Genomic DNA, 56,593 nt, shown 5'->3' with positions numbered 1-56,593 from the left:
TGGCAAGCCGCGGACCGCCGGTGATATGATCGGCATGCATGTGGGAATCCACCACATGTTCGATCTCAAATTGGTGTGTTTTGGCCAGTTCGATGTACACATCAATCTCTTTGTTCGGATCGATGATCATGCCTTTTCCATCGGAAATAACCGCATAAGACAGACAGCCTTTCGCCAACCTGTTGATTTGAATCAATTTCAACTGATCGTCCATATATACGATGGTGGGATGGTAAAACTGGCTCCAGGCAAGCATCCCGCCTTGTAACGAGCAGGTATTGTATCCTTTTTCCATCAACATTTCCGCTACATAATGGGATGCTCCGCCTTTTGCGCAAACAATGACGATTTCCGCATCCTTCGGCAGTCCCGCATACACCTGCACATCCTCCTCCAGAAAGTGGAAATACGGAATGTTCATGGTTCTCAGATTCTTGCCTTCAATTTTCCACTCGTTGTAATCCGTTTCATTCCTCACGTCGAGAATCACGAGATCTTCACCGGAACTCATTTTGCGATGAAGCTCTTCCGCCGTAATCGATCGAACTTGTTCCATTCGTAATCTCCTTTCCTGTTAGAAGATCAATGTTACTTGGACCACAAAGGCATATTCCAAAATGTCGCCGCACCGCCAAATTCCCTGCAGCCGACGAAGTCCTCTTTTGTGTGTTCCATTACGTTCTTCGAAGTTTCTCATTCGTCGCTTTCTGTGGCTCCCTGCCACTGAGACATGCCCGGCAGCACATTTTTCACGTTGGAAAAACAGTGCTCGGCAAGAATTTGGCAGGCCATGTCGCTGCGGCTTCCCGTACGGCAAATCACGGCATACTCTTTCCCCGGGTCCAACTGAGGGATTTTTTCCTCCAGTTGTCCCAAAGGTACGGATATGGCGCCGGGAATGTGCTCGAAGGCATATTCTGCAGGTTCGCGCACATCCAACACGATGATGCTTTCGCCGGAAGCCAGTTTGTGATGTAATTCCTCGTTGCTCATGGTGTGAGGAAAATTCACTTCCGCTTTCGTTTCGTTGAGTGAGGCTTTTCTCAAGAAATGGCGGAAAACCCCGTTCTCTTCGATAAGACCGATATATTGATGGCCGGTGCGTCTGGCCCAGTTCTGCAAATCCGCGACAGAGCCCTTATCGGTCGCCCGCACTTCGAGAACTTCCCCCGGCATTATTTCTTCCATGGCTTTCTTGGTTTTTACCACCGGCATCGGACATGACAATTGTTCACATTCAAGCACATGATCCGTGTGAATTTCTCTTCTCACAACATTACCCCCTACGATCGCATGTAGATTTTCCGTATTCGATCACGCCGCCGTTTATACTGGCAACCCTTTTTATCCGTGGACGGCAGATACTCCTCACACAGGGTACAGTGGTCACAATATATCCAGCCAAATCTTGATGACCGTTGCCGTGATGAGCGCAGCGAGGATCCATTGCAGTACCTTCACGTTCATTTTTTGGCCGAGATAAGCGCCCATCGGCGAAGCAACAATACTCGCCGCAACCATCACCAGGGACGGAATCAGCAGCATGTGGCCGCCCATCACTTTCCCGACCGTGGTACCGATTGAGGAAATGAACGTGATCGCCAATGACGAGGCGATGGCCACACGGGTCGGAATCTTCAATACGACCAGCATGATCGGAACCGTGATGAAAGCGCCAGCCGCACCGACGATTCCTGACAGGAGGCCCACCGTTGCCGCGGCAATGACCGCAACGGTTGTGTTGAAGCGAATGTCGGAATAATCGCTTCTGACCGCCTCTTTTTTGGGCAAAAACATCATGACCGCCGCAACAAGCGCCATCACAGCATACGTCAGGTTAATCGCGGAATCGGGTAAATATTTTGAGCCGAAGCCGCCGATAAAACTCCCCGCTATGATGGGAATGCCCATGGCGAGAACCAGTTTCTTATTGATAAACCCGCCTTTGCGGTAAGCAAACATTCCGGCCAGTGTGGAAAAAAACACCTGGACCGCACTGACCGCGGAAACCTCTTGCGCGCTAAGGGCCGCGAACCCAAGCAGCGGGGGAATATACAGCAGCAACGGATATTTCACGATGGAACCGCCGATCCCGACCATTCCGGAAATCACGGAACCGACAAAGCCGATCGCGAATAAGGTGATGATCCACCCGAGATCCAGTTCCATAAAACCCCCTCTCATTTGCATGATTACAATGTTTGCCGACTTCTTGAACCAAATGATCCAAAATCGGAACCATCATGCGGACAAGGTCCGCACCACGCAGCTCAGAAGACCACCAGCACGACACTCCCGATGATCTGATCCCATCCGTCTCTTTTTGCCTTACACATGTCCCCCCTTTGTGATCATTTTGATATACATATACCCGTATGGGTATAATAAACCGTTCCTTTCTTTTTGTCAAGTAAGCATGATCTACCTGTTATCTTGCGCGAGTCAGCGGATTGGTCGGCATGAGGTGTCCCTGCCCGTCGACAAGTAGCTGTCAAGCAGCATGGTATCGAAGGGAGTACGATCCCATAATAAAAGCAGGCTTCTATCGAATGGAGCCTCTCCCCACTCTTTCTCTAGTCAGCCTGCTTGTTGCCTATACATGTATCATGGCCATACCCTGCTACGTATCCTCAATCATCCCCAACTCCTCCGCGATCTCCGCATCCATCAGCTTTTCCCCCGGCTGAAGCGTTCCTTCCACAATCCATCTTTGCAGTTGGTGGAAGCGGCACTCCTCTCCCTTCTGTTTTTGCAACTATGATGCGTATCACAATGGAAAACGATCAAACTGCTTACAATAAAGATATCCCCCCAATTATCCCAAGGAGGAGATCATGATGAACGAATTTGTCGCCACCATCCGGGTGCCGGAATACCCGCCGCATCTGAAACACAAGGTGATCTTTGAGACGTTTGAACGATTGAAGCCCGGAGAAGCCCTGCTTTTGATCAACGACCACAATCCGATTCCGCTGCGGTTCCAGTTTGAATCGATGCATCCTGGAGGGTTCACCTGGGAGTACCTCGAGGAAGGCCCCGACCTATTCCAGGTCAAAATCGCGAAAAAGTAAGGGAGGCCTTTGCCATGGCGACGGTTACCGTTGTAGACGAAAAGACGCTCCGGATCGCGGTGGACCTCGAAGACGCCCTCGCCATGATTCGCGAGGCCGAGCGGAATGTGGAGCGCTACGCCAAAGACATCACGACCATCTACGAGAAAATGCCGGAGTTTCACTTCGTCCACTTCTGTTTTTACGCCTACGACAGCTCAGCTCTGTTTGAACACATGCTGGGCGTCGATCCCAAACAGTATCTCTCATTCTCGCTCGATGCGCCGGATTCGTTTTTCTACACGCTTTACGGCGGGATGGCAGCGCTGTACGAACAGGCAAAGGCAGCACTGCGTTCCGCGTAGGATCGGCCACACTTCCATAAGGAGATGATGCCAATGGGAGACTCTCCGCAAATCGTGGAATTGGACGTTCGACCCCACCTTCGCAAAAAACTGGAACCGTTCCAACTGATCATGGAAACGGTCAAGACGCTTGGTCCGGATGATACGTTTGTGTTGCACACCACCTTCAAGCCCGTTCCGCTGCTCGGCCTGATGAAAGCGAAAGGGTTTGCCTATAAAACCGAGCGGCTGGCGAATGATCACTGGAAAGTGACGTTTGTTCCCAGGGCCCGCAAAGGCGAATTGGAAGGAAGCGAACCGGACGACGAGAGCCGCTTGGGCGAAGCTCCCTCCACTGCTTCGCCGGAGGCGCCGCAGACGATTGAACTGAACAACCGGGGACTGGAACCGCCGCAGCCGATGATTCGAACCCTGAAGGCCCTGGAGGGTTGCCGGACTGGCGACCGGGTCGTCATACACAATGACCGGGTACCTGTCTTTCTGATTGAAGAGCTGAGGGCACTGGGATATCCCTATACAGTGGAGGAACAGCCGGACGGATCGGCGCGGGTTACAATCCAAAAGACGTAAGGGTGGGACCTCGATGTTTCTCCTTCCTTTTCTGTTCATTGCCACGGGGCTGGCCTGTTTTGCCCTGTTTTCTCTTTCAACACTCGCGCAGGCGGCCGTCTGGATCGCGCACCCGCCCCGCATTCCGGCGGGATGGTTTCATGTTCATTTGCTCGTACTCGGGTGGGCGACGATGATCGCCATGGGCGCGGTGTATCAGCTTCTCAACGTGGTGCTTCAAAAGGACGTGTTCAGCCGGAAGCTGGGTTACGTGCACTACGCGCTGTATACCGTCGGAACCGTCGGTTTGCTGGCCGGGTTTTCCGCCGGACGTGTGCAATGGATCGCCGTGTTTGCCGCTCTGGCCTGGATTGGCATCGTCTTGTTTGCCGTAAACATCGGGGTGACGTTGATCCGGGCGGGCCAATGGAACCCGATCACGCTCAGTACCGCCGGCTCCATTTTGTTCCTCGTGCTGACAGGACTCGCCGGGCTTTTCATGGGGTTCAATTTCGCATTCCGGTTGTGGCCGGAGTGGCATGAACGGCTGTTTTACACCCATATGTGGCTGGGGACCATCGGATGGTTCGGGTTGTTGATCACCGGCTTCAGCCACAAAATGCTGCCGATGTTCTACTTGGCCCACGGTGTGTCCAACCGGATGGCATACGTCGTTTTTTGGTTGTGGAACGCCGCCGTCCTTGCGGGAGCCGCCGCATTCCTGACAGACGCACCCTTTCCTGCTGTCGGAGCTGCCGTCGGTTTGTTGACCCTGGCGGTGTACGCCTACAACGTGCACACGACCCAGATCCGCAAAGCGCGCCACAAAAAAAGTCCTGGCGCAGGCGTGCTGGCGGCTGTCTACAGCACGCGGGCACTGGCCGTTGTCTGTACCGCCGCGCTCGCATACACCCTGTTCGCTCCCGAACGGGCCACGGATGAACGGTCTGTCGTGATCTTCGGTTGGGCTTATCTGTGGGGCTGGGTCGCTCTGAACATTATCGGGTATTTGTCGAAGATCATCCCCTTCCTTTGGTGGACACACAAGTACGGGCCTCGCGTCGGCAAAGAAAAGATCCCAGCGATGGCCGACTTGCTGGAAGACCGTTACGTCGCTTATGGGCTCGCTCTAGCCGCGGCAAGTCTGGTTATGCTGATCATCGGGTTGGGGATGGACGACGCGGTGTTGATACATTGGAGCGGCGCAGCGCTGTCCCTGTCCTCGCTCTTTTACGCGTGCTTGATCGGATGGGTGTTTACCCGTTAGTTAATCGGAAAGGATTTGCAGATCACCCGGCGGGACACAGGAGGTGATTGGAATGGATACGGCGGAGATTCGCGAGCTGTTGAGACAGGTGTACGACCCCGAACTGGGCATCAATATCGTCGATCTCGGGCTGGTGTACGAGATCCAAAACGAAGATGGGGACGTCTATGTTCGCATGACGCTGACGACCCCGGGCTGTCCGATGCACGACACCATCGCGGGGGGAGTGGAACGGTTGCTGGAACGCCAACCGGGCATTCGCTCCGTCAGGGTGGATGTCGTCTGGGATCCGCCATGGTCGCCCGAGATGATGTCGGAGGAAGCGAAAGAGCGGCTCGGCTTCTGTTGAGCAAAGCTTTACATGGCAGCACCGTCCTCGGTTTCGGGGACGGTGTTTTCCACCTTCAGCCCAATCACGGAAGGGTCCGTAAGACCAATGACGGCAAACTGATGGTCATTTACATGCATCATGAAGGGGATCTGTTTGGCCAGATGGATCCTTTTCACGAATCCGTTCATTTTTTCGCTTTTGCGTCATCGTGACGGTACGTTCCAATCTCCTGTCATCTTTAGCTTCACCGTTCCTGGCATCCAGCGCTCAACAGCATCGCGGCAGCCAACTGCATGGCGATAATCAACATGAAGACGGGTGTCACTCGCGATTTGGTTAGAATAAAACGTGTGTTTTGGGATTTTGCCAAAAGGAGGCCACACCACAATCGAACCGCGCCGTGTCTCCGTACACGGCACGGCAATGCAGGCAAACTCCCTCGACTCCCACATCAGCCCAGGGGGTTTGTCGTCACCCGCCGCGCAGCACGGCACATTACATAAAAGTACTCCTTTCATCCAATAATACCCTTACTTGAAGGATGACTGGAGGGAGCAGCATGAATTACACTCGGCTCTGGATTGGACTGGCGATCGTTTTCGTGTTGTCATTCGCCGTCCTTGGGTATTATGGAGGCGAAATTTATCAAACAATGCCGCCTATTCCCAAACGTGTCGTAACCGAAACTGGAGACGTATTATTCACGGAAAAGGACATTATGGAAGGTCAAAACGTGTGGCAATCCATGGGGGGACAGGAAGTCGGGACGGTCTGGGGGCACGGGGCATACGTGGCCCCCGATTGGACGGCTGATTGGCTTCATCGGGAAAGCCTTTGGATTTTGAATACATGGTCAAACCGTCAGTTCGGGAAAAACTACGACGCATTGGATGACGAAACCAAAGCGGCGCTTCAAAGCCGATTGCAAAAAGAGATGCGAACCAACACCTACAACCCGGATACCGGCGATTTGGTCATCTCTTCCATTCGGGCCCAGGCATTCGCTGCGATCAGCCAGCACTACACGTCCCTGTTCACGAACGATCCCAACTTTGCCGTTTTACGCGATGATTATGCAATCCATGAAAATGCGATCAGGGATCCAAACCGTGTTCCGCCGCTAAACGCGTTTCTCTGGTGGGCGACCTGGTCATGCGCGACAAACCGGCCTGGTGACACCATTACATATACCAATAACTGGCCAAACGAACCGCTCATCGGGAACGTTGCCACCGGTTCGATGGTGGTTTGGTCGGTCGTCAGCTTTGTGTTGCTTCTGGCCGGAGTGGGAGGGATGGTTTGGTATTACGCCAGAACGAAACACTCCGAATCGGAGGAAGCCTTTCCCGAGCGGGATCCGTTACTCGCACTGTCTCCAACCCCTTCCATGAAAGCGACGCTGAAGTATTTTTGGGTCGTTGCGGCGCTTTGGGTCATACAAGTGGCCTTGGGAGCCATAACCGCCCACTACCAAGTGGAGGGCAGCAGCTTTTACGGAATTCCAATTGCCCAGTGGATTCCTTATGCCGTCACCCGCACCTGGCACACACAACTTGGGATCTTCTGGATCGCTACCGCGTGGCTTGCCACCGGGCTGTTCGTGGCGCCGGCCGTTTCCGGATATGAGCCCAAGTATCAACGATTCGGCGTGAACTTTTTGTTCGTTTGTCTGCTGATCATCGTCGTCGGTTCCATGGCCGGACAGTGGCTTGCTGTCATGCAGAAACTGGATCTGTCCACCAACTTCTGGTTCGGGCATCAAGGATACGAGTATACGGATTTGGGCCGTTTTTGGCAGTTATTCCTGACCGTGGGGCTTTTCCTCTGGTTGTTCTTAATGAGCCGAGCTCTCTGGCCCGCGTTCCGCCAATCCAAGGAAAGCCGGCATCTGCTCGCATTGTTCCTGCTGGCTTCCGCAGCAATCCCGGTATTTTACATCCCGGCGCTGCTGTGGAGACAACATACTCATTTGGCCATCGCCGAATATTGGCGCTGGTGGTTGGTACATTTGTGGGTCGAGGGATTCTTCGAGGTGTTTGCTACGGTGGTGATCGCCTTCCTCTTCACGAGGATGGGGCTGTTGCAGATCCGGACCGCAACGTCCTCTGTACTCTTTTCCACCATTGTCTTTCTGTTTGGGGGGATAATCGGCACCTTCCACCACTTGTATTTCAGCGGCACACCGACAGGCGTGCTGGCTTTCGGGGCAACCTTCAGCGCCTTGGAGGTCGTTCCCCTCGTTCTGATCGGATTTGAAGCGTATGAAAATTTGACCTTAAGTCGTGCCCGTCCGTGGGTTTCGTCGTACAAGTGGCCGATTTACTACTTCATCGCCGTTGCGTTCTGGAATTTGGTCGGCGCCGGATTGTTCGGTTTCTTCATCAACCCGCCGATCGCTCTATATTACATGCAAGGTCTCAATACGACCTCCGTGCACGGACACTCCGCCTTGTTCGGGGTTTACGGGATGTTGGGCATCGGGTTGATGCTCTTCTGTCTTCGGGGACTCACCTCCCAGCGAATCTGGAAAACAAAAATTCTCGCATTTTCCTTTTGGTCCATCAACATCGGTTTGGCGTTGATGGTGGTATTGAGCTTGCTACCCATCGGGCTGATGCAAACCTGGGCAAGCGTCCAGCATGGGATGTGGTACGCCCGCTCTGCTGAGTTCATGACGCAGAACATCATCCACATCTTTGTCTGGCTGCGCGTCATCGGTGATACCATTTTCTCCGTCGGTGCGCTGGCGCTCGGTTGGTTCATCCTGGGACTCAAGACCGGATGGTCGCTTACGGATCAACCATTGCCGTACGCGGATGACAATCTGCAAAAAACGTAAGCACACACACGATTAAACAAGACATCCCCTAAAGCAGGGTTCCCTCCCCTGGCTTTAAGGGATGTCTCATTGTTCTTTGTTCGCATTGCTGGTCGGGCATCGATCGCCGGACGGGACTGGTGCCATTCTCGTATTCGCTACAAGTGACCGCTCTGATCTGATATCATCAAAATAAAAACCAGCGGAAAGGATCTATTTTATGGGAAATCGGAACATGTTGCAGCAGGTCCCTTTGTTCCGGGATTTGAACCCGCAGGAACTGGACCGCGTCGAACAGATCGCCATCCATCGCCTGATCCGGAAAAAAACGATCATCTTTATGGAAGGTAGCGAAAAAGAAGCGGTCTTTTTCATTCAGGACGGACTGGTCAAAGCATACAAAACCGACGAGGAGGGGCATGAGCAGATCGTGTCGCTCTTGCAGACTGGCGATATGTTTCCCCATACCGGTTTCTTTAATCAATCGCCTTATCCGGCAACGACGGAAGCCCTCGTGGACACTCACGTTTTGGCCATACCCGTCCGCGCGTTTGAGCAGCTCATCTTGGCGATGCCGTCCATTGCGATCAAAGTCATCGATGTCATGGGCGCCAAGATTCGCGAACTTCAACAAAAACTTCAACAGTTTACCGGCCACGACGTGCACGACCGGATCATTTTCTTTTTGTTGCAATTGGCTGACAAACACGGAGAGGTAAAAGGATCTCGTATTCACATCGAATTGCCGATGACCAATCAGGAATTGGCCAATACGATCGGAACAACCAGAGAAACCGTAAACCGGATGTTAAACCAACTGAAAAAGCAACGCATTCTTGATACGCACCGTTCGGAAATCATCATTTTGGACAGGGATGCGCTGAAACGATGGAAAGAGCATAATTAACGCGAAGCACCACCTCGATGGGCAACGTTAATGGCGAAATACCCTTGACAGCTCCGCCAGATAGATCACGACTCCGATCACCATGATCAGCAAGCCGACCGTCGCAATAGCAGAATGAATGCCCATATTCCCGATGATGAACAGGCCCAATCCTAAGAGAAAGACCCACAGCTCCAACGTCAACCTGTCGTGCCGGACCATTTCTGCCAACAGGACGGCGCCCTTTTTCTGCTCTTTGGTCCGAAACCGGTGAGCCCACCATAAAAACGGGATGATTTTGGACAAGTACGCAAGGATGGAAGCGGAAAACCAACCAAGGACCACATACAGAATCAGGGTGGAAACGACCGTGTAAGAACGGGCAGCGCCACCATGCCATCCGTGCAGGATTACCCATACCAACGCAACCAGAAACGTAATGGTTAACAGTACATCGGCCACTTTTACCGCGCCGATCGGCTGCTTGCCACTGCTTTGTTGCCGAACATCGCGAACGAACCAGACAAGCATTCCGAGTGCCGCGACAACAAGCAGCAGTCCGGCGCTCGAAAACATCCGGTAATCCGACCACCATCCTGCACCCCCGAGCCATACTCCCGCCTGGAACAGGATGACGATCGCGTAGTTCAACTTCGTCCCCGTCTTCCTTGATACATAAAACATGGGAAGCAGCTTCAAGCTGTAGCTTGCAATCAGACCTCCCAACCAGCCAGCCAGACCGAACCACATATGCGTATAAAACAGTAACTCGTATCGTGTCGGAGACCAACCCGTCCAGGCGGCGATGCCCAGGGTCGTACCGAGCACAACGGTCACACCCAGGTCAAGAAGGCTCAGGATAGCTCCAACGGTGACCGGCGTCCACAGCTTGCCGCGAGCGTAAGTGGCTCCCAGGTTGAAGGTGTAGACCGCCACGCCCAGCACGATGAGCCCCCCGCCGCTGACAATTCCGATGCGGTTCCAGTTCCAAAAGCCGACCAAGAGGAGAATAACGCCTGTCACGTAAGCGATCAGATGGAGCCAAGCGAGGTTCCGGCTATAGGTGGAAGTTCTCAACAGCACCTGTGTCACCTGGTAGCTGGCTCCCATCGCAATCATCGTCGCCCAGCCGAGCAACAGCATATGCGCCCACAAGATCCCCTCGGGAGAATGCAAAGCCGCTGTTGTTACCAAATGGGGCATGTTCCCCAAGCCAAACAGAAGAGCCGCGAGAAAAAACAAGGCTCCAGCGGCAAAAAAGGTGAATGTTACCGGTAACATATTCAGATGCGGAGGAAGGGCTGAACGCTTTTGCTCTCTCACGGTCACCACCCCACTGATTCACCATGACGGTATTGTAAATCGGGCCTTGGTTCATTTCCTCGCTCCGGAGTGATATAATGGCCGCAGTCAAATCACTGCATGTTGCGAAAGAAGGCTGATTGTCCTATGATGCATCAGATTTTGGTGAAGCGCATTTACGACGCGCCCTCCCCTGAAGACGGCGTCCGCATTCTGGTTGACCGGCGTTGGCCGCGCGGCATTTCCAAAGAGCGGGCTGCGGTCAACGAGTGGATGAAAGAGATTGCCCCGAGCACCGAACTTTGCAAGTGGTTCGGCCACCAACCGGAGCGGTTTGACGAATTCAGCGCTCGCTACGAACGGGAACTGGAAGGAGATCCACTCCGCAACGAACTGGCCGACCGAATTTGCAGCATGACCGCTGAACAAAACGTCACACTGGTCTATTCCGCAAAAGATTCCGTCCACAACCAGGCCATCGTGCTGCAACGTTGGCTGGCCCGCCGATCCGAACGGGAAGAACGCTAACGACGGGCCTGAAACGCTTTCGTTACGGTTTAAACACGGAATGAGCTGCCGGGCTGGGTGTCAGCACCAGCACAACCACACTGTCTTCCAATGCTTCGATGGCATGCTCCACCTGCTTGTCGAGGGAGATCATGCTGGCTTGAGCCAGTTCCACTTCTTCATGGGCGACAAATCGGATTTTTCCCTGCAGCACAAATACCAGGATATCGCTGGTCGTCTTGTGCTTCTGTAATACCTTTCCTTTTGGAAACGAGAACTTCACGACTTTGGACACACCATTATCCAGCACCGTCTGGATAAAGGATTCCTCGAATGACAGTGGGTATACTTTCATTCTCCCCAACTCCTGCCAGTCAATTTCAATCCGGATGACGAATCACACTTACTATTACCAATGGCAGTATCGTTTATTTACATTACGCGAGGGTGAGTGTATGCATCAGACCTGGCAAAAGCCTCACGCCATCTCTTGATCAGGCTGCACATGGCTGTCGCGGCGGACGATTTCTCACACGAACGGCCCGTTGCCAAACCGATCACGAACATGGCAATACCGACCACGCCGCGGCAAAAATCGTGTCACCCGCTGCACGACTCAGACAAGATTTTGCAGCAGCGGCTGGTGCAAAAATTCGGCGGAACGCGCGTACTACTTTGCTGTTCCGCAAATTTTCACAGGCCTCGAATCCAATCAGGACGAGCGGCACCACCTCGACCGCGCCGAATGCGCCTCTGCTTACGAAAAGGCGACATTACTGTTTATGTGCTTCTTTACATTATGAGCTAATCTTTTCCCCACGCATCGTGGAAGAACGTCACGTGTGTAGACAACATTTTCTCCGCAAACAATTCACTTGCGTAACCGGCTACTACTTGTCCAGTCCAGCCGGTATTCGTGTGGCGATCGTTGCTCCTCTCACACTCTTTCTCATGGTCGGTAGGCTGTTCCCCCAAATATCTATCATGACCATACCCTGCTATGTATCCTCTACCGGCTAAATCGATACACTCCTCATCCCAGCACCCCGCGATCCAATGCGCGATATCGGATGGCTTCCGCCACATGGGCGGCCTCGATCTGCTCTGAACCGGCCAGGTCGGCAATGGTACGGGCCACCTTGACGATCCGGTTGTAGGCGCGGGCGCTCAGGCCGAGCGTCTCAAAGGCGAGCTGCAGCAGCTTTCGTCCTTCTCTGTCCAGGCTGGCATACCGGCGCAGTTCTTCCCCGCTCATCGCGCTGTTGAAGGGAGCACCGGGGCGATGCCGGTAACGCTCGCATTGAATCGCCCTCGCCGCTTCCACCCTGCGGCGGATCTCTTCGGACGTCTCCGCTCGCGGCCGCTCCTGCAGCAAACTTACCGGCACTCGGGGGACTTCCAGATGCAGGTCGATCCGGTCAAGCAGCGGGCCGGACAATTTCGAGCGATACTTTTGGATCTGCTGCGGCGTACAGGTGCATTCGCGCTGGTCGCGGGAACCGTAAAACCCGCAGGGGCACGGATTCATCGAAGATACAAGAAGAAAGCGGGCCGGGAATGTAAACACCTGTCTCGACCGCCCGATCGTCACCACGCCGGCTTCCAACGGCTGTCTGAGCACCTCCAGGACGTGGCGGGAGAATTCCGGGAGCTCGTCCAGAAACAAAATGCCGCCGTGAGCCAGACTGCACTCGCCGGGCCGCGGAATCTGTCCGCCTCCCCCGATCAGGGCGGCTGCCGTGATCGTATGGTGCGGCGAACGGAACGGCCGCTCGCGGATCAAACCGCTGTTTCGCGTCAACTGACCGGCGATGCTGTAAATCTTGGTCACGTCGTACGACTCGTCCGTGGTCATGTCCGGCATGATGGAGGGCAGACAGGTGGCGAGCATCGTTTTGCCGGAACCGGGAGGGCCGACGAGCAGCACGTTGTGAAAACCGGCGGCCGCCACTTCCAAGCCTCGTTTGACAAACGTCTGCCCACAGACATCGCCAAAGTCTGAATGGTTGGCCTGTGAATGCACGGCGCGTTTTTGAGGAGCGGGGCGCGATTCGGCCGCGGGCGGCTCCAGTCCCCCCGTCCAGTATCCGATGGCAGCAGCCAGATTGGCGGCGGGAAGCACGCAGATGTCCACCAGGCGCGCTTCTTCGGCGTTTTCCTCCGGCAGGATCACATGGGTAAAGCCCTGTTTTCTGGCTTCCAGCAAGATGGGCAGCACGCCGGAAACCGGGCGCAGCGTTCCGTCCAGCGCCAGTTCGCCGAGCACCAGCACGGCTTCCGGGCGCGGCGGGATTTGTTTGGAAGCCTGCAAAATGCCGATCGCGATGGCCAGGTCAAATCCTGATCCCTCCTTGCGCAGATCGGCAGGTGCCAGATTGACCGTTATCCGCTGCATCGGATAATCAAACCCGCCGTTGCGCAGCGCCGCTCTCACCCGGTCGCGCGCTTCCTTCACAGCGGAGCCGCCCAGCCCGACCAGATCAAACTGGGGCAATCCGTTGGCGATGTCTGTTTCCACCGCCACGAGCATCCCGTCAATACCGTAGACAGTACCGGCAAAACTGCGTGCATACATCTGACATCCCCCCGACTACATCTCCCATTGCTTCAGCTTCACCGTACGAAAAGACAGCATCCCGCTGCAAGAAAATTGGACACTCACACCGGGCTGTGCACACAAAAAAAGCGCCTTCCAGCGTAAGCCGGAAGGCCAAGTGATGGTGCTTGGAGGAGTTTCATCGCGTCGAGTATGCTACATTCTACGCGACTTAACAGGCATCTGCTGTAGACGTATCCCCAGTGCCCTGCCGATTTCGCGCCCGTTTTGCTTCAAAAGGCGTGAGTGATGTGTTCGATCTCCGGCGATTGGTCCGGGCGGCAGCAGATCGCCACAACGTCAAAGCGAAAACGCGGCACCGACTTTTCGTAATGCTGCAGGTACGCGAGGGCCAGTTCACGCAATTTTCGCTGCTTGCGCCATGTAACCGACTCAGCCGCCGTGCCGTAGGCCGTGCTCGTCCGCGTACGCACCTCCACGAATACGAGAATATCTCCATCCCAGGCGATCAGGTCGATTTCCCCCTGCCGTGTGCGCACATTCCGTTCGATAACGCGGTACCCTTTTTGCTGCAAAAACAGTGCAGCGATTTGTTCGCCGCGCTGGCCGAGAGCACGCCGTCTGTGGCTCATCGCCCGCTTCGCCCTCCCTTGTCGAGGCGGTAGACAAACGCGAGCACTTCCGCCACCACCTGGTACAGTTCGGGCGGTATCTGCTGGTTGAGGTCCAATTTGCCCAACACTTCCACCAGCGAGGGGTCTTCCTGAACAGGGATGCCGTGTTCCTTTGCAGTTTTCAGAATGTTGTCCGCTACATAGCCTTTTCCCTTGGCCACGACGACGGGCGCTTCCATCGTTTTGGCCTGGTAGCGGAGCGCCACCGCCTGTTTGCGCTTCACTTTCGCATCGGAGGCGTCGTTCATACGCGAATGTCCACTCCCTTGTAATCGGCCAGAAACCCGGTTCTGCCTCCGGCAACGGCAGCTGCCGCCTGGGGCTTGCTGTCAGGAATGTCCTGTACCCGGAGTCCGGACAAGTGGTATCCCATTTCATGAAGTTGGCGGGCAAAGTCCTCTTTCATGTCCTGAGCCAGTGCTTCCACCCACGACGTGTTGTTGAAAAGCTGGATGCTGACAATTCGGTTGACAATAGCCACGTCAAGCATCATCGTTCCGAGTTGATTTAGTTCCAGATGGAAAAACAGGCGGCAGTTTTCCGGGTCCAGCTCACCTCCTCCGCGCTTCTTGGCTTCAATCTGCACATACGCCGTCTCATCCCCGTGCTGCGTCCGAATGGGAATCTGCATGACCACCTGCGACAGCGTCTGGTTGGAGGGCTGCACCAGCATCAACTGCTGGCCGGTGATGTGCTGAAGCAGTGCGTCCGCGGTGTCGCGAAGCGCGGCGGGTACAGCGTTGGCCGCCTCTTGAGTAAGCTGCAGCAGCATCGCCTTCACGCTGTCCAACTGCCGCTGGGCTGCGGCATCCATTCCGTGAGCCAGCGCACGGCCCATCAAATCACGCTCGTGCCCAAGCCCCAGGCGCTGAAACAGCTCCTGAATCGGATGGCCATGCGCCGAAACTGTCTGAGCAGGAGCGGCTGCATTTGTCCCGTTTGTACCACTGCTTGCCGCAGACGGCACAGACGATTGGCTGCTTCCCGCTGCCTGATTGACCAAAGCCGGAGGTGCCATTCGCGCTGCCCCGTTGACCATCGACGCTGCAGCGGTGTTCGGCGCTCCCACACCGTGCGGAGCTGACGTCGCTGTCGAAGACGTCTGCTCTCCGCTGCGGGGTAACGCTGTATCAGCAGCGGTTCCTTTCGCGGGCAGACCGCTGCCGCTAGCCAGCTGAACGCCTTGCTGACGTCCGTTTTGCGCCAGCGCCTCTCCCAACTTCGCGGTCTCGCCACCCAAAGTGGACGACCCGGTCAAAGAACCGTCTGAAACAGTCCCCTGCCGAAGAGCTTCCTTTCCGATTGTCGTGCTTGTGCCGGTGATGGCAGTGTTTGCATGGGGGGCTGGCTGAACGGTACTACCCGCAGCAATGGTTGGAAGCGGTGCCTGCCCCTTTCCGTTTGTCCCGGCCGCATTCGCTGTCCCCGCCGAAGGCTGTGCGGTTTCACGCTGGACCATCAGTTCGTCCGCCCCCTGGTGATCGGGCAGCAGCACCGCCAAACCGGCCACCGCCTGTTTTAACTGGCTGACCAGGGTAAGGAGCGGAGCAGCAGCTGACGAGGACGGAGCGAAAGACGCCGCGGCCGATCCATGCTTGCCCGCCTGTCCTCCCGCACGCTCCCCGTGCGTCTGTAAAAATTGCTCTGCCTGCGCTACAAATGCCTGAATCGCCTGACTGATCGGCTGTTTCGACAAAAAGGCACGCAGTCCGGCTACAACATCAGGCGTCAGCGGCAAGCTGCGTTTTACCGCGAGAAGAAAAGCGTCCACAGTCTCCTTGTGCATGCCCAGGCGCTGCGCGACGGCTGTGAACGCCTGCACCGTCTCGCGGGTGACCGGCAGTTTGGCCCGCACCAGCTCCTGCACGATCGCCCGAGTCTCCTTCGTGTCGTTGAGACCCAATGAGCGGATCAGCCCTTCCAGCGATGCGTCCGCTGCTCCTCCGTCCCGTGTCGTTCCCAGCACTTTCAACGTGACCACTCCGGCTGACGGCTGCACCTGCAGCCACGCTCTCTGTCCTGCTTCCAGATTGGCCTCCAGTCTGGCCTGGACCTGCATGCCGCCGATCTGGACCAGCGCCATGTTGTCGGGGTAGGTTCGTTGCACAGTGCCGATAAAGACTTGACCCGGTGTGAGCTCGATCGGTTTGGGCGCGGAGACCTGAGCGCGTTGAACAAGCGACTGTATCATTTGCGAGGGGGAAAACATGGGCAAACTTCCTCCTTTGTTACCCGGACGGGAACGCCTCTCAAGCCCGCTCCTTCACCCCTGTAAACGTGCGCCGGTGAATCGGCGACGGCCCGTACTGCTGAAGGGCAGCCAGATGTTCCGCCGTTCCGTAGCCGGCATTTTTGTCAAAACCGTATTGGGGGTACTGCTCGGCGTATTCCGCCATCAGCCGGTCGCGCGTCACCTTGGCGACGACGGAGGCGGCGGCGATGGACACACTTTTGCTGTCCCCGCCGATGATCGGCAGTTGTTTATAGGGCAGACCGGGTAGCTGTACGGCATCGATCAGGCATACGTCCGGTTTTATCGCCGCATCCTGGATCGCCAAGCGCATTGCTTCACGGGTCGCTTCCAGAATGTTGATCTCGTCAATCCGCTCGGCAGACACGATTCCGATGCCGACTGCCAATGCGTCCCGTCTGATTACGTCAGCAAATCCTTCCCGTACGGATGGGGGCAATTTCTTTGAATCGTTCAGCCCCGGCAGGTAAAAATCAGCCGGCAGGCAGACGGCACAGGCGACGACCGGCCCTGCCAGCGGGCCGCGACCCACTTCGTCAATGCCGAAGAGGTGCACGTGACCTTCCTCCCGCAGGGCTCGCTCCACCTGCGTCATCTCTTCCCACTGTTTCGCCAGTCTGGCCTGCCGGGCCATTTTCTCTTCCAGCTTGCGCGCCAAATCCTGTACGCCTTTTCGGCTGTCCTGACGCAACCATTCTAAAAAATCTTTGCGGGGCTCGTCCATTTTTTCGATAAGCTCCCGTATTTCCTTTATCGACAGTTCCGCGAGATTCATTGACGGCTTTCTCCTTATGTATCCAAAATGTGTCCGTTTGAAAGGAAAAACCCGTCTATCCGCTGTGGATAGACAGGTTTTCCGAGCTCCTTCAGGACAGAGAGGGCGGCTTTCCGATCGGCTCCTCCATTTCCCAATCGGCGGGGCGTTCCAGAGAAACGGGTCCCAGTTTGCCCGAGCGCAGGTCGCGCAGAAACAGCTCGGCCGCCTTGTCGTAGTCAATCTCTCCGCGGGATGCCAGGCACCCCCGCTTTTTCCCGATCTCCTCCAGCATCTCCACCCGGTCGTTCGGGAGCGTTTGCAGTTTGAAGCGCTCCTTCAGCCGCTCCGGGTAGTAGTGCATCATGTAGCTGATGGCGAACAGGGCCACGTCGGTAAAATCGATCAGCTCGTCCTTGATCGCCCCGCTCGCCGCCAGCCGCAGTCCCACCATTTGATCTTCAAACTTGGGCCAGAGGATGCCAGGGGTATCCAACAACTCGAGCGTGTCGCCCATTTTCACCCACTGTTGGGCTTTCGTCACTGCGGGACGGTCTCCGGTCTGCGCCACGGAGCGCTTCGCCAGCCGGTTGATCAGGGACGACTTGCCGACATTGGGAATGCCGAGGATCATAATCCGTACAGCCCGTGCCTGCATGCCCTTCTCCGCCCGCTTGGCCAGCATTTCTCCCGCCAGTTCCCGGCACATCTCCGGCAGCTTGCCCACGCCTTTTCCGCTCAGGGCGTCAATGGGCAGGGTGCGGATGCCCTGCTCGCGAAAGTAGCTGATCCACTCTTCCGTTACCTTGCTGTCGGCCAGATCGGCCTTGTTGAGCAGGATCAGTCGGGGTTTTCCGCTGATGATCTCGTCAATCATCGGATTGCGGCTGGAAAGCGGGAGACGGGCGTCCAGCAGTTCGATTACCACGTCTATCTGCTTCAGTCTCTCCGTAACTTGTCTGCGGGCCTTTGCCATGTGGCCAGGGAACCACTGAATCGTCATGATGTCTCACCTGCCTCGGGTGTGTGATAAAGGGAGTCGTCAGCGGGCCAGCCGGAACTGGGAGAGCGGCCAGAAAACGAATTCCGCCCGTCCCACGACCTTGTCCAGTTTGATCGGGCCGATCGCCCGGCTGTCGTGGCTGTTCAGACGGTTGTCCCCAAGCACGAAAATCTCGCCTTCTCCCACTTGGATCGGTCCAAAGTCATTGGTCAGCGGAACGCCCAGTTTTGCCGCCTCTTCCCGGTTTTTGGCCAGGTACGGCTCGTCCACCGGTTTTCCGTTGACCAGGAGTTGGTCGTTGCGCACCTCCACCGTGTCTCCCGCGACTGCGATGACCCGTTTGATGTAATCGCGGCTTTCTTCCGCGTGAAACACGATGATGTCGCCGCGCTTCGGTTGCGTCAGGTGGTAGATCGCCTTGTTGACCACCAGTTTTTCATTGTTATGTAACGTCGATTCCATGGATTCGCCTTCGACGATGAACGGGGCGAACAGGAAGGTACGGATGAGAAACGCTAATGCGATAGCTATGCCGAGCGCCTTGATCCATTCCCACGTCTCGTTTTTGGCGCGGCTGGAGGTAACTTCTTCGCTCATGGGTCCGATCCTCCCGCATTGTGCCTTGGCGGACGCCCGATTCAGGGAATGCGTCCGTGTATGCATGGAATAATGGGAAAAAGAGGGCTGGCAAGCAAACCAGACCCCCTTTGTATGCATAACATGCGATTATTTGCGAATTTCCTTGATGCGAGCAGCTTTGCCCACGCGATCGCGCAGATAGTACAGCTTCGCGCGACGAACTTTACCGCGGCGTACAACCTCAATCTTGTCGATCTTCGGCGTGTGCAGCGGGAACGTACGCTCAACACCTACGCCGTAAGAAACCTTACGAACGGTGAACGTTTCGCTCACACCCGTGCCGCGACGACGGATCACAACGCCTTCAAACAGCTGAATACGCTCGCGCTGACCCTCGATAACCTTTACGTGAACACGTACCGTGTCACCAGGCCGGAACGCAGGAATGTCCTGTTTCATTTGTTCTTTTTCCAATTCACGGATCACTTGGTTCATCCTCAATTCCCTCCTTCCGCTCAGACGTTCATACCCGTCCTCACAAAACTCAGCATCACGCTGAAATCCGGGTAGCGGACCGCCTTAGTCAGCGGGCAAAATTGCCACAAGAAGTATATTATCACACTGGACATGAATCCACAAGTGCTATTCCGATCCGGAACCCGAATTTTTTTCCTCTTCCTCAAGCTCGGCCAGAAGTGCTTTCCACTCATCGAGCAGCTCGCCCTTTTCCAGCAGATCGGGCCTGCGTTCTCTGGTCCTGCGCAGCGATTCCTTCAGCCGCCAGCGCTCGATATTGGCGTGGTGGCCGGAGAGCAGGATGTCCGGCACCTTCCACCCGCGAAACTCCGCCGGACGGGTGTAGTGCGGATACTCCAGCAAGCCGGTGGTAAACGAATCCTTCTCCGCCGACGACTGATTGCCCAGCGCCCCCGGCTGCAGCCGGACGACGCTGTCGATCACCACCATTGCCGCAAGTTCTCCGCCCGTCAGCACGTAGTCGCCGATCGAAATTTCGTCCGTGACCAGGTATTGCCGGATGCGTTCATCGTAACCTTCATAGTGGCCGCAGATGAAAACAAGGTGCTCCTCCCCGGCCAGCTCCTCTGCCATCTTTTGGTTGTACGGCCGGCCCTGGGGGCACATCAGGATGACCCGCGGCTTCGCGTCGCCAGCCACGGCCTCCACGGCGCGAAAGATCGGCTCCGGCTTCAGCACCATGCCGCCTCCCCCGCCGTAGGGCGTGTCGTCAACGGTGCCGTGCTTGCTTTCGGAGTAATCGCGAAAGTTGATCACCTGGAATTGGACGATCCCCTTCTCCTGCGCTTTCCCCAGGATACTGCTGTTGAGGACGCCGTCAAACATCTCCGGGAAGAGCGTCAAAATGTCGATCTTCACCATCCGTCCCCCTTCACAGCAGGCCTTCCATCAGGTGGCAGACGACCCGCTTGCCGGCGATGTCCACTTCCTTGATACAGTCGTCGATAAACGGCAGCAAAATTTCGCCGCGCTTTCCTTTTACCACCCACACATCATTTGCGCCCGGCTGCAGCACGTCCACGATCCTGCCCAGTTCTTCCCCTTCGTCGGTGAATACCTGGCAGCCGACCAGCTGGTGGATGTAATACTCGTCCTCTTCCAGTTCCAGGAGCGCCTCTTCGGGAATCTTCAGTTCGCCGCCCTTGAACTTTTCCACGTCGTTGATTGACGGATAGCCCTGGAAGCTGATGAGTTCGGTCCCCTTGTGGGAACGGCGGGAGGCCACCGTCAGCTTCAACGGCTCCGCCAGCGACGGATGAAACAGATACAGTTCGCTCCCTTTGCGGAAGCGCACGTCGGGGAAGTCAGTGGTGGAAATCACCTTGACCTCTCCCCGCAGCCCGTGAGTGTTGACCACTTTTCCCACGGTGTAGTAACGCGTTTGGCTCACGCTCCTTCTCCTCCTTTCGTGGGGATGATGTGCGGGCGCATCAACTATTGACGGGCCGATTGACGAATCTCGCAAATCCGTCCGTCTTTTACCATGATTTCCGTTCCAGACATGATTTCATCCCACACATCTCCGACGCGAATCTGGACGGGACTTTGCACAGTCGCATATTCAATCTCGCTGCCCTCCGGCAGGTTCTCCGCCTGCCGGAGCTGAAACTGGAGCTGCTCCAACTTTTCCTTGCGCTGCCGTTCCTCCCGGGCGATCCGCTCCTGCACAAACTCAAGCGCCTCGGGGGATCGCTTGCGGGCGTCCGCGAGCAGTTTTTTGGCCTGAAACTGCCACTGCTCCCACTCTTCCTGCCGCCGCCGGATCTGTTGGCGGTACTGTTCCACCAATGCGGCGCGGGATGCTTCCGTCATGATCACCTTCACCTGAACCGTACGCAAAATGGTAAGCACGTCCGACACTCCTTTCGAAGGCTGCCAGCATCAAAAAAGACTGGGACAGCTCCCAGCCTTTTTCTCAGACAATCTCAACCGTGACCCGCTTATCCGTATTGACGGAGGCGGCGATCACGACGGAGCGCAGCGCCTTGGCAATTCGTCCCTGTCTGCCAATGATCTTCCCCATGTCATCGGGGTGCACCGACAGTTCGTAGACGATTGTGCGCTCTTTTTCCACAGCGTTTACACGAACGTCATCAGGGTGATCGACGAGAGCCTTTGCGATCGTTTCGACCAGTGCTTTCATCATCGGACCTCCGGATGACCGGCTTACTTGCCGAATTTGCTTTCGTGTACTTTCGCCAGAACGCCTGCTTTGGACAGCAGGTTGCGAACCGTGTCAGTCGGAGCTGCACCGTTCAGGATCCATTTCACCGCTTTTTCGGTATCGATGTTCACCACAGCCGGTTGTGCAACCGGGTTGTAGTAACCGATTTCCTCGATGAAACGGCCGTCGCGCGGAGAACGGGAGTCAGCCACTACCACGCGGTAGAACGGGGCTTTCTTGGAACCCATGCGCTTCAGACGGATTTTTACTGCCATGCTGTTTCACCTCCTGTATGAATCAACGCAACGGTCAACTTGTCGCGTTGGCGTCACTATTTATCTGAACCATCGCGTCACCTGCTTAAAGCAGGGCGCGAAGAGATCATACAACATCACTTGAACGGGGGCTTGAAGTTGAACGGGAAGTTCATGCCTCCCGGATTGCCGCCGCCCTTGCCCAGAAACGGAAGGCCAAAGCCTTTTTTCTTCGCCTTCTTTTTCATCTTGTCGGCCACGCCGGTGAACTGTTTCATCATCTTCTTCATTTCTTCGAACTGCTTGATGAACCGGTTCACTTCCTGGATCGACGTGCCGCTTCCGGCCGCAATCCGCTTGCGTCGGCTGGCGTTCAGCAGCTCGGGGTTGGCCCTCTCCGCTTTCGTCATCGACTTGACGATCGCTTCGATGCGGGCAATCTGCTTTTCATCCACCTTGAGCTGGCCCTTCAGCTTGTTCATGCCAGGCAGCATGCCGAGAATGTCTTCGAACGGGCCCAGGTTGCGCAGCTGCTGCATGGATTCGAGAAACATGTCAAAGGTGAACTCCCCTTGACGCATCTGCTTCTCCATTTCCCGCGCCTTTTCCTCGTCAACTGCCGCCTGCGCCTTTTCGATCAGGCTGAGCACGTCGCCCATCCCGAGAATCCGCGATGCCATCCGATCCGGGTGGAAGGGTTCCAGCGCGTCCAGCTTTTCGCCCATCGCCGCAAACTTGATCGGCTTGCCGGTGACGGCCTTGACGGACAATGCGGCACCGCCGCGCGTGTCGCCGTCCAGCTTGGTGAGCACCACGCCAGTCAGTTCGAGCTGGCTGTTGAAGCTTTCTGCCACGTTGACGGCGTCCTGACCGGTCATCGCGTCGACGACGAGCAGAATTTCATCCGGCTTGGCCACGTCGCGAACCTGCTTTAACTCCTCCATCAGCGCTTCGTCGATGTGGAGCCGGCCGGCGGTGTCGATCAGCACGTAGTCGAGATGGTTCTCTTTGGCGTGCTCGATCGCCTGTCTGGCAATCTCCACCGGACTGACCTGGTCGCCGAGGGAGAACACCGGCACGTTCAACTGTTCGCCCAGCACCTGCAGCTGCTTGATCGCCGCCGGACGGTAAATGTCCGCCGCCACCAGGAGCGGTTTGCGGTTCTGCTTTTGCAGATACTTGGCCAGTTTTCCGGTCGTGGTCGTCTTACCGGCACCCTGCAGCCCCGCCATCATCACGACGGTCGGCGGCCGGTTGGCGACGGCCAGCTGGGCGACTTGTCCGCCCATCAGTTCGATCAGCTCTTCGTTGACGATTTTGATGACCATCTGGCCGGGCGTCAGGCTTTTCAGCACCTCTTGCCCGACAGCGCGCTCCTTGACGCGCGCGATAAAGTCTTTGACGACTTTAAAGTTGACGTCGGCTTCCAGCAGGGCCAGACGAACTTCGCGCATCGCTTCATTGACGACGGTTTCGTCAATCTTGCCTCTGCCGCGCAGTTTGTCAAATGCGTTCTGCAGCCGACTGGTCAAGTTTTCAAATGCCATGCGAGCCCTCCTAATCCATCTCCGACAGTTGGTGGAGCAAAGCTTGCAGTTCCTCTCTTGCCTCGCCGTCCGCGAGCTCTTCCACAATCCGCCGGATGCGTTCCAGAAGAGCCTGGCGCTGTTCGTGCTTGGCGGCCAACAGCAGTTTTTCCTCGTACTCAAACAACTGCCGCTCCGCCCGCTTGATGTGATCGTACACCGCCTGTCTGCTCACTTCGTGCATCTCGGCGATTTCTCCCAGCGACAAATCATCCAGATAGTACAGCTCCAGATATTCACGCTGCTTGCCTTTCAAGAGCGGCGCGTAAAAGTCGAACAAGAGATTTACCTGATTGGTCTTCTCCAGCATGAAACCAATCCTTTGCTGAGAGGTACTCGATTATGTCCTGTAAAGTGATTCTCCTTTACAGCACGATAACTATACTACCCAATTCTCCATGCACTGTCAAGGTTTTTTATTGACACAGATTACGGACGAATGTTCACAATCATCGCCTCCGGACCGGTTGGGGAAAAACTGCCCCCTTTCGGTTCGATGCTGACGGCGATGTTCGTGACCCGGCGGATATCGCCGTCGTGGACATACAGGTGTGCCATCCGTCCCTTCCATTGTAACACACCTGCGTTTGCCCTGCTGTCTCCGATGATAAACCAGACCTGATAATCCTTCTCTTCCAGCGGGTCCAGTCCTTCCGCCAGGATCAGCAGTTCGTTGGACATGTCGTTGATCCAGACATATCCCCTGACGTTGGTCCGCATCACGGGCACCGCCTGATGCAGCACTGTTTTCGGGTCGTTGACGATCCGGTTTTGCGTAAGGAACAGGGAGGTGGCAGGTTCACTGATAAAAACCGGTGACGGCTCTGCCCGCTCCATCTCGTCTCCTCGCAGCGGGACGAAAGCCATGGCCGCCAGCAGAACGCAGGCCGCCGCTGAGGACAGGGCCGCTGCACGCCGGCGCGGCAGCCTGTTGTTCATGTCGACGGAGCGAAGCAGCCGCGTTTTCAGCCGGGGCGAGGGTTTCGTTTCCTGCGCTGGCTGAAGGCGTTCAGCGGGTGCTCCGACTTCACCGCTACTGTCCAGTATTACCGCCCACTCGCGATGCAGTGCGGCACAGCGGGAACAGTGTTGCAGATGCCGCGCCAGTTCCTCGCTGCGCTCAGCGGAGTGTTTGCCGAGCACCAGGTCGATCACGTCTTCCTCGTACACGCCGCAATGCTTGTCAGCCACGCTTATCGCCTCCCTTGCCGCTTCCGTGCCATCCCGTCTCCGCCAACTGCTTTCGCAGGTTGTGCAAGCCGTAGCGTATCAGCGACTTGATCGTTCCAATCGGCCGGGCCATGATTTCAGCCAGCTCCCGATGGGTTTTCGCCTGAAAATAGGCCCCGTAAACCGCCTGCCGCTGCGCTTCGGGAATGCGGTTCAGCACGTTTCGCACCGTTTCTCGTTCCAGCTTTGCCAAGACCGATTCTTCCACCGAGTCATCCTGCAGCTGGTGGGTGGCCGCCGTCTGTTCCCGCTGCTGGCTGGCCTGAATCCTGCGCAGGCGGTCCATGCAGCGCGACCTGGTTTTTACCGCGAGCCACGCCTCGACACTGCCCCGCTGCCGGTCGTACTGCGCCGCTGTCCGGTAGGCTTCGAGAAAAATGTCGTGACACAAGTCCTCCGCCTCCATGGGATCGTGCAGCATCCGCAAAGCGATGCGGTAGACGAAAGCGGCGTACCGTTCGTAAAAGGCTTCCAACGCCGCCCGTGAGCCGCGTCCCATTTCCATGAGCAGGCGCTCCCCTTCCAGGTGTTGTTTCGACACGCCCTTCCTCCCCCTTAGCCGATGCCTCTTTCCCAATTTTCTTGTAACAAAAAAGGCGCCCATGCGCAATTGGGTGCAGCAGCGATTGCCCTGACCGGGCCCAGCCGAAAGCAAAAATTTTGCCAGCCGACAAATCCGCGTGCACATGTTTCCGCGTATACGGGGTGAAAGCAACTATCGACGGTAAAAGGGGGAATTGTCATCATGAAATGCAAGTGGAACCGGCAGTGGGCGCTGGCACTGGCACTTGCCCTCGGCCTCGCCGCCGCTGCCTCTGCCCGGGCCGACGCCGCAGGATCGTTGAGCCTGTACACGCCGTATCCTGCCATCACGGTGACGCCGGGTGAGTCAATCCAGTACAGCGTCGATGTGATCAACAACGGAAGCGCCATCGAAAGCGCGGAGCTTGAGGTGGAACACCTGCCGGCCAAGTGGGAAGCGGAAATCACCGCCGACGGGTGGAGCGTACAGACGATCTCCGTCAAGCCCAATGATTCCCGCTCCGTCACCCTGCAGGTGGACGTCCCGCTCGACGTGAACAAGGGGACCTATCGCTTCGAGCTGAGCGCCAAAGGGAAAGCGGTCCTGCCGCTCACCGTCAACGTCTCGCAACAGGGCTCGTTCAAGACGGAACTGATAAGCGAGCAGCCAAACATGGAGGGACCCGCCGACTCGCAATTTCAATACAGCGCCACCCTGCGCAACCGGACTGCGCAAAAGCAGCTCTACTCCCTGACCGCGCAAGCACCGGAAGGATGGGACGTGCAGTTTAAGGCGGACGGAAAAGCAGTCACGTCCGTGCAGGTGGACGCGAACGGCTCAAAGGACATCGTCGTCGAAATCCGTCCGCCGAAAAAAGTGAAATCGGGATCGTACAAATTTCCGGTGAAGGCGGCCACCTCCTCCACTTCTGCCCAGATGGAGCTGGAAGCAGTGATTACCGGCACATATGGCCTGGAGGTCGGCACTCCGACCGGCTTGCTGAGCACAGACGTGACCGCCGGCGGCACGCGGACGCTCCAGCTGCAGGTGAGCAACACCGGGACGGCCGATCTGCGCAACGTGGAACTCTCCGCGAGCACGCCCGTCAACTGGGAGGTGACCTTTGAACCGAAGCGAATCGACAAACTGGCAGCGGGACAAAAGGCGGACGTGACCGCCACGATCAAGGCAGACAGCAAGGCAATCGCCGGTGACTACGTCGTCGATGTCAGCGCCACCGCGCCGGAGGCCGCTGCGGATGCGGAGTTTCGCGTCGCTGTCGAAACCTCGGTGCTGTGGGGCTGGTTGGGCGTTTTGGTCATTCTCGCCGTCGCGGGTGGTGTCGTCTACCTGTTCCGCACCTACGGGAGGCGGTAACACATGGCGGAAGACGTCATCACGTTGTCTTCACTGACGAAAGAGTACGGCAGTTTCAAAGCGGTGGACAACTTGACCCTGACCATCCGCCGCGGCGAAATCTTCGGCCTGCTGGGACCAAACGGCGCGGGAAAATCGACGACGATCCTGATGATGCTGGGATTGACGGAACCCACGTCGGGCATCGTCCGGGTGGCGGGCCACGACCCGACGCGCGATCCGCTGGCCGTCAAGCGAAAAGTGGGGTACCTGCCGGACGACGTGGGCTTCTACGACGACATGAGCGGGCTGGAAAACCTGCTCTTCACGGCGCGGCTGAACGGCATACCCGATGAGACGGGAAGAGAACGGGCGCTCCGGCTGCTGGAGCGCGTCGGCTTGAGCGAACACGGCCACAAACGGGCGGGAACGTTTTCCCGAGGGATGCGGCAGCGGCTGGGGCTGGCCGACGTCTTGATGAAACAGCCCGAAGTGATCATCCTCGACGAGCCGACGCTGGGGCTTGACCCGGAGGGCGTCCGCGACTTTCTCCAGTTGATCCAGCGGCTGAGCAGAGACGAGGGAATTACCGTCCTGCTCTCCTCCCACCATCTGCACCAGGTGCAGCAAATCTGCGACCGCGTCGGGCTGTTCGTGGCGGGCAGACTGCTGGCGGAAGGCACCCTGGCCCAGCTGTCAGCCCAACTGTTTGCCGATGAGCCGATCTTGATCGAAGTCGATGTGCGGCCGGTCAGCGACGAACTGGTCGATCGGTTGGTCAGTCTGGAACCGGTGAGCCGCGTCGAACGCAGGGATGACGGGAGTCTGCTCCTCTCCTGCCGGACCGACGCTGCTCCCGAGATCGCCCGGCTGGCTGTCCAATCCGGAGCTGCTCTGCACCGCCTGAACACAAAAGCGTACGGGCTGGACGAAATCTATCACCGCTATTTTGAAGGGGGGGATGTCCGTGTTTGACCGGTTTGTTCGTCCCCGCGCGGAATCTCTCCACCCGTTTTGGGTGATGGTGCAAAAGGAAATGGCCGACCACCTGCGCAGCTGGCGTTTTGTTATCCTGGTGTCGATCCTGGTCCTGACCTGCATCGGATCGCTGTACACCGCCCTGTCGACGATCCGGGAGGCGGTGCCCAAACAGGACGGCGGATCATCCTTTCTGTTCTTGAAGCTGTTTACGATCTCAGACGGCACGCTGCCGCCGTTTATTACCTTTGTCAGCTTTCTCGGCCCGCTGCTGGGGATCGGGATGGGCTTTGACGCGATCAGTTCGGAGCGAAACAAGGGCACGCTGAGCCGGCTGTTGTCCCAACCGCTGCACCGTGACACCGTCATCAACGCCAAATTTGTCGCAGCGCTCATCGTCATCACCGTCCTGCTGTTTGCTCTGGGATTCCTCGTCATGGGGCTGGGACTGATCGCCATCGGCATTCCGCCTACACCGGAGGAATTGGCCCGCATGGTCTTTTTCCTGGCGCTGAGCGTGCTGTACGTGGCCTTTTGGCTGAGCGTGAGCATCCTGTTTTCCACCCGCTTTCGCCAGGCGGCCACGTCCGCGCTGGCCGGCATTGCCGTCTGGCTGTTCTTCAGCGTCTTTTTTCCGCTGCTGGTCAACCTGACGGCCAGTGCCACGGCACCGGCTGTGCAGACGCCGGAGAACGTGCTGTCCCATCAGCAGTTCATTTTATACCTCTCCCGCTTGTCGCCGAGCCAGTTGTTCAGCGAGGCCACCACGACGATGCTGACGCCATCCGTCCGCAGCCTGGGGCCGCTGACGATGGAACAGATATACGGCGCGATTCCCAGTCCGCTGCCGTTTGGGCAAAGCCTGCTGCTGGTCTGGCCGCAGGTGACGGGACTGCTTGCGGCTGCCGCCGTGTGTTTTGCCGCGTCCTACGTGTTGTTCATGCGGCAGGAGATTCGCAGCCGCAACTGACAGATAAGAAGCCCTTGCTGCTCCCGACGGGCCATGCAAGGGCTTCGTCATTTTTTCATCTTCAGCAATCCCAGACTTTCCAGCTGCAAATGCACGTCCACATGGACTCGCATGGTGGGCCACGCTGCTTTCCATGTTTCCTCTGTGTATGGCTGAGAAAAGGGGCCCAGGGTGCGTTCTCCGATCCGCAGCGGGTCAATCCTCAACTGCTGCAGCTTTTTTACAAGAAGGGCGGCCTTCTGTTCCAGAACCGCTTCCAACTCCCTCGTCAACTGCTGCGCTGCTTCCGGTTGGTTCAGGTCCCGCTCGCCCTGGTATTCTTCCACCCTCCCGGTTCCTTCGATGTAAATCTTCACATCGCCTGTAGGTTGTACCGTCACCTTTGTTTCCGTGTGCAGCGACCCCAGCGTAACTCTTTGTTCCGGCAGGGACAGCAACTTTTGAAATCGCGTCGGTCGGTTGAGAATTTGGAACAGGGGATCGTCAAGTGTCGTGATTTCGCCCACCATTTTGCCGTTGTGAAACAGCGCCGTTCCTTTATAGATCAAATCGGTTCCGTTCGTGGTGAACAGCGGTATCTTCGGATCTGCATAAGGGGAAAAATACGCTTCCATAAAACCGTGCAGATTGGTCACCGTGATTTCCCCCTGCTGCTCATAGTGAGCCAGCATCTTGTACAGATAAAATTCGATCATTTCCTGCTGTTTTACTACCTGCTTGTTCAAGTACGCGAGAAAATCTCCTTCCACGACGATCAGATACAGGCGGTCGGAGATTTCGGGATCAATCATCATGGTGTTGACAATGGGCAGGATGTCTTCCCGGGCGAGACTTTTGGAAATAAAGAGCATGCGCAGCTGCCCGCTTTTCATCTCGCGGTAGTACTTCTGGTTCAGTTGGATTCGTCCTTCCTTCATCAGCCTGACGTTTGCCGTGATCACCCGTTTCTTTTCCTCGACCAGAGGCGGGATCAAGGTTGCCTGCTCCAGGTGTTTGTCCGCTCCCCGGCCGACATACAGCAGGATTGTCGGCGAGATTTCCTCAATGATGTTGTTTTTCACCGACCATGAGCCGCAGCCGGACAGCATCAGCAGCATCGTGAAGAATATCAGGCTGTTACTGCGCTTTTTCACTTTTTCGCCTCCTTGATTGCACGGCATGCAGCACAAGAAACAGGGCGGGAGTCAATGCAAAGGATGCACCGCCGACAACCATCTGCAGTTGTTCCCACATGCGTCTTTGGGTTTCCGATGTCCACAGCCAGTGATCGACAATCAGCAGATACCCCACCACCGCCAATGACACCATGAAAAACCCTCTTGCATGCGGCGGCTTGTGGATTTGCTTCAGCAGAATGCGAAGGGCTCCGTATACGTAAAGCATCAGCAGCGCGATCACCAGGACAATGGGGGCCATGTATGCAGGCACCACGATCATATCAACGCGTTCAAAAAAAGGAAGTTGGATGTAACGCACCAGTTGGACCAGCGCAATATCAATGGATTTCAGATAGGAAGAACCGAAAAACAGCAGCGAAACGAAAAAGAAATACACGTATTCGAAGAGTGACGCAACGTTCCCTGTCAGGATGTATTTGGTCAGCCGCTTCCCCCCCGTCCACGGCCCCAACACAACGAAATATTCCGGCCCGGCTAACGCCGCCCATACGAACAACAGAGATTCGAACCAGTGGGAGGGCCACTGCAGCGGGATGATCGGATACAGATGGGTATAGTTCGCTTCCTGGGGCAACAAATAATACCCGTACAGGACGAGAATCCAGGCGGACATCAGAAAGGCGATCACGCCAAAACGAAGCACCGTCAACATCCCGTGTTTCGCCAAATAATATCCGGCGAACATCATCAAGACGACGAATGTCCCGGTATTGACGGAGGGAAACAGGATCTGGTGCACGATGCTTACATACCCTATCACGACAATTATCAATTTCAACAGCATGATGACCAGGCAGGGGACCATCAACAAGCGCATCCACACGCTCCCCATAAACGGCTGCCATCCTTCCGTTTCATGCTGCTGGTAACTGACTTCCAGGCCCTTTCCGATTACCCACATGTTGAGAAGAGCCAAACATCCTGCAAGCAAAATGATCCAGACCATATACGGTTGAACCAGCACGTTCGGCAGGATCAGCATGAAGTAGCCGACTTGCATCCTGTTCACCAAAACAGCCCACATCCATGGCTGAAGCGGCTTGTCATGGTCAAACAACGAACTGCTCTTCATCGGATCTCCTTTTTCATTCTCGATTTCGCCACCGGTCGCAGGTGCTCAGGCCGCTGTTTCATCAACTTCAACGGCAGCCGAACGATCGTATCCTTCCAATCTCTCCAATACATTGGGGTAAGGGGAGCAAAATACGGCTGCTTCAAGGACGTGAGCCCGGTTAAATGGATAAGCACCAACACCATTCCGAAAATGATTCCCCACATCCCCAGCCAGGCGGCAAGGATCAGCAGGGCGAACTGGATCAATTTGCTGGAGTTCGTCATCAGGTAATTCGGCACCAGAAACGACGCGATGGCGGAGACGGCAATGTGGATGATCAAAATATTGCTCGCGACATTCGCTTCGACGGCAGCCTGACCGACGACAATTCCCCCGACAATCCCGAGCGTCTGGCCGGACTTGGTGGGCATCCGCAAGCTGGCCTCCTTCAGAATCTCGAGGGTGAGCAGCATGAACATGGCCTCCCAAATCGGAGTAAAGGGAATCTCGCTCCTCGACTCCATAAGCAGGTACAGCAATTCCAGCGGCATCGAATAGTAATGGTGCGTGGTCAGCGCCACATACACCGGTGTCAGGACGATGGCAAACAAAAAGGCAAAGAAACGAAGGGACCGCAAGAAGCTGCTGACCATCCAGCGGTGGATGTAATCTTCGGGAGACTGAAACAGATCAAAAAACGTAACGGGGGCAATCAGCGCGAACGGCGTATTGGCGACCAGCCAGACAATTTTTCCGCTGGCCAGTGCGGCGGCTACCGCGTCCGGCCTGTCTGTCTGCTGAAACTGCGGAAAAACGCTGCCCATGTGATCCTCCAAAAACGCACTGACATGCGACGAATCAAAAAATACATCGAAATCAATGTTGGATGTCTTTTCAAATGCGAGCCGGATGTTTTCCGGATTGGCAATTCCCTCGATGTATAGCAGCGCGACGTTTGTTTTGCTCAACGTTCCCAGGGTAAACAAACAGTACTTCAGTTCCGGCACGGGCAACCGCCTGCGGATCATGGTCAGATTGTGATCCAACTGCTCGCTCAGGCTGTCCTTTGGTCCGTAGACGATGGCTTCCTGCTCCGAGCTTTCAATGGAACGGCTGATGGTGCTGGGAATATGCACGGCAAATACCCGTCCTTCGCCAAACACGATAACGGCGCCCTGCAGGGCTTGTTCAATCGCCTTTTCCAGATTGGGAACCGGCTTGACCTGATCGGAAATGATGGCGCGGCTAGCGCAGTTGTAATCCCCGTGTACCAGCGGGAGCAGAATCCCCTCTCGCAACTGGTCCGCATCGATCAGGGAGCGAATATAAAACAGCGTGACTGTCTGGGCATTTACCTGCAAATCTTTCACACAGGCATCATGAACGTGACAGAACCGTTTCTGCAGCTCTTCAACCGTCAGGGACGAATCGGTCGGGGGCTGTTCGTCCCCGTGTGCAGGTTCGTCTTTGGCATGAAACGCCGAAAACATGGCAGGGAACAGCCTTCGAAGAATGTTCATGTGACACACCGCCTTTTCGTGCACCCTAAATAGGGAGTATTTCCTACGAGGGTGACAGGCATACAAACGGATGGGGGCACTTCCGGTTCATCCCATACGAAAAAAACCTGTATCGCCGTGAAAGCAATACAGGTTTCCTGTCCCTATCTGCACCTTGTTACTGCTGCTCTTCCGCCGCAGTCTCCTGCGCGATCAACCCGGCAAACAGCGCGTGCACAAACTGCTCAGGGTCAAACGGCTGCAGGTCGTCCACCTTTTCCCCGAGGCCGACGTATTTGACGGGGATGTTCAGCTCGTTGCGGATGGCGATGACAATCCCGCCTTTGGCCGTCCCGTCCAGCTTGGTCAGCACAATGCCCGTCACACCGGCCGCCTGGCCGAACGTCTTGGCCTGGGAGAGCGCGTTTTGCCCCGTCGTCGCGTCCAGCACGAGCAGCACTTCATGCGGAGCGCCCGGCAGTTCCCGCTGCACGACGCGGTGCACCTTGCTCAGCTCTTCCATCAGGTTCACCTTGTTTTGCAGGCGTCCCGCGGTATCGCACAAAAGCACGTCCACGCCGCGCGATTTGGCCGCCTGTACGGCGTCGTAGATGACCGCTGCGGGGTCTGCTCCCTGCTGGTGCTTGATCACATCCACGCCGACGCGTTCGCCCCACACCTCAAGTTGTTCGATCGCAGCCGCCCGGAACGTGTCCCCTGCCGCCAGCAGCACCTTTTTCCCCTGCTGTTTGAACATGTGCGCCATCTTGCCGATCGTGGTCGTCTTGCCCACGCCGTTGACGCCGACGAACAGGATGACGTTCAGCCGCCCGTCCTGCACGTTCAGGCCGGCATCCTGGCCCTGGTCGTTTTTCAGCAGGGCGACCAGCTTTTCCGACAGAATCGGCTGCAGATCCATGGCGTTCTCGATTTTTTGCTTGCGCACCTCGTCGCGCAGTTCGTCAATCAGCTCCATCACGGTGTTGACGCCGACATCGGCCGTGATCAGGATCTCTTCCAGCTCGTCAAAGAAATCGTCGTCGATTTTCTTGTACCGGCGAACCAGGTCTTCCACCTTTTCCACCAGCAGGTCCCTGGTTTTGGCCAGGCCTTCGGTAAATTTTTGCGTAACTGCCTCCGACTTTTGCACGATGGCGTCACGCAGGCGTTTGAAAAAACTCATGGTCATCTCCCTTTACGAAGCGGATTCGATAAATGTTTTGGTATCTTCCAGCTTGACCGAGACGATTTTGGACACGCCGCCTTCCTGCATCGTCACCCCGTACAGCACATCGGCGCTCTCCATCGTCCCCTTGCGGTGGGTGACGCAGATGAACTGCGTCTGGCTGCTGAACTGGTGCATGTACTCGGCAAACCGGTTGACGTTGGCTTCGTCCAGCGCCGCCTCCACCTCGTCCAGCACGCAAAACGGCACCGGCTTGACCCGAAGAATGGCAAACAGGAGAGCCATCGCGGTCAGCGCCCGTTCACCGCCGGACAGAAGCGCCAGGTTTTGCAGCTTTTTGCCGGGCGGCTGTGCGACAATGTCAATCCCTGTCTCCAGCAGATTGTCCGGATTGGACAGCATCAGGTCGGCGCGGCCTCCGCCGAACAGCTGTACAAACACATCACGGAACTGTTCCCGGATGGCGTCAAACGTCTCTTTGAAACGGCGGGACATCTCGGTGTCCATCTCTTCGATCACTTGATAGAGCATCGTCTTGGCCTCGTTCAGATCGGCCTCCTGCGCGCTCAGGAACTGATGGCGCTCACTGAGCCGCTCGTACTCTTCGATGGCGCCCAGGTTGACCGTCCCCAGCGCGGCAATCTCTTTTTTCAGGCGGTTGACAATCTGGTGCTCCTCCGCCATGTCGCCGCGGGGCGGGTACTTTTGTCTGGCCAGGTCGTAGCTGATTTCGTATTCTTCGGAGAGTTTGTTCAGGAGATGATCCAGTTCCACTTCGAAGCGGTTGGCCTTCACCTCTTCCTGATGCAGTCCTTCCTCGAGCGCCTTCACCTGCTTGCGGATTTCCCTGACCTCTTGCTCCACCTGCTCCTGCTGATGGTAGAGGGTGGCTCTCTCGCTGCGCCGCTCCTGGATCAGCCCTGCGACGCGCTCCTTGTCCTGCCGCAGTTCGGTGATCTTTTGCTCCAGTTCGCCGCTGGAGGACTCGTTGGTCCGCTCCAGCTCGTCCAGCGAAGCCAGCGTTTGGTTCAATTCCCCCCACTCCCGCAGAAGCGACGCGCGCTGTTCCGCGAGCCGCTCCAAGTGCTCCACGCGGGACTGGTGTTCCTGCTTCACCTGAGCGTTCAGCACCTTCAGGCTGGTGATCTTCTGATTCATCTCTTCCTTGGATTCGAGCTGTTCCTGCCGCTTTGCTTCGGCTGCGGTAATCTGTTCGGACAGCTGCTTTTCTTCTTTTTCCATGACGGCCAAGGCCGCCTCCAGTTCTGCCAGTTTCCGTCCCGCTTCCTCCATCTCGCGGCGGTAGCTGGCCACGTCCTGGTCGACGAGCATGGCCCGTTCCGCCAGCGAGCGGCCTTCCGCTTCCGTTTGCTGCAACAGCCCCTTTACTTCCTGTTCCTTCAGCCGCAGCGATTCACCCTGTGTGCGAAGCCGCTCCTGCTCCTGCTCGATCCGCTTGAGTTCTTCGGCCAGTTGTTCCATACGCGTAGTATGCCCGGCAATGGCCTCTTCGATCTCGGCCATCTGCGCCTCCAGCTCTTCCGCCTGACGGCTGCGGCCCAGCAGATTGGTCGTATTCTTTTTCAGCGCGCCCCCGGTCATGGAACCGCCGGCGTTGACGATGTCCCCTTCCAGCGTGACGACGCGGCAGCGGTAGTTCAGCGCCCGCGCCACGCGGTTGGCCTGCTCCAATGTTTCTGTAACAATCACATTGCCCAACAGGGATTCGACAATGGGACGGTACGTCTCCTGAAACGAGACCAGTTCGCTGGCGATGCCGACCACGCCGTCCTGTCTGCTCAACAGCCGTTTTTCGTCCGCCTGCAGGCTGCGCGGCCGAATCACGTCAAGCGGCAGGAAGGTAGCCCGTCCTGCATTGTGCTGTTTCAGGTAGGCGATGGCTGCCCGGCCGGCCGCTTCGTCCTCGACGACCACGTTCTGCAGGGCGCCGCCCAATGCCACCTCTACGGCAGTCTCGTACTTTTCCGGCACCGTGACCAGTTCGGCGACGGCTCCGTGAATCCCTGCGAAGCCGCGCTCGCGAGCCTTGAGGATTTCCTTGACCCCTTGCTGGAAACCGGCAAATTCCGCCTGCATCTCCCGCAGCAGGTCGCGCCGCGATTTGGCCGCTTCCCGCTTCTGCTCCCACTGACGCAGTTCCCGGCGGGACGCCTCCAGACGGGCTTGTCCCTCGCGGATCTGCTCGATCGTTTCCTTGTAACGCGTCAGTGTCTCCTGAATCGACAGGTCAATCTCCTGAAGCTGTACGTTCAGCTCGGCCAGCTTGGTCTGGCGGGCCGCCTCTTCCTGATTGAGCCGCTCTTTTTCCAGCTCCAGCCGCTCCGCCCGGGCCTGGCTGGTCTGGCTCAACTGCTGCTGGTGGCGGATTTCGTTGCGCAGATTGGCCATCTCATTCAGTTTTTCAAAGTAGTCTCCTTTCAATCGCTCGACATCGTCGCTGAGCGACTGGAGCATGGCGGCAAACTGGTCTTCCGCCTCCTTCAGCGACGCCTGGGCATCATCCATGCGCTGCTTGGTTTCCTCGACCAGCTGCTCTCCTTCCGCCAGCTCGGCCTCGACGGCATGCCGCTTTTCCGTGATGCGGTGCATCTGTTCCATCGTCTGCTGCCGGTTGGCGGCCAGGTTGCGCAGCCGTTCCTTGAGCACTTCCCGCTGACCTTCCACTTTCTCCGTCTCTTCGCTCACGGACAGCAGCACTTGCTGCAATTCCTCGATGGATTGGTCGATTTGGCTGACGTGAAAGCGGGCCTGCTCCAAGTCGGCTTCCCGCTTCGAGGCCTGGGTCGTCTGTAAGGCCAACTGCTCTTGAAGCTCCTGCACGCGGCGGCTTGCTTCCTCCCATTTGGCGTGCGCCGCCTCGATCTGCTGGACGTAGAGCGCCACCTCGTGTTCCATCAGCGTCTGGCGCAGTTCGTTATATTTGCGCGCAGTGTCCGCCTGTTCCTTCAGCGGACCGATCTGTTCGTTGATTTCGCTGACGATGTCGTGAATCCGCACGAGGTTTTGTTCCGTCTCGTCCAGCTTCTTCTCCGCTTCCCGCTTGCGGGTCTTGTACTTGACGATGCCGGCCGCTTCCTCAAAAATGCCGCGGCGATCCTCTGCCTTGGTGCTTAAGATCTCCTCGATTTTTCCCTGTCCGATGATGGAGTAGGCCTCTTTGCCGAGACCCGTGTCCATGAACAGCTCCATGATGTCCTTGAGCCGGCAGGCCCGGTTGTTTATGTAGTATTCACTCTCACCGGAACGGTAGACCCGGCGGGTGACAGAGACTTCCGTATATTCGACGTCGAGAGAACGGTCGGTATTGTCCAGCGTCAACGTCACTTCTGCGAAGTTGAGCGGCTTGCGCGTATCGCTTCCGGCAAAGATGATGTCTTCCATCTTTGCCCCGCGCAGCGATTTGGCGCTCTGTTCGCCAAGCACCCAGCGGATCGAGTCGGAGACGTTGCTCTTGCCGCTTCCGTTCGGCCCGACGACAGCCGTCACTCCGGGCACGAATTCCAACTCGGTCCGGTCGGCAAACGATTTGAACCCAACCAGTTCCAGGCGTTTCAAATACATACTGATGGTCCTCCTTAAAAACCCGTCCGGCGCATGCGATCACACACCCGCTGCGTCCGGCGCTGCCGCCTGCCGAGCGGGCCCGTGTCGCCGCCGGGCGGGGGCCCTGAAAGAAAGCCCCTGCTGGGAAACAGGAGCAAGTCATCTGCATAAAACCCAATGTGAGATTAGTGTACCATAGAATAACAGCCGAACGAAGACCTTTCCCCACCAGGCACATAGACAAACCCGATGCTGCCGGTTTTTTGGCGGACGGAAAAAAACAGTCTTCGCCTAACGCATGGTTCTTGTCGTCCGTCTTCCCTGGCACCGCTTGTCCCGCCTGCGGAACAGAAGCATGTCAATGGCCAAAAGACGATCGCGAAGCAGGCAGCGTTTTTAAGGCTTGCCTGCAACTGTAATAGTTTATCACAGAACGGCCGTTTGTCGAGAACAAAGAAGCTCCTCTCCGGCATCCCGCCGAAGAAGAGCCTGTTTCGTTCACCTGTATGCCTTTGTGGTCAAAACCGCTGCGCAAACAGCCGGCGTTCCCAGTCGCTTACGTGCCGGGTGTATTTCTCCCATTCCGTACGCTTTATCTTGATATACTCTTCCCAGATCTCGCGGCCGATCGCCTGGGCCAATATGGTGTCCTGGCTCAGGCTGTCCACCGCCTCTTCCAGCGTCCGCGGCAGGCGGGCAATCCCCCGTTCCTGCATCTGCGCCTCAGTGAGCCAGCTGACGTCATCGCTCGCCGGCTCGCCGGGATGAATGCGGTTGTGAATGCCGTCGAGACCGGCGGCCACGAGACAGGCTGACAGCAGGTATGGATTGCAGGTGCCGTCTCCCCCGCGGAATTCAAACCGGCGAGTACGCCGCTTCTCCGGGATGCGCACCAGGACGGAGCGATTGCCTGCGCCGTAGCAGATGTGGGCCGGCGCCCACGTGCCCGGCCGCATCCGCTTGTACGAATTGATGCTCGGCGCTCCGATGGCGATCAGGGAGCGGCCGTGTTTGAGCAGGCCGCCGATAAAATGGTACGCCTTTTCCGACAAATCCAGTCCACGCGGGTCAGTGTTGTCGGCGAACAGGTTCTCTCCCGCGTCGTTGTACAGGCTGATGTGCACGTGCAGGCCACTGCCGGCCAGGTGCTCGAACGGCTTGGGCATCAGTGTGCCGATCAGTCCCTTGTCGCGCGCGATCTGCTTGAACACCTGCTTGAACGTCACCTGGTCATCCGTCGCCTGTAAAGCATGCGTGTAGCGCAGGTTGACTTCCAGTTGACCCGGTCCGTATTCGCTGGAAATCTGTTCAGTCCTCACGCCCATCGCCTCCAGCGCGTGGACGAACGATTGCACGAAATCCTCCTGGATATCGACGCCGTCAGGAGAAAAACAGTGGCTGTCGTCGGCGGGGACGAGCCGGCCGTTTTCCTCTCGTAACAGGTAGGCCTCCTGCTCGTAAGCCATGTACATCCTGCCGCCCATGACCGACTCCACTTCCTTCAGCAGCCGCTTCAGCGCATGGCGGGGACAGCCCGGCCAGGGGTCGCCGTTTTCGTCCACCAGGTCGCAAAGCATGCGGGCGGTTTTTCTGCGGTAGGGCAGGATGACAAAGGTAGCTGGATCCGGAACGGCGAAGAAATCACCGTCCCCGGCCCCGTACATCGGGTTGGGAATGTACTCGTCGAAGCTGTCGAAACTCATGATGGCCGTGCTGAAGTTGATGCCTCTCTCCATCGCATCCCGCAAATTGTCCGGGCGAATCGTTCTGCCTCGGATCAACCCGGCGTAGTCCAGAAACTCCACGCGAATGAATTCAATCTCCTGTTCCTTTACAATCTTCATGACATCGTCTGCTGTGTACATCATGCGTCTCTCCTTTCCTGTAAGGTGCTGCATGCGAAACGGCTTACAATTCCAGCGTCGTTGACTTGTCCTTGAACACGCGGCTGCGGATGAAGAGGTACACTGCCCCCAGCGCCAGCCAGGCGATTCCCGCCTTGATCGCCAGCGGATCCATGGAGGTCAGCACGTAGGCGATTACGCTCATACCGATCAGTGGACAGAGCAAATGAGCGACAACCTGCCGGGATTTTTGGCGAATGGTGAAATGGACAATGACGGACAGATGGAGCACCACAAAACTGGTGAGCGCCCCGAAGTTGACCAGATTGGTGAGCAGCGGCATGTGGTCTTGAAAGCCGAGACTGACGATCAGCGACACCACCGCGACAAGCACGGTGCTCACGTAGGGCGTTTGGTACCGGGGATGGACCTTGGCCAAAACAGCGGGAAGTTTGCGGTCGCGCCCCATCGAAAACAGAATGCGGGATATGGCCGCCTGCGCCACCAGCGCCGCAGAGATGCCCCACGACAAAACAGTGGCGAGGATGGACACCGTCTTCAGCCACACTCCTCCGGCGGCACCGGCGATTTCGTAGAAAGCCGTATCGAGACTGTCAAACTGCATGCCTCGCCCCAGATCGCTCGCCACCCAGGTCTGCGCGATAAACAGAAAACCGACGGTGAAGAGTGCTGTCACGCTTGCCCGCCCGACCGCCTTGCTGCCCCCTTTGACCTCTTCGGAGAGCGTGGATATCGCGTCAAACCCGAGAAAGGAGAGAACTGCGATGGAGACTGCACTCATCACCAGATTCAGGTCAAAATGTTCCGCGTCATAGATCGGCTTGACGGTAAAACCGCCGCTCCCCAGCAGCGCGGTGACGCCGGCGATCAAAAACAACACCAGCACGGCGAACAGGATGATCAGCATGATCTTGTTGGCTCTCGCCGTGAACTCCACGCCGCGCACGTTGATGACCGTGTTGACGGCGAGAAACAGCACGATCCAGACCCAGGCGGGAATCGTCGGAACCAGGGAAGTCAGCGCGTTGGCGCTCACCACGTAACAGAGGGAAGGGATGAGGATGTAGTCCAGCAGGATTGCCCAGCCGGAAAAGAAGCCCACGGTTTCGTGGATGCCGCGCTGCGCGTACGCGTAGACCGAACCAGCGACGGGAAACGCCTCAGACATGCGCGCATAGCTCAACGCCGTAAAAATCATCCCGGCCATGCCGATCAGGTATGCCAGCGCCACCATCCCTTTCGAGGCATCGGCAACGTAGCCGTACACGCCGAATGGCGCAATCGGCACCATGAAGATCAAGCCGTACACGAGCAGATCCCAAAAGCTGAGCGCTCTTTTCAACTCCTGCTTGTAACCGAATTGCTCAATCATGCTAGCCCACCTCACCAGGCAATCTCGTACACCTCGGTAAAATTGCGGTACAGCACCCCTTCGGCAATGTGCAGGGCCACGTCGGCATCCATGTAGTCACGCGCAATCCACCCTTCCAGCACGCGCGTGAAGCACTCCTTGAACAAGTGCACGCCCAGCCAATTCATCTCCGGCAGGGTAAACGCGTCCGAACCGTACATCACCTTGGAAAACGGCGCAAATTCAAAGACGTGCGAGAGAATCCGCTCCACCCCGTGGCCGATAAACGGATTCTGCAGGGAAATGTCCAGATAGACACGGGGCAGTACACTGGCGATAAAGGCTGCCTCCTCCACCCACGGATAACCGCCGTGGACAAGGTGCACCTTTGTGTCGATGTACTTCTTGTCGCGCAGAAGATTCATAAGCCTGGCGGGGTTCGCCTTGGTCAGCACGACCTCGCCGTCGCCCACGCCGGTATGGATATGCATCGCCTTGTCGGCTGCCGTACATTCTTCCAGGGCGACGTGCAGACAGTAATCGCGCAACGCCTTAACGGTCGCCCGCGGATCAGAGCAGAATGCCGCGTACTCCTCCGCTGCCGCCCGCTCGTCCATCGGGCCGATCTCCAGACCGCTGCGGTAGGCGATGATCGTTTTCAAACCGAGAATGCGCTCCCCTTTCAACGCCTCGCGCAGATCGGCCCGATACCGCTCGGCAAACGAACCAAACTCCCTGCACTCCTCCCGCAGCCTGACCATGACCGGCTCGATGCGGTACACTTCCCAATACGGCACGCCCGTCATGTCGGCGTATGCCTCCTCGGACAGGCGCGGCTGCGGATAGCCGAAATCCAGCAGCAGTCCGGCGATGTTGGCGTCACGGAACAAGGCCCGGGTATACTCCCGCGGATCGCTCGCCAGCCGATTGCGACAGGCCACCACCTCTTCCAGCACCGGATCACAGCCGTAATACGCTGCCAAGCGCTGAATGGTGATCTGCGTGTACATGTTGGTTCCGGGAACGGGCTGCTTGGGGTGGCCGCGTTCCACGGTTTGGAACATGCCGGGAACAACGGATAAGGACAGCTTGCGAACAAATTCTGCAGGCGACAGCGGGGATGCCTGCTGCAGATACGGGTGGCAGTGGACGTCCACCGCCTTGATGGGACGCAGATCCAGTGTCATCATGATCCTCCTTTCAGGGGCTGTCACACGTTACGGGAAGCAATCTGCATGCCAGCTGCTCCTTCGGCATTTAGGCGTTTTTGCAAGGGAGTAAAGCGACAAAAAAAGAGCGCCGAAAAAAATTTTGCGCAAAATATTTTTGAATCTATTGAATATTTGGATAAACGATCCTATAGTGAAGCTATAGTGAAGTCAGGAATGCTGCTGTTTTGAAACGGCGTTTCCGGCAAAACGACAAACATTTTGCGCCAGAGGGGGGCTTTTTTCACCATGACTGTGATTGCGCTCAACGACGTGTGGAACGCCTGCTTTGAGTGCATGGTGATCGTCGATGAGGAAGGCAGCGTGCTGGACCTCAACCGTTCGGCCATGCGCTTGTTTTCGCTCGGCCCCGGGGATTTCGCCGGTGTCTCCCTCTGCGAATTGCTGGGTGACAGGTCATTTGGCCGGTATCTCAAGGCGGACAAGGAAACGACCGGCATCTCCGTCTGCATCGGCACCCAGGAGTTGATTGCCAACGTGGTCCCGCTCTATCGCGACCTGGAGCAGACGCGATATGTGATCATCCTTAAGAACATGACTCAGCAGCAGCAGTTGAAATACCAGCTGCAAGCCATGAACGAAGTCAAGCTCCTGTACGACGCCGTGCTGGACGAACTGGAGGAAGGGGTCTTTGTGGTCAACACGGAGGGGCGGGTCCTCTTTTACAACCGGAAGATGGGGGAGATCGACCTTCGCGAGCCGGCGTCAGTCAGGGGCAGGCGCATGTTTGACGTGTGGCCCGCGCTCGACGAGCAGTCCAACCCGCTATTGGTGGCGATGAAACTGTCCAAAACGCTGCACCATCGGGAGACGCACTTTACCCCGAACGGCCGGGCAGTGACCACGCTCTCCCGCACCACTCCCCTGTTTGTGGGCGAGCAGAAACGGGGCGCGATTCAGGTCTTGCGGGACATCACGGAGCAAAAGCAGCTGGCCGAATCCATCCAACAGCTCCGCAAGGCGGACGAGACGAAGCCCGCCTCCCCCCGGCCGCTCCCCAGGCAGAACCAGACGCGTTTCCGTTTCACGGACATCGTCTACGTCAGCCGCGAGATGGGACACATTGTAGAACAGGCGAGACGGGCGGCACGCTCTTCTTCCTCCGTGCTGATCATCGGCGAGACGGGCACGGGAAAGGAGTTATTTGCACAGAGCATTCACAACGAAAGTCCGCGGCGATCGGCACCGTTTATCGCGCAAAACTGCGCGGCCCTGCCGGAAGGTTTGCTGGAAGGTCTGCTCTTTGGGACCGCTCCGGGCAGTTTTACGGGGGCGGTGGACAGGCCGGGCCTGTTTGAGCAGGCCAACGGCGGCACGCTGCTGCTGGACGAACTGAATGCGATGAGCCCCAATCTGCAGGCAAAGCTTTTGCGCGTCTTGCAGGAGAAAAAATGTCAAAGGCTGGGATCGGCCAAGGTCGTGGACGTGGATGTGCGGATTATCGCCACGATCAATGAAGATCCGCTGGAGGCCATCCGGCATGGGCGGCTTCGTGAAGATTTGTTTTACCGTCTGAGCGTGGTCAACCTGTACATCCCGCCGCTGCGCAAGCGAAGGGAGGACATTCCGGCCCTGATCGACGCGTTTCTGGCCAAGCATGGCAGAGCGCTTGACGTGAAGGTGACCGGCATCGATCCGGACGTTTACAGCCACCTGCTGGCGTTCGCCTGGCCGGGCAATGTCCGCCAGTTGGAGCACGTGATCGAGGGCTGCCTCAATCTCATGTACGACGACGGCCCGATCCGGTTCGAACACCTGCCGTACGCGTTTCGCGAGATGATCATCCGGCAGCTCCCTGACGCTTTTCCGGATGCGCCGCAGGCAGTTACCGCGCCGATTCGCCTCTCCGGCAGTCTGGAGCAACAAGTCGCTCGGCTGGAGCAGGAGCTGATCCGCCAGGCCCTGCGCGAAACCAACGGAAACATCACCAAGGCGGGGGAGCGGCTGGGAATTTCCCGCCAACATCTCAACTACAAGCTAAAAAAGTACGGCATGACCAAAAAGCAAGCCTAACAAAAAAACCCGTTTTCCCTCATGGGGAGAACGGGTTTTCTCACGAATCAGCGGGCGATCTACTTCGCTCCCAGTTTGATCAACGCCCGGGCAGCCGCCTGCTGTTCCGCCTCTTTTTTGGATCGCCCGCTGCCCATGCCGAGCGGACGGTTGTTCAGGAGCACTTCGGACACAAACTCCCGGTTGTGCGCCGGCCCCTTTTCCTCCACGATGCGGTACTGAATTTCCCCCAGGTTATCCTGCTGGACGAACTCCTGAAGCTGACTCTTGAAGTCGGTGACCTGGGCAAACTCGCCCTTGTCCACTCGCGGATAGACGTACTTTTCCATGAAGTGAAAGACTGCGTCCAGTCCCTGATCAAGGTAAAGCGCGCCAATAAACGCCTCAAACACGTCCGCCAGTAGCGCGGGCCGCTGCCGGCCGCCTGTCAGTTCTTCCCCTTTTCCCAGCAGAACGAGATCGCCAAAGTTTAGCAGTTCGGCAAATTTGACCAATGACGGCTCGCAGACAATCGCTGCCCGCAGTTTCGTCATTTCTCCTTCGCTCATTTTGGGGAAGGTCTTGTAGAGAAATTGCGAAACGGTCAGTTCCAGGACGGCATCGCCGAGAAACTCCAGCCGCTCGTTGTCCTGGATGCGCTTGCCGCGCTGCTCATTGACATAGGAAGAATGGGTGAAGGCTTGCCGCAATACGTTCTCGTCGCGAAATCGAATACCGATGGTTTCTTGCAGCTCCGAGAAGTTCATGACGCTCACCACCATTCTTGAAGACTTCCTGCGCTTCTTTCCGGCAGGAACCATTTATGCCTCAAACCGCTTCAAGACGATCGTGGCATTGTGACCGCCAAACCCAAACGAGTTGGACATGGCTACCTTCACGTCCGCCTTGCGCGCTTGATTGGGTACGTAGTCGAGGTCGCACTCAGGATCGGGGTTCTCCAGGTTGATCGTCGGCGGGAGAATCTGATCGCGCAGCGCCAACGCCGACGCAATCGCTTCCACACCTCCGGTCGCCCCGAGCATGTGACCGGTCATCGACTTGGTCGAGCTGACCGCCAGCTTGTAGGCATGGTCGCCAAACACGCTCTTGATCGCCTGCGTTTCGGAAATGTCACCTTGATCCGTAGAGGTGCCGTGTGCATTAATATAATCCACATCCGTCGGTTCAATACCGGCGTCACGCAGCGCGTTTCTCATGCAGCGGGCCTGCCCCTCCGGTGACGGGGCGGTGATGTGGTAGGCGTCCGCACTCATGCCGTAGCCGATCACTTCCGCCAAAATGGTTGCTCCCCGCTTTTTCGCGTGCTCCAGCTCTTCGAGAATGAGCACGCCCGCTCCTTCGCCCATGACGAACCCGTCGCGGTCGATGTCAAACGGACGGCTCGCCTTTTCCGGCTCGTCGTTGCGGGTGGACATCGCTTTGGCGGAACAGAAACCGGCAAACGCCATCGGCCGGATCGTCGCTTCCGCACCGCCGGTGATCATCGCGTCGGCGTGACCGTGCTGGATCAGCCGGAAGGCATCTCCGATTGCGTTCGTCCCCGTCGCGCACGCGGTAATTGCGCTGGACGTCGGCCCTTTTGCTCCGTACTGGATGGAGACGGCTCCGGATGCCATGTTGGCGATCATCATCGGGATAAAAAACGGGCTGACACGGCGCGGTCCCTTTTCCAACAGCACCAGGTGCTGCTCTTCCCAGGTAGTCAGACCGCCGATACCTGATCCGATGTATACACCCACGCGTTCCGCATTCTCAGCCGTAATCTCCAACTTGGCGTCTTCCATCGCCATTTTGGTGGCAGCCAACGCAAACTGAACGAATCGGTCTGTACGTCGGATTTCCCTCTTGTCCAGGTACGCCTCGGGATTGAAATCCTTTACTTCCCCCGCAATCTGCGTAGGGTAGTCGGAGGCGTCAAATGCCGTGATGCGCCCGATTCCCGATTTTCCTTCCAGCAAGCTGTTCCAGAAGGTCTTCGCGTCATTACCCACGGGGGAGATGACGCCGACACCGGTAATCACCACTCGTCGTTTCATTACGATCACCTCTATGTGTAAGTCAGCTCTCCGCTTCCTTGTTCTTCGCCTGGTTACGGTTGGAAAGCTCTGCGGCAAAATCGAGCCGGGTGTGTGAAGGGAGAAGTCCCGCGTGACACGGGACTTCCACTGAACAGACTACTTGTGAGATTCTATGTAAGCTACAACCTCACCAACAGTAGTGATTTTTTCAGCGTCTTCGTCAGAGATTTCCATATCGAACTCGTCTTCCAGTTCCATTACGAGTTCCACTACATCCAGGGAGTCGGCACCCAAGTCATCTTTGAAAGAAGCTTCCAAAGTCACCTTGGATTCCTCTACACCCAGACGATCGACGATGATTTTCTTCACACGTTCCAACGTGTCTGCCATTTTGCTTCACCCCCTCTCCCCGTATTATAGTGGATGAGCCTGCAAAACACCAGTTGAGTCAGGCTCTTGCTGCTTATACGCGTGCGCCTTACATGTACATGCCGCCGTCGACGTGCAGGGTTTGGCCGGTCATGTAGTTGGCCGCGTCCGAGGCGAGGAACAGAACCACCCCGGCGATGTCGTCCGCCTGGCCGAGTCGGCCCAACGGAATCTGGCCCAGCATGGACGCCTTGACGTCCTCGGGCAGGTTCGCAGTCATGTCCGTGTCGATAAAACCGGGGGCGACCGCGTTTACGGTAATGCCGCGGGATGCCAGCTCACGCGCGGCCGTCTTCGTCAATCCGATTACGCCGGCCTTGGCTGCCACGTAGTTGGCTTGGCCGGGATTGCCCAGCACGCCGACGACAGAAGTGATATTGATTATCTTGCCGGAACGCTGTTTCATCATGGGACGGGTGGCCGCTTTCAGGCAGTTGAAGACGCCTTTCAGGTTGGTGGAGATCACCTCGTCCCACTCTTCCTCTTTCATCCGCATCAGCAGATTGTCGCGCGTGATGCCAGCGTTGTTGACGAGAATGTCAATCGTACCGAAGCGCTCCAGCGCCTCTTTGAACATCTCGTTTACTTCTTCGGCATTGGCCACGTTGGCACGAATCATGATCGCCTCGCGCCCCAGTTCCTTTACCTTGGCCACTGTTTCCGCAGCCGCCGCCTCACTGCCGGCGTAGTTGACCACGACGTTGGCTCCCGCTTCCGCCAGCCGCAGTGCAATCGCGCGGCCGATTCCGCGGGAAGCGCCGGTGACCAGCGCGGTTTTGCCTGCTAGCATAATACCCCTCCGTTCAACAGTTCATGTAACGATTCCATATCCTGAACGGAAACGATCGTCGTCCCCGTCGGCGCAATCTTTTTGATCAGGCCAGCCAGCACTTTGCCCGGGCCGATCTCCACAAAGGTGGTAACGCCCTGTTCCGCCATCCAGCGGACGGAATCCTCCCACAGTACCGGAGCGGCCACCTGCTTCACGAGGTTGTCGACAATTGCCGCCGCTGCCGTCTCCGGACGGGCCGATACATTTGCCACCACCGGCACCCGAGCGTCTTTCACGTCAATGTTGGCCAGCACGCCCTTAAGCCGCTCCGCCGCTGGCTGCATCAGACTGGAGTGGAACGGGCCGCTGACGTTGAGCGGCAGAACGCGTTTGGCGCCGGCCGCTTTCGCCTGCTCACCGGCCAGCCGCACACCCTCCGCCGTACCGGAGATCACGATCTGTCCGGGGCCGTTCATATTGGCGGGCTGGACGGGGTGACCTGATGCAGTCACCGTTTCGCAGACGTCCTGCAGGGCCTGCCGGTCCATGCCGAGCACGGCTGCCATCGCTCCCTGACCGGCTGGCACAGCCTCCTCCATGAATTGACCGCGGGCGCGGACCACTTTCACTGCGTCGGCGAATGCCATCGACTCGGCGGCCACCAGCGCCGAATACTCGCCCAGGCTGTGTCCGGCCACGTAATCGGGCGCCACGTCCGGTCGTTGCTCGCGAAGCGCGGCCAGAACCGCGACGCTGGTCGTCAGGATTGCCGGCTGCGTGTTGACCGTCAGCCGCAGCTCTTCTTCCGGTCCTTCAAAGCAGAGCGACGACAGCGAAAAGCCGAGCGCTTCGTCTGCACGTTCAAACACTTCGCGGGCAGCTGCGGACTGTTCGGCAAGCGACCGACCCATTCCGACGAACTGGGACCCCTGTCCCGGGAAGACAAAAGCCACTTTGCTCATTGCACGATTTCCTCCTTTAAGCCGGTGTGGTGGACCACTTCAACAGGGCTGCACCCCATGTCAGTCCTCCGCCGAAGCCGACGAGGACGACGTTGTCGCCTTCTTTCAGGCGCCCCTCTGCCACCGCTTCGTCCAGCGCGACGGGAATGGACGCGGACGACATGTTGCCGTAGCGGTCCAGGTTGATCGCCACTTTGTCCTCCGACAAGCCGAAGCGCTGGATGGCTGCGTCGATAATCCGTTTGTTGGCCTGGTGGGGAACCAGCAGGTCGATCGCTTCTTTCGGTGTCCCCGACTTCTCCAGCACCGCTTCCGTCGCCGAATTCATGACGCGGACGGCGAATTTGAACACTTCACTGCCGGTCATCGAGATGTAGTGCAGGTTTTTTTCCACCGATTCGCTGGAGGCCGGAATCCGCGACCCGCCCGCAGGCATACACAGGAGCGGTCCGCCGGAACCGTCAGCGCCCAGCTCAAACGCCTGGAATCCGAAGCCCTCGCCCACCGGTCCGAGCAGGGCCGCACCGGCACCGTCGCCAAACAGAACGCAGGTGTTGCGGTCCTTGTAGTTTGTGATTTTGGACAGGGTTTCCACCCCGACGACGAGCACGTAGCGGTACAGTCCGTTGGCAATGAACTGGCTGCCCGTGGCGATCCCGTAAAGGAACCCGGTGCAGGCCGCCGAAACGTCCAGCGCGGCTGCGCGGGAAGCGCCCAGTTTCTCCTGCAGGATGCAGGCCGTCGACGGGAACATCATGTCGGGTGTAACGGTGGCTACGATGATCATGTCCAGCTCTTCCGGACTGATCCCAGCTTTCGCCAGCGCATTTTTGGCTGCTTCGTACGCCAGATCGGAGGACGCCTGATCCGGTGCGCTGATGCGGCGCTCGCGAATCCCGGTGCGAGTGACGATCCACTCATCAGACGTTTCCACCATTTTTTCCAGATCAAAATTGGTCAACACTCTCTCCGGCGTGTAGGAACCTGTCGCCAAAATCCCTACGGGGCGCAATTCCTTCATTGGTTTCACTCGCTTTCTCCCGATTGGTTTTTCTGTAGTGCGTCCTGGATAAAACCGTTCACATCCTCAGCAACAAAACGGACAGCACTGGCTATCGCGTTTTTGATCGCACGCTCGTCAGACGATCCGTGCGCCTTGATCACAGGCCGGCGCAGTCCCAGCAGCGGAGCGCCGCCGTATTCGGCGTAATCCATCCGCTGCTTGAAGCGGACCAGGCTCGGTTTCAACATGGCCGCACCTACTTTATTAATCAGGCTGGAAGTAAATTCCTGCTTGAGCAAGGAAAAGATGGTAGAAGCGGTGCCTTCCATCGCTTTCAACAGCACATTGCCGACAAAGCCGTCGCAAACCAACACATCGCATGCTCCCTGCATCACGTCGCGCGCCTCCACGTTGCCGACGAAGTGCAGGTCGGTCCGCGCCAGCAGCGGAAAGACGGCCTTGGTCAGTTCGTTTCCTTTGCCCTCTTCTGTTCCGACGTTCAAGAGACCGACCGTCGGACGTTCGAAGCCGAGCACTTTTTCCGCGTACAGGCTGCCCATCACGGCGTACTGGAAGAGATGATGGGGCTTGGCGTCCATGTTGGCTCCCACGTCAAGCGTCAGCGTTGCCCTCCCCTTGATATTGGGGATGAATGCCGCCAGCGCCGGCCGCTCGATTCCTTCCATACGTCCGGCGTACAACAGGCCGGCCGTCATCAACGCTCCCGTATTGCCCGCCGAAATGGCAGCGTCCACTTTTCCTTCCCGGGCCAGTTCGACGGCCACCACGAGCGACGCCCCTTTTTTGCGCCGGACAGCCCGTACTGGTTCGTCGTCAGGTTCAATGACTTCCGACGCCGGGTGGATTTCCAATCCTGCAGGAAGCTCTCCCGGAAGTTCGCGCCGGATCGCCTGCTCGTCGCCGACCAGCACGATCTCAAGTGACGAATTCTCCCTGACCGCCTGCAAAGCGCCCAGCACCGTGCTGCGCGGCGCGTTGTCGCCTCCCATCGCATCCAATGCAATTCGCAACCGTGACTCCTCCTTAATGCTCTCATCCATTTCGCTTTGCGACATCGGACATGCCGACGACGCGGAACGTAGCGGTAAAGACCAGTTCTCCCTGCACCTTGGTCTCCACCCGCACTTTGCATTCGTCCCCGTTTCGGCTGCGCACAACGGCCTTAGCCACCAGCTTTTCCCCCAGCCGTACCGGACGGATAAAGCGGATGCGGGCAGAAGCGGTCAGCGCCACGTCGGCGTCGATGACCGCCACCGCCAGCGAGTTGGCCTGGGCGAATATGTAGTGTCCACGGGCGATTTGCGTCCGTGCAAAAACGTGTTCTTCTTTGATTTCCAACACGGAGATGGCCTGAACGTCGAGCTGCAAGTCGACAATCTCCCCGATCACTTCGTCAATCCCCAGTGATTTGACCGGGTCCAGGCTTCTTTCCGCCACCGACTTGATTCGCTCCCGCAGTTCCGGGATGCCCAGCTCCAAACGGTCCAACCGTATTGTTTGTATGCTGACTTGAAACAACTCTGCCAGATCCTCGTCAGTGGCGAAGGGATTTTCCTGAAGCGTCTGCACCAAACGAGTCTGGCGGTCTTTTTTTGGCAAGCGGGCGATGGGTAACACCCCCTCGGCATCCGTATTCAATCGCATAACTTGCGAGTAGTTTTTAATACCAGGTCCTAATCAAGTATAAGGGAGAAGCGGCGGAATGACAAGCAAAGATCGCCGCAGTCGGCTAAATCGGGACAGATGTCCCCCGACCACCGATGTGCATGATGAGCGATTCGACGCTCGGCTCTCTCATGCGGATGGAAAGCAGCGCTTCCCTCCTGGACACTTCGTCATGAAAAAAGCAAGGTGATTTCTCACCCTGCCTTTTCTTACTTCGCTACTTTTACACCTTTATAGTGTCCGCAGCTCGGGCAAACGCGATGCGCAAGCTTGTATTCGCCACAGTTATCGCATTTGATCATGCCAGGAATCTCTAATTTGAAGTGCGTACGACGCATTCTTTTACGGGTTTTGGAAGTTCTCCGAAAAGGTACTGCCATCTTCCTTACACCTCCTTCAATTGGCACATGCTAAGAAGCTCTATTAGGTGGATGGTACAGGCGCGAACGCTTCCGCCATCCTTCAAAAATGAGACGCTCGATCGAGGGATCGGCAATCCCATCTTGAAAACACACGCAATTACTTGCTGTCCTTGAAGAAATCAGCCAGTCCGGCCAACCGCGGATCGATCCGCTCATGTTTGCACTCGCACGCCTGCTCGTTCCGGTTTACTCCGCACTCGGGACACAATCCTTTGCATTCCTCCTCGCAGAGGGGAAAAGCAGGGATGGCGAGCAGGAAATCTTCCTGCAGCAGCGGCTTCAACTCGATCTCGTCGCCTTCCAGCGGCAAAATGTCGCTGTCTTGGTCTTCATCCTCCGCTGATTCAGCGGGGGCGAAGGTTTCCGCAAAAGGCACGGCCGTGTGCCGGGTAAAAGGCTTCAGGCATCGCGCGCAGACAAAGTCAACGTCTGACTTCATCTCGCCTTTCACGTAATAGAGATTGCCCAGTTTGGCTGCCTCGCCGCTCACTTCGACAGGGGTGAGCCCGCGAATCTCCTGATGGCGGCGCTTCAGTTCGTCAGCGTCCAACGTCAGCCGAAACGGCAGCGGCTCGCCTTTTAGATGGTCCAAATCGCTTACTTTGATGTTCACACCTTTTCACCTCAAGCACAACAAGGATGATTATAGCCTTTGCCCTTTGCTTTGTCAACCATTTTTCCTTGACAGCTCATTCGCTATACGAGCCCTTTGGTTTTTGCGCCTTGAGGAAAGCCAGCGCGTCGTCCACGGTTTTGACCGGGACCACCCGCATCCGGGATCCGATCCGCTTGGCCGTCTCCAGCGCCTCCTGGTAATTGGACACCGGCCCCTCGGCATCGTCCGGCGCCAGGAAGATGTCAGCGCCCGCCTCGTCCGCAGCCACGACCTTGTGGTTGATGCCGCCGATGCGGCCAACTGAACCGTCCGGCGAGATTGTACCCGTCCCGGCAACCTTGTATCCCCGCGTCAAGTCAATCTCCTGGTTTAACTGGTCGTAAATCTCCAGCGTCATCATCAGCCCCGCCGACGGACCGCCAATGCCTTGGCTAGAGATGCTGACCTGCTTGGGGACGATGATTTCCTGCTTGTTGTCGGGACGGATGCCAAGTCCGGGCGTTTTGGAATCCGGCAGCGGTGCCAGGGTCAACGTGCGCTTTTCCTCCCTGCCGTCACGGATCAGCGTCACTTCCACCTGATCGCCCTGCTTTTTGGTCGACAGGTATTGGAGCAGATCCTTGGCTTCGCGCGTCGGTCGGCCGTCCACCGCCACGATCACGTCACCGATCTGCAGCACGTTTTTTGCCGGCATGCCCTCGATCGTGCCCATCACCCACACGCCCTGGTTCTCGATCTTTACGTCGTATCCGGCCAGGCGGAACGCAACAGCTTCCGCGATTTTCTGGGAATTGTCCATCACGGCCAATTCCCGTCTCGTAAAATCTTCGTTGCTCTCGCCGCTGCCCACGACCAGTTCCTTTTTCATCAGTTCCGCATTGGGAGACAGCTGGGCGTAGAGATACCAGGCGAGATTGGCTTCCCCCATCCTGACCGTCGTCAACATGAACGCCCCTGATTCGTCCTTTTTCCCACCCTCGACGTCAATCATCGGGGCCAGTTCAATGGCGGAACCGGGCCGCGTCACATAGTACGGCGTCGGCACGAAAAACACCGTGCCCAACAGGACGACGGCCAACACAAACAGCCAGGGTATGGAATGGGACCCCCGGCCCGACCGGTTGCGTGTAATCAGCCTCTCCTCACTCATTGTTTTGCCTCCCAGTCGGCGATCAATTCCTTGATCCGTTCCACAGAGTCCAGTCCGGCGCGTTCGCCGAGGGCGATAATCTCCTCCACGCCGGTGTACGCGATACTGCTATAATGTCCAACATCGGGACGGATTACGAGATCGGCAGCCAAAATCTGATGCCGCAAAATCTCCCGCTCCATGACGTCGATCGTCTGGGCGATCACGTCAAAAATCGTCGTCACCTTCATCGGCGTGTCAAACTGGGCGACATCGACAGCGATGACGAGATCGGCACCCATGTCGCGAATGACCGTGATCGGCACCCGATCGATGACCCCGCCGTCCACCAGCAGGCGGTCTCCCACCCGTTCGGGCACAAAAATGCCCGGGATGGAAATGCTCGCCCGCACAGCCTGATCCACCGGCCCCTCCCGAAAGACGACACGTTCCCCGGTCTCGATGTCGGTCGCGACCACAGCCAACTCCTTGGACAGTTCCTCGATACGTTTGCCATGGGTCAGCAGGCGGATCAACTGCTTGATCTTTTCCCCCGCGACAAACCCCATGCCGGGAACGGTTAGATCCAGCCAATGTTTTCGCTTCAGATTCAACGCCAGTTTTTCCATCATGTGCGGCTCGATGCCGTTAGCGTACACGGCGGCGATCAAGCTGCCCATGCTGCTGCCGGCCAGCATGTCAACTTTAATGCCGTGTGCCTCCAGTGCCTTCAACACACCGATGTGGGCCAATCCGCGTGCTCCTCCCGAGCCGAGCGCCAGTCCCACTTTCGGTTTTCTCGTAGTTCCCATGCGCCTCTCCCCCTCTCACAAACGTATGCAGGGTACCGCCAATCCTTTCGGACAAAGCAGACGGGCGGAGCATAGTTTTTGATTCGGTCACGTAGACATGTACTATCTCGGCCGGTCGCCGGACCTGCCTCGCTGCCCATGAGCACTGCGGCACGGCCAGGCCGGATGCACGACCTGCCGGGTTTCCCTTTGCTCATTCGCTGGTACAGGAGGTAGCTATGTCACGCCGCTCTCCGATTCTTACACTGCTGCTCGCCTTGTCGGCCATTGCCCTCGTCGTCATTTTGGTGTCGCACCCGCAGATGTCGTTTGAGGCGGCGCTCCGCGGTTTGAAAATCTGGTGGGAGGTGGTGTTTCCCTCCACCCTGCCGTTTATCGTTCTTTCCGAAATTTTGATGGGCGTCGGGGTCGTCCACTTCGCCGGCGTGCTTTTGGAACCGTTGATGCGCCCGCTCTTCAACGTACCGGGGACGGGCGGCTTCGTCCTGACGATGGGCTTTGCCTCCGGCTATCCCGTCGCGGCCAAGCTGACGACCCGCTTGCGTGAACAGGGCAGCGTGACCCAGGCGGAAGGGGAACGGCTCGTGTCGTTTACCACGACAGGGGACCCGCTTTTCGTCATCGGCGCGGTCGCCATCGGCTTCTTTCACAGTGAGCAGGTCGGGGTCGTCCTCGCGTTCAGCCATTACGTCTCAGCCGTCCTGATCGGGCTCTTGTACCGCTTTTACTCCCCGTACGCTCCCATGAGCAGGGCGCTGGAAAAGAACCAGCTCCCTCTCCCGCTCCGGGCGCTGCAGGCGATGCATCGGGCGCGGCTGCGCGACCGCCGGCCGTTTGGGCGGCTGATGGGGGAAGCAGTCCAGTCTGCCCTGCACACGCTGCTGATGATCGGCGGCTTCATTATCGTCTTTTCCGTCCTGATTCAGCTGTTTTCCGCCATCAATCTGACCCGGTTTTTGAGCAGCCTGCTGGCGGTGCTGCTCGGTCCAATCGGTCTGCCGCCCGCCCTCTCCAACGGGATCATTGCCGGGCTGTTCGAGGTCACGCTTGGCGCACAGGCCGCAAGTGAAGTCCCCCCATCCGTCCCGCTGATCTGGCAGGCGGTCATCGCCAGCGCGGTCATCTCCTGGGGCGGCTTGAGCGTGCATGCCCAGGTGGCCAGCATCCTCAGCCAGACGGATCTCAGGGTGGCGCCGTACCTGCTCGCCCGCGCCATTCACGCGATCCTTTCGGCTGTGCTTACCTATTTGGCGTGGGAACCGCTCACCGCATCTTCCTGGTTCAAGGGAAGCAGCATCCCGGTCTTTCTGCCGTCTACGTCCGGGATTCCGGTCATGGACTGGTGGGATACGCTGCTGCACTCCGGACTGCTCGCGGCCGTGATTCTCGCTGCATTGGCCCTGCTCAGTCTGCTCGTGCGTCTTGCCAACAGGCACCAGATACACTGATCGCTCAGGGTTGTGCAGCAAATTTGGCGCGCAGCGCACGCTCCACAACCGGCGGCACCAGGTCGCTCACGTCGGCGCTGTATCGGGCCAGTTCCTTGACGATGCTGGAACTGAGAAACGAATACTGATGGCTCGTCATCATGAACAGCGTCTCAACATGGTCATCCAGCTTTTTGTTGATGGAAGCCATCTGCATCTCGTACTCAAAATCGCTGACGGCCCGCAGTCCGCGGATCACCGCCCGTGCCTGACGCTGGCGAACGTAATCGATCAACAGGCCGTTGAAGGACTCCACTTCGACGTTGTCCAATCCGGCTGTCGCCTCGCGCAGCAGTTCGATGCGTTCTTCCACACTGAACAAGGACTGTTTCTTGGCATTGATCAACACCGCTACGATCACCTTGTCAAAAATGTTGGCGCCGCGGGTGATGATGTCGAGGTGTCCATTCGTCACAGGGTCAAAACTGCCTGGGCATACTGCGATGTTCATGAGATGGATGCATCTCCTTCCGACGCCGTTTGCTCGGCTTGATCGTCTTTTTCCAATTCGTGGGCATAGAGCGTCACCGTCGTCTCCCCATAGGTGGCGACGCGCTCCACTGCACAGCGGCCAATCGTTTCCGGCAGGCGGATGTCGCTGTCGTGTTCCGCCACGATCCACGCCCCGTCAGCGAGCAAACCCAGTTCCTGCATGACACGGATGTCCGCGACGATGTTTTGCTGGGCATATGGCGGATCGAGAAAGACCAGGTCAAACGCGACCCCACGTCTCCCCAGTGCCTTCAGCGCCCGAGACGCATCCGTGCGGTACAGCTCGGAACGGTCTTCCAGCCGGCAGGCAGCGATGTTTTGCTTGACGACCGCATGTGCTTTCGCGTCCCGTTCCACAAAAATGGCCCGTTCCGCTCCCCTGCTGAGCGCTTCGATCCCCAGCCCGCCGGTTCCGGCGTAGAGATCGAGCGCCCAGCCGCCGGAAAAGTACGGGCCGATCATATTGAAAATGGATTCCTTCACCTTGTCCGTCGTGGGCCGCGTGCTTTTGCCGGGGACGGCCAACAGCCTGCGTCCCTTGTGTTCACCTGCGATGACTCGCATAATGCCTCACCTTTGTATGTATGGAGAATGAGAATGATTTCATACTAACACAACCGGTCTGCTGCGTAAAATTGTGCCGTGGAAAAAAATTGCGCCGTGCATGTATAAGAGATGGAAGTTCTGGCAAAGAATATGGATAGCGACGCAACGGTGTCGCTGACAACCGCGGAGAAGACTTACGTTTCCCCATAAGCTCTTCCTCCGGTTTCTCCTCTCCCATAATTGAAAGGCGGTTTACTTTGGCGCACTGCGTGTCTGATAGGAGCATGCCGTGGCCGATCTCCCTGAGGGAGAAGTTAAACCGCTGCCTCATCGCCAATGGCGGTGAGGTATTTTTTTGTGATCCGGGCGGCACACTATCCGTTAAAAAGGAGGCAGACTCCATGGCAGAAAAACAGCCGTCGAAACAAAAACAGGAAGCCGCTGCCGCCCAGTCCCTCGCCGACCGCACAGGCATCGGCAAGGAAGAGGCGCGCCGCATGCAGTCTGAAGCCGACAAGTCCGAAGTGATCAAACACGGGCAGTAAATGAATGACGGAAAGCCAGCCGTACGTAAGAAACGGCTGGCTCAGATTGCAGACAAACTCCCTCGTTACCATTGGCAGTCGAGGGAGTTTTTGTCCTGTATGTATTCGAAAATGAAGCGAAAATGAAAGGCATTGTGCCTCCCTTTGCCTGCCTTCCATAGCCAATTGGCCAGTTTTTTTAAATTCATACAAGCAAAGACAAGCATCGCCTGCATTGTCACTTTTTTCAGTCCTCGCAAAGTGG

The 56,593-nt window shown here is 57.3% G+C and carries 58 protein-coding genes and 1 pseudogene (1 of these 59 cut by a window edge); 14 read left to right on the top strand and 45 right to left on the bottom strand.

The features are described from left to right. The 4 genes and pseudogenes from ETC00_RS15505 to ETC00_RS15490 form a co-directional block, all read right to left on the bottom strand. Positions 1-556, bottom strand: partial view of an MBL fold metallo-hydrolase gene (locus ETC00_RS15505; RefSeq protein WP_171566983.1) — the start only. It extends 584 nt beyond the left edge of the window; the window shows 556 of its 1,140 coding nt (coding positions 1-556); the start codon lies at positions 554-556; its stop codon lies off the left edge, out of view. Positions 557-693: 137 nt separating this feature from the next. Beyond that, positions 694-1,272: a sulfurtransferase TusA family protein gene (locus ETC00_RS15500; protein ID WP_171566981.1), complete on the bottom strand. Its 579-nt coding sequence runs from the start codon at positions 1,270-1,272 to the stop codon at positions 694-696. A gap of 114 nt (positions 1,273-1,386) precedes the next feature. Beyond that, entirely contained in the window at positions 1,387-2,169 is a 783-nt protein-coding gene (locus ETC00_RS15495; RefSeq protein WP_171566980.1) for a sulfite exporter TauE/SafE family protein, read from the bottom strand. A gap of 466 nt (positions 2,170-2,635) precedes the next feature. Next, a pseudogene (locus ETC00_RS15490) lies at positions 2,636-2,755 on the bottom strand (GntR family transcriptional regulator); the annotation flags it as partial. A gap of 82 nt (positions 2,756-2,837) precedes the next feature. Here ETC00_RS15490 and ETC00_RS15485 point away from each other — a divergent pair. The 7 genes from ETC00_RS15485 to ETC00_RS15455 all read left to right on the top strand — a co-directional run bounded on the left by ETC00_RS15485 (position 2,838) and on the right by ETC00_RS15455 (position 9,287). Beyond that, positions 2,838-3,071, top strand: a complete 234-nt coding sequence (locus ETC00_RS15485) for a DUF2249 domain-containing protein (RefSeq protein WP_171567021.1) — start codon at positions 2,838-2,840, stop codon at positions 3,069-3,071. Between the two features lie 14 nt (positions 3,072-3,085). After that, a complete protein-coding gene (locus tag ETC00_RS15480) occupies positions 3,086-3,415 on the top strand; it encodes a hypothetical protein (protein WP_171566978.1) in 330 nt (109 codons plus the stop codon). Between the two features lie 33 nt (positions 3,416-3,448). Further along, positions 3,449-3,985, top strand: a complete 537-nt coding sequence (locus ETC00_RS15475) for a DUF2249 domain-containing protein (protein ID WP_326838928.1) — start codon at positions 3,449-3,451, stop codon at positions 3,983-3,985. A gap of 13 nt (positions 3,986-3,998) precedes the next feature. Continuing rightward, complete coding sequence (locus ETC00_RS15470) at positions 3,999-5,231, top strand: heme-copper oxidase family protein (RefSeq protein WP_171566976.1); 1,233 nt, start codon at positions 3,999-4,001, stop codon at positions 5,229-5,231. Between the two features lie 52 nt (positions 5,232-5,283). Continuing rightward, entirely contained in the window at positions 5,284-5,580 is a 297-nt protein-coding gene (locus tag ETC00_RS15465) for a metal-sulfur cluster assembly factor (protein WP_171566975.1), read from the top strand. A gap of 541 nt (positions 5,581-6,121) precedes the next feature. After that, a complete protein-coding gene (locus tag ETC00_RS15460) occupies positions 6,122-8,401 on the top strand; it encodes a nitric-oxide reductase large subunit (RefSeq protein ID WP_171566974.1) in 2,280 nt (759 codons plus the stop codon). 214 nt (positions 8,402-8,615) lie between these two features. Then, on the top strand, positions 8,616-9,287 hold the full coding sequence (locus ETC00_RS15455; protein WP_253264318.1) for a Crp/Fnr family transcriptional regulator: 672 nt from the start codon (positions 8,616-8,618) through the stop codon (positions 9,285-9,287). Between the two features lie 27 nt (positions 9,288-9,314). Here the strand turns inward: ETC00_RS15455 and ETC00_RS15450 are convergent, their stop codons facing one another. Continuing rightward, a complete protein-coding gene (locus ETC00_RS15450; RefSeq protein WP_171566972.1) occupies positions 9,315-10,421 on the bottom strand; it encodes a hypothetical protein in 1,107 nt (368 codons plus the stop codon). 294 nt (positions 10,422-10,715) lie between these two features. Here ETC00_RS15450 and ETC00_RS15445 point away from each other — a divergent pair, with 294 nt between their 5' ends. Then, on the top strand, positions 10,716-11,096 hold the full coding sequence (locus ETC00_RS15445) for a DUF488 domain-containing protein (protein ID WP_371808913.1): 381 nt from the start codon (positions 10,716-10,718) through the stop codon (positions 11,094-11,096). 22 nt (positions 11,097-11,118) lie between these two features. On the opposite strand, the gene ETC00_RS15440 is transcribed toward ETC00_RS15445, so the two are convergent. From ETC00_RS15440 to ETC00_RS15355, 18 genes are all read right to left on the bottom strand, one after another. Then, a complete protein-coding gene (locus ETC00_RS15440) occupies positions 11,119-11,430 on the bottom strand; it encodes a cupin domain-containing protein (RefSeq protein WP_171566971.1) in 312 nt (103 codons plus the stop codon). A 678-nt stretch (positions 11,431-12,108) separates the two neighbouring features. Next, the gene (locus tag ETC00_RS15435; RefSeq protein ID WP_171566970.1) at positions 12,109-13,650 is read right to left on the bottom strand and encodes a YifB family Mg chelatase-like AAA ATPase; all 1,542 of its coding nucleotides are present in this window, start codon (positions 13,648-13,650) and stop codon (positions 12,109-12,111) included. Positions 13,651-13,904: 254 nt separating this feature from the next. Next, positions 13,905-14,264, bottom strand: a complete 360-nt coding sequence (locus ETC00_RS15430; protein ID WP_171566969.1) for a YraN family protein — start codon at positions 14,262-14,264, stop codon at positions 13,905-13,907. After that, positions 14,261-14,554 carry an EscU/YscU/HrcU family type III secretion system export apparatus switch protein gene (locus ETC00_RS15425; RefSeq protein ID WP_171566968.1) on the bottom strand — a complete coding sequence of 98 codons (294 nt, stop codon included), beginning with the start codon at positions 14,552-14,554 and terminating at the stop codon, positions 14,261-14,263. The genes ETC00_RS15430 and ETC00_RS15425 overlap by 4 nt, the downstream gene beginning before the upstream one ends. Continuing rightward, positions 14,551-16,515: a hypothetical protein gene (locus ETC00_RS15420; RefSeq protein WP_171566967.1), complete on the bottom strand. Its 1,965-nt coding sequence runs from the start codon at positions 16,513-16,515 to the stop codon at positions 14,551-14,553. The genes ETC00_RS15425 and ETC00_RS15420 overlap by 4 nt, the downstream gene beginning before the upstream one ends. Positions 16,516-16,555: 40 nt before the next feature. Continuing rightward, entirely contained in the window at positions 16,556-17,332 is a 777-nt protein-coding gene (locus ETC00_RS15415; protein ID WP_171566966.1) for a ribonuclease HII, read from the bottom strand. Positions 17,333-17,423: 91 nt separating this feature from the next. Continuing rightward, the gene (gene ylqF, locus ETC00_RS15410) at positions 17,424-18,314 is read right to left on the bottom strand and encodes a ribosome biogenesis GTPase YlqF (protein ID WP_171566965.1); all 891 of its coding nucleotides are present in this window, start codon (positions 18,312-18,314) and stop codon (positions 17,424-17,426) included. Between the two features lie 39 nt (positions 18,315-18,353). Next, the gene (gene lepB, locus ETC00_RS15405) at positions 18,354-18,911 is read right to left on the bottom strand and encodes a signal peptidase I (protein WP_171566964.1); all 558 of its coding nucleotides are present in this window, start codon (positions 18,909-18,911) and stop codon (positions 18,354-18,356) included. 129 nt (positions 18,912-19,040) lie between these two features. After that, positions 19,041-19,388 (bottom strand): 50S ribosomal protein L19, encoded by a 348-nt coding sequence (gene rplS / locus ETC00_RS15400; protein WP_029100188.1) that lies wholly within the window; start codon positions 19,386-19,388, stop codon positions 19,041-19,043. A 147-nt stretch (positions 19,389-19,535) separates the two neighbouring features. Then, positions 19,536-20,288 (bottom strand): tRNA (guanosine(37)-N1)-methyltransferase TrmD, encoded by a 753-nt coding sequence (trmD, locus tag ETC00_RS15395; RefSeq protein ID WP_171566963.1) that lies wholly within the window; start codon positions 20,286-20,288, stop codon positions 19,536-19,538. Positions 20,289-20,301: 13 nt separating this feature from the next. After that, complete coding sequence (rimM, locus tag ETC00_RS15390) at positions 20,302-20,820, bottom strand: ribosome maturation factor RimM (protein ID WP_171566962.1); 519 nt, start codon at positions 20,818-20,820, stop codon at positions 20,302-20,304. Between the two features lie 44 nt (positions 20,821-20,864). Next, the gene (locus tag ETC00_RS15385) at positions 20,865-21,281 is read right to left on the bottom strand and encodes a YlqD family protein (protein WP_171566961.1); all 417 of its coding nucleotides are present in this window, start codon (positions 21,279-21,281) and stop codon (positions 20,865-20,867) included. A gap of 64 nt (positions 21,282-21,345) precedes the next feature. Then, a complete protein-coding gene (locus ETC00_RS15380; protein ID WP_171566960.1) occupies positions 21,346-21,573 on the bottom strand; it encodes a KH domain-containing protein in 228 nt (75 codons plus the stop codon). 23 nt (positions 21,574-21,596) lie between these two features. Next, positions 21,597-21,869 carry a 30S ribosomal protein S16 gene (gene rpsP, locus ETC00_RS15375; protein WP_171566959.1) on the bottom strand — a complete coding sequence of 91 codons (273 nt, stop codon included), beginning with the start codon at positions 21,867-21,869 and terminating at the stop codon, positions 21,597-21,599. Positions 21,870-21,985: 116 nt separating this feature from the next. Continuing rightward, positions 21,986-23,395, bottom strand: coding sequence for a signal recognition particle protein (ffh, locus tag ETC00_RS15370; RefSeq protein ID WP_171566958.1), 1,410 nt, complete (start codon positions 23,393-23,395; stop codon positions 21,986-21,988). 10 nt (positions 23,396-23,405) lie between these two features. Beyond that, positions 23,406-23,744: a putative DNA-binding protein gene (locus ETC00_RS15365; protein WP_171566957.1), complete on the bottom strand. Its 339-nt coding sequence runs from the start codon at positions 23,742-23,744 to the stop codon at positions 23,406-23,408. Between the two features lie 119 nt (positions 23,745-23,863). Then, positions 23,864-24,625 (bottom strand): anti-sigma factor, encoded by a 762-nt coding sequence (locus ETC00_RS15360; protein WP_171566956.1) that lies wholly within the window; start codon positions 24,623-24,625, stop codon positions 23,864-23,866. Continuing rightward, on the bottom strand, positions 24,618-25,205 hold the full coding sequence (locus tag ETC00_RS15355; protein ID WP_304415335.1) for a sigma-70 family RNA polymerase sigma factor: 588 nt from the start codon (positions 25,203-25,205) through the stop codon (positions 24,618-24,620). The genes ETC00_RS15360 and ETC00_RS15355 overlap by 8 nt, the downstream gene beginning before the upstream one ends. A 204-nt stretch (positions 25,206-25,409) precedes the next feature. Here ETC00_RS15355 and ETC00_RS15350 point away from each other — a divergent pair, with 204 nt between their 5' ends. Genes ETC00_RS15350 through ETC00_RS15340 form a run of 3 tightly spaced genes read left to right on the top strand, consistent with a single transcriptional unit; the run spans position 25,410 to position 28,491 of the window. Continuing rightward, complete coding sequence (locus ETC00_RS15350) at positions 25,410-26,564, top strand: COG1470 family protein (protein ID WP_171566955.1); 1,155 nt, start codon at positions 25,410-25,412, stop codon at positions 26,562-26,564. A gap of 3 nt (positions 26,565-26,567) precedes the next feature. Further along, positions 26,568-27,518 carry an ABC transporter ATP-binding protein gene (locus ETC00_RS15345; RefSeq protein WP_171566954.1) on the top strand — a complete coding sequence of 317 codons (951 nt, stop codon included), beginning with the start codon at positions 26,568-26,570 and terminating at the stop codon, positions 27,516-27,518. Next, on the top strand, positions 27,505-28,491 hold the full coding sequence (locus ETC00_RS15340) for an ABC transporter permease (protein WP_171566953.1): 987 nt from the start codon (positions 27,505-27,507) through the stop codon (positions 28,489-28,491). The genes ETC00_RS15345 and ETC00_RS15340 overlap by 14 nt, the downstream gene beginning before the upstream one ends. A gap of 47 nt (positions 28,492-28,538) precedes the next feature. On the opposite strand, the gene ETC00_RS20965 is transcribed toward ETC00_RS15340, so the two are convergent. From ETC00_RS20965 to ETC00_RS15300, 8 genes are all read right to left on the bottom strand, one after another. Beyond that, positions 28,539-29,624 (bottom strand): Ger(x)C family spore germination protein, encoded by a 1,086-nt coding sequence (locus ETC00_RS20965; RefSeq protein WP_171566952.1) that lies wholly within the window; start codon positions 29,622-29,624, stop codon positions 28,539-28,541. Continuing rightward, positions 29,608-30,741 carry a GerAB/ArcD/ProY family transporter gene (locus tag ETC00_RS15330; protein WP_171566951.1) on the bottom strand — a complete coding sequence of 378 codons (1,134 nt, stop codon included), beginning with the start codon at positions 30,739-30,741 and terminating at the stop codon, positions 29,608-29,610. Before ETC00_RS15330 ends, ETC00_RS20965 begins: the two co-directional genes overlap by 17 nt. Then, the gene (locus ETC00_RS15325; protein ID WP_249178838.1) at positions 30,738-32,243 is read right to left on the bottom strand and encodes a spore germination protein; all 1,506 of its coding nucleotides are present in this window, start codon (positions 32,241-32,243) and stop codon (positions 30,738-30,740) included. Before ETC00_RS15325 ends, ETC00_RS15330 begins: the two co-directional genes overlap by 4 nt. A 157-nt stretch (positions 32,244-32,400) precedes the next feature. Further along, the gene (gene ftsY, locus ETC00_RS15320; RefSeq protein WP_171566950.1) at positions 32,401-33,405 is read right to left on the bottom strand and encodes a signal recognition particle-docking protein FtsY; all 1,005 of its coding nucleotides are present in this window, start codon (positions 33,403-33,405) and stop codon (positions 32,401-32,403) included. A 12-nt stretch (positions 33,406-33,417) separates the two neighbouring features. Beyond that, positions 33,418-36,990, bottom strand: coding sequence for a chromosome segregation protein SMC (smc, locus tag ETC00_RS15315; RefSeq protein ID WP_171566949.1), 3,573 nt, complete (start codon positions 36,988-36,990; stop codon positions 33,418-33,420). A 500-nt stretch (positions 36,991-37,490) separates the two neighbouring features. Then, entirely contained in the window at positions 37,491-38,840 is a 1,350-nt protein-coding gene (locus ETC00_RS15310; protein WP_230077096.1) for a glutamine synthetase family protein, read from the bottom strand. 40 nt (positions 38,841-38,880) lie between these two features. Continuing rightward, complete coding sequence (locus ETC00_RS15305; RefSeq protein ID WP_171566948.1) at positions 38,881-40,209, bottom strand: APC family permease; 1,329 nt, start codon at positions 40,207-40,209, stop codon at positions 38,881-38,883. An 11-nt stretch (positions 40,210-40,220) separates the two neighbouring features. Further along, a complete protein-coding gene (locus tag ETC00_RS15300) occupies positions 40,221-41,375 on the bottom strand; it encodes an amidohydrolase family protein (protein ID WP_249178837.1) in 1,155 nt (384 codons plus the stop codon). A gap of 270 nt (positions 41,376-41,645) precedes the next feature. On the opposite strand from ETC00_RS15300, the gene ETC00_RS15295 reads away from it, so the two are divergent. Next, positions 41,646-43,430, top strand: coding sequence for a sigma 54-interacting transcriptional regulator (locus tag ETC00_RS15295; protein WP_171566946.1), 1,785 nt, complete (start codon positions 41,646-41,648; stop codon positions 43,428-43,430). A 59-nt stretch (positions 43,431-43,489) separates the two neighbouring features. Here the strand turns inward: ETC00_RS15295 and rnc are convergent, their stop codons facing one another. The 12 genes from rnc to ETC00_RS15235 form a co-directional block, all read right to left on the bottom strand. After that, positions 43,490-44,176 carry a ribonuclease III gene (gene rnc / locus ETC00_RS15290; protein ID WP_305792675.1) on the bottom strand — a complete coding sequence of 229 codons (687 nt, stop codon included), beginning with the start codon at positions 44,174-44,176 and terminating at the stop codon, positions 43,490-43,492. A gap of 54 nt (positions 44,177-44,230) precedes the next feature. Beyond that, positions 44,231-45,466 carry a beta-ketoacyl-ACP synthase II gene (gene fabF, locus ETC00_RS15285; RefSeq protein ID WP_171566944.1) on the bottom strand — a complete coding sequence of 412 codons (1,236 nt, stop codon included), beginning with the start codon at positions 45,464-45,466 and terminating at the stop codon, positions 44,231-44,233. A gap of 138 nt (positions 45,467-45,604) precedes the next feature. Next, positions 45,605-45,838, bottom strand: a complete 234-nt coding sequence (locus ETC00_RS15280; protein ID WP_171566943.1) for an acyl carrier protein — start codon at positions 45,836-45,838, stop codon at positions 45,605-45,607. Positions 45,839-45,926: 88 nt separating this feature from the next. Further along, the gene (gene fabG / locus ETC00_RS15275; protein ID WP_171566942.1) at positions 45,927-46,667 is read right to left on the bottom strand and encodes a 3-oxoacyl-[acyl-carrier-protein] reductase; all 741 of its coding nucleotides are present in this window, start codon (positions 46,665-46,667) and stop codon (positions 45,927-45,929) included. After that, positions 46,661-47,611 (bottom strand): ACP S-malonyltransferase, encoded by a 951-nt coding sequence (gene fabD / locus ETC00_RS15270; protein ID WP_171566941.1) that lies wholly within the window; start codon positions 47,609-47,611, stop codon positions 46,661-46,663. Before fabD ends, fabG begins: the two co-directional genes overlap by 7 nt. A 16-nt stretch (positions 47,612-47,627) precedes the next feature. Next, on the bottom strand, positions 47,628-48,632 hold the full coding sequence (locus ETC00_RS15265) for a beta-ketoacyl-ACP synthase III (protein WP_171567013.1): 1,005 nt from the start codon (positions 48,630-48,632) through the stop codon (positions 47,628-47,630). 5 nt (positions 48,633-48,637) lie between these two features. Then, the gene (gene plsX, locus ETC00_RS15260; RefSeq protein WP_171566940.1) at positions 48,638-49,645 is read right to left on the bottom strand and encodes a phosphate acyltransferase PlsX; all 1,008 of its coding nucleotides are present in this window, start codon (positions 49,643-49,645) and stop codon (positions 48,638-48,640) included. A gap of 22 nt (positions 49,646-49,667) precedes the next feature. Then, on the bottom strand, positions 49,668-50,252 hold the full coding sequence (gene fapR, locus ETC00_RS15255; protein ID WP_171566939.1) for a transcription factor FapR: 585 nt from the start codon (positions 50,250-50,252) through the stop codon (positions 49,668-49,670). Between the two features lie 257 nt (positions 50,253-50,509). After that, positions 50,510-50,680, bottom strand: coding sequence for a 50S ribosomal protein L32 (gene rpmF / locus ETC00_RS15250; protein WP_171566938.1), 171 nt, complete (start codon positions 50,678-50,680; stop codon positions 50,510-50,512). A gap of 139 nt (positions 50,681-50,819) precedes the next feature. Then, positions 50,820-51,335 (bottom strand): YceD family protein, encoded by a 516-nt coding sequence (locus ETC00_RS15245; RefSeq protein ID WP_171566937.1) that lies wholly within the window; start codon positions 51,333-51,335, stop codon positions 50,820-50,822. A 76-nt stretch (positions 51,336-51,411) separates the two neighbouring features. Further along, entirely contained in the window at positions 51,412-52,488 is a 1,077-nt protein-coding gene (locus tag ETC00_RS15240; RefSeq protein ID WP_171566936.1) for a SepM family pheromone-processing serine protease, read from the bottom strand. Beyond that, positions 52,485-53,279, bottom strand: coding sequence for a patatin-like phospholipase family protein (locus ETC00_RS15235; RefSeq protein WP_171566935.1), 795 nt, complete (start codon positions 53,277-53,279; stop codon positions 52,485-52,487). Before ETC00_RS15235 ends, ETC00_RS15240 begins: the two co-directional genes overlap by 4 nt. 218 nt (positions 53,280-53,497) lie before the next feature. Between ETC00_RS15235 and ylbJ the strand changes: the two genes are divergently transcribed. After that, positions 53,498-54,727: a sporulation integral membrane protein YlbJ gene (gene ylbJ / locus ETC00_RS15230; protein WP_171566934.1), complete on the top strand. Its 1,230-nt coding sequence runs from the start codon at positions 53,498-53,500 to the stop codon at positions 54,725-54,727. Between the two features lie 4 nt (positions 54,728-54,731). On the opposite strand, the gene coaD is transcribed toward ylbJ, so the two are convergent. Continuing rightward, complete coding sequence (coaD, locus tag ETC00_RS15225) at positions 54,732-55,217, bottom strand: pantetheine-phosphate adenylyltransferase (RefSeq protein ID WP_171566933.1); 486 nt, start codon at positions 55,215-55,217, stop codon at positions 54,732-54,734. Then, positions 55,214-55,822, bottom strand: a complete 609-nt coding sequence (rsmD, locus tag ETC00_RS15220) for a 16S rRNA (guanine(966)-N(2))-methyltransferase RsmD (RefSeq protein ID WP_171566932.1) — start codon at positions 55,820-55,822, stop codon at positions 55,214-55,216. Before rsmD ends, coaD begins: the two co-directional genes overlap by 4 nt. A 383-nt stretch (positions 55,823-56,205) precedes the next feature. Between rsmD and ETC00_RS15215 the strand changes: the two genes are divergently transcribed. Next, positions 56,206-56,349, top strand: coding sequence for a hypothetical protein (locus ETC00_RS15215; RefSeq protein ID WP_171566931.1), 144 nt, complete (start codon positions 56,206-56,208; stop codon positions 56,347-56,349). Positions 56,350-56,593: the final 244 nt, after the last annotated feature.

Origin of the sequence: Brevibacillus sp. MCWH, assembly GCF_013096935.1 — a bacterium.
GTDB classification, from domain to species: domain Bacteria; phylum Bacillota; class Bacilli; order Brevibacillales; family Brevibacillaceae; genus Brevibacillus; species Brevibacillus aydinogluensis.
The sequence above is the reverse complement of the archived record's forward strand: the minus strand, read 5'-3'. Positions and strand labels throughout refer to the sequence as shown.

Excerpts from the sequence above, each read along its gene's own strand:
- ETC00_RS15495 (WP_171566980.1), bottom strand. The coding sequence starts at position 2,169 with ATGGAACTGGATCTCGGGTGGATCATCACCTTATTCGCGATCGGCTTT.
- ETC00_RS15485 (WP_171567021.1), top strand. The coding sequence starts at position 2,838 with ATGAACGAATTTGTCGCCACCATCCGGGTGCCGGAATACCCGCCGCAT.
- ETC00_RS15480 (WP_171566978.1), top strand. The coding sequence starts at position 3,086 with ATGGCGACGGTTACCGTTGTAGACGAAAAGACGCTCCGGATCGCGGTG.
- ETC00_RS15475 (WP_326838928.1), top strand. The coding sequence starts at position 3,449 with ATGGGAGACTCTCCGCAAATCGTGGAATTGGACGTTCGACCCCACCTT.
- ETC00_RS15470 (WP_171566976.1), top strand. The coding sequence starts at position 3,999 with ATGTTTCTCCTTCCTTTTCTGTTCATTGCCACGGGGCTGGCCTGTTTT.
- ETC00_RS15465 (WP_171566975.1), top strand. The coding sequence starts at position 5,284 with ATGGATACGGCGGAGATTCGCGAGCTGTTGAGACAGGTGTACGACCCC.
- ETC00_RS15460 (WP_171566974.1), top strand. The coding sequence starts at position 6,122 with ATGAATTACACTCGGCTCTGGATTGGACTGGCGATCGTTTTCGTGTTG.
- ETC00_RS15455 (WP_253264318.1), top strand. The coding sequence starts at position 8,616 with ATGTTGCAGCAGGTCCCTTTGTTCCGGGATTTGAACCCGCAGGAACTG.
- ETC00_RS15445 (WP_371808913.1), top strand. The coding sequence starts at position 10,716 with ATGATGCATCAGATTTTGGTGAAGCGCATTTACGACGCGCCCTCCCCT.
- ETC00_RS15440 (WP_171566971.1), bottom strand. The coding sequence starts at position 11,430 with ATGAAAGTATACCCACTGTCATTCGAGGAATCCTTTATCCAGACGGTG.
- ETC00_RS15435 (WP_171566970.1), bottom strand. The coding sequence starts at position 13,650 with ATGTATGCACGCAGTTTTGCCGGTACTGTCTACGGTATTGACGGGATG.
- ETC00_RS15430 (WP_171566969.1), bottom strand. The coding sequence starts at position 14,264 with ATGAGCCACAGACGGCGTGCTCTCGGCCAGCGCGGCGAACAAATCGCT.
- ETC00_RS15425 (WP_171566968.1), bottom strand. The coding sequence starts at position 14,554 with ATGAACGACGCCTCCGATGCGAAAGTGAAGCGCAAACAGGCGGTGGCG.
- ETC00_RS15420 (WP_171566967.1), bottom strand. The coding sequence starts at position 16,515 with ATGTTTTCCCCCTCGCAAATGATACAGTCGCTTGTTCAACGCGCTCAG.
- ETC00_RS15415 (WP_171566966.1), bottom strand. The coding sequence starts at position 17,332 with ATGAATCTCGCGGAACTGTCGATAAAGGAAATACGGGAGCTTATCGAA.
- ylqF (WP_171566965.1), bottom strand. The coding sequence starts at position 18,314 with ATGACGATTCAGTGGTTCCCTGGCCACATGGCAAAGGCCCGCAGACAA.
- lepB (WP_171566964.1), bottom strand. The coding sequence starts at position 18,911 with ATGAGCGAAGAAGTTACCTCCAGCCGCGCCAAAAACGAGACGTGGGAA.
- rplS (WP_029100188.1), bottom strand. The coding sequence starts at position 19,388 with ATGAACCAAGTGATCCGTGAATTGGAAAAAGAACAAATGAAACAGGAC.
- ETC00_RS15380 (WP_171566960.1), bottom strand. The coding sequence starts at position 21,573 with ATGAAAGCACTGGTCGAAACGATCGCAAAGGCTCTCGTCGATCACCCT.
- rpsP (WP_171566959.1), bottom strand. The coding sequence starts at position 21,869 with ATGGCAGTAAAAATCCGTCTGAAGCGCATGGGTTCCAAGAAAGCCCCG.
- ffh (WP_171566958.1), bottom strand. The coding sequence starts at position 23,395 with ATGGCATTTGAAAACTTGACCAGTCGGCTGCAGAACGCATTTGACAAA.
- ETC00_RS15365 (WP_171566957.1), bottom strand. The coding sequence starts at position 23,744 with ATGCTGGAGAAGACCAATCAGGTAAATCTCTTGTTCGACTTTTACGCG.
- ETC00_RS15350 (WP_171566955.1), top strand. The coding sequence starts at position 25,410 with ATGAAATGCAAGTGGAACCGGCAGTGGGCGCTGGCACTGGCACTTGCC.
- ETC00_RS15345 (WP_171566954.1), top strand. The coding sequence starts at position 26,568 with ATGGCGGAAGACGTCATCACGTTGTCTTCACTGACGAAAGAGTACGGC.
- ETC00_RS15340 (WP_171566953.1), top strand. The coding sequence starts at position 27,505 with ATGTCCGTGTTTGACCGGTTTGTTCGTCCCCGCGCGGAATCTCTCCAC.
- ETC00_RS15330 (WP_171566951.1), bottom strand. The coding sequence starts at position 30,741 with ATGAAGAGCAGTTCGTTGTTTGACCATGACAAGCCGCTTCAGCCATGG.
- ETC00_RS15325 (WP_249178838.1), bottom strand. The coding sequence starts at position 32,243 with ATGAACATTCTTCGAAGGCTGTTCCCTGCCATGTTTTCGGCGTTTCAT.
- ftsY (WP_171566950.1), bottom strand. The coding sequence starts at position 33,405 with ATGAGTTTTTTCAAACGCCTGCGTGACGCCATCGTGCAAAAGTCGGAG.
- smc (WP_171566949.1), bottom strand. The coding sequence starts at position 36,990 with ATGTATTTGAAACGCCTGGAACTGGTTGGGTTCAAATCGTTTGCCGAC.
- ETC00_RS15310 (WP_230077096.1), bottom strand. The coding sequence starts at position 38,840 with ATGATGTACACAGCAGACGATGTCATGAAGATTGTAAAGGAACAGGAG.
- ETC00_RS15305 (WP_171566948.1), bottom strand. The coding sequence starts at position 40,209 with ATGATTGAGCAATTCGGTTACAAGCAGGAGTTGAAAAGAGCGCTCAGC.
- ETC00_RS15300 (WP_249178837.1), bottom strand. The coding sequence starts at position 41,375 with ATGACACTGGATCTGCGTCCCATCAAGGCGGTGGACGTCCACTGCCAC.
- ETC00_RS15295 (WP_171566946.1), top strand. The coding sequence starts at position 41,646 with ATGACTGTGATTGCGCTCAACGACGTGTGGAACGCCTGCTTTGAGTGC.
- rnc (WP_305792675.1), bottom strand. The coding sequence starts at position 44,176 with ATGAACTTCTCGGAGCTGCAAGAAACCATCGGTATTCGATTTCGCGAC.
- fabF (WP_171566944.1), bottom strand. The coding sequence starts at position 45,466 with ATGAAACGACGAGTGGTGATTACCGGTGTCGGCGTCATCTCCCCCGTG.
- ETC00_RS15280 (WP_171566943.1), bottom strand. The coding sequence starts at position 45,838 with ATGGCAGACACGTTGGAACGTGTGAAGAAAATCATCGTCGATCGTCTG.
- fabG (WP_171566942.1), bottom strand. The coding sequence starts at position 46,667 with ATGCTAGCAGGCAAAACCGCGCTGGTCACCGGCGCTTCCCGCGGAATC.
- fabD (WP_171566941.1), bottom strand. The coding sequence starts at position 47,611 with ATGAGCAAAGTGGCTTTTGTCTTCCCGGGACAGGGGTCCCAGTTCGTC.
- ETC00_RS15265 (WP_171567013.1), bottom strand. The coding sequence starts at position 48,632 with ATGAAGGAATTGCGCCCCGTAGGGATTTTGGCGACAGGTTCCTACACG.
- rpmF (WP_171566938.1), bottom strand. The coding sequence starts at position 50,680 with ATGGCAGTACCTTTTCGGAGAACTTCCAAAACCCGTAAAAGAATGCGT.
- ETC00_RS15240 (WP_171566936.1), bottom strand. The coding sequence starts at position 52,488 with ATGAGTGAGGAGAGGCTGATTACACGCAACCGGTCGGGCCGGGGGTCC.
- ETC00_RS15235 (WP_171566935.1), bottom strand. The coding sequence starts at position 53,279 with ATGGGAACTACGAGAAAACCGAAAGTGGGACTGGCGCTCGGCTCGGGA.
- ylbJ (WP_171566934.1), top strand. The coding sequence starts at position 53,498 with ATGTCACGCCGCTCTCCGATTCTTACACTGCTGCTCGCCTTGTCGGCC.
- coaD (WP_171566933.1), bottom strand. The coding sequence starts at position 55,217 with ATGAACATCGCAGTATGCCCAGGCAGTTTTGACCCTGTGACGAATGGA.
- rsmD (WP_171566932.1), bottom strand. The coding sequence starts at position 55,822 with ATGCGAGTCATCGCAGGTGAACACAAGGGACGCAGGCTGTTGGCCGTC.
- ETC00_RS15215 (WP_171566931.1), top strand. The coding sequence starts at position 56,206 with ATGGCAGAAAAACAGCCGTCGAAACAAAAACAGGAAGCCGCTGCCGCC.